Consider the following 57,671-nt stretch of genomic DNA (forward strand, 5'->3'; position numbering starts at 1 on the left):
TGAAGCCGTGACGCCAGTCATGGTGGAGTCATCGTTGAAATACCACTCTGGTCGTGCTGGATGTCTAACCTCGGTCCGTGATCCGGATCAGGGACAGTGTCTGATGGGTAGTTTAACTGGGGCGGTTGCCTCCCAAAGGGTAACGGAGGCGCCCAAAGGTTCCCTCAGCCTGGTTGGCAATCAGGTGTTGAGTGTAAGTGCACAAGGGAGCTTGACTGTGAGACCGACGGGTCGAGCAGGGACGAAAGTCGGGACTAGTGATCCGGCGGTGGCTTGTGGAAGCGCCGTCGCTCAACGGATAAAAGGTACCCCGGGGATAACAGGCTGATCTTCCCCAAGAGTCCATATCGACGGGATGGTTTGGCACCTCGATGTCGGCTCGTCGCATCCTGGGGCTGGAGTCGGTCCCAAGGGTTGGGCTGTTCGCCCATTAAAGCGGTACGCGAGCTGGGTTTAGAACGTCGTGAGACAGTTCGGTCCCTATCCGCTGTGCGCGTAGGAATATTGAGAAGGGCTGTCCCTAGTACGAGAGGACCGGGACGGACGAACCTCTGGTGTGCCAGTTGTCCTGCCAAGGGCATGGCTGGTTGGCTACGTTCGGGAGGGATAACCGCTGAAAGCATCTAAGCGGGAAGCCTGCTTCAAGATGAGTATTCCCACCTCCTTGAGAGGGTAAGGCTCCCAGTAGACGACTGGGTTGATAGGCCAGATGTGGAAGCCCGGTAACGGGTGAAGCTGACTGGTACTAATAGGCCGAGGGCTTGTCCTCAGTTGCTCGCGTCCACTGTGTTAGTTCTGAAATAACGAACAGCTGTGTCCATGCCAGCGTTCAAATTTCATAGTGTTTCGGTGGTCATAGCGTTAGGGAAACGCCCGGTTACATTCCGAACCCGGAAGCTAAGCCTTTCAGCGCCGATGGTACTGCAGGGGGGACCCTGTGGGAGAGTAGGACGCCGCCGAACAATCATTGTGAAAAGCCCCGTACCGGGTATCCGGTACGGGGCTTTTTGCGTTTACGGCCCCCTACCATTCGGCGAGGTAGCTTTTGAGGCAAGTCGGCCGTGGAGGTCCTCCTGGGGGTGCCCGGCCAGCGTAGCCAGGGCAGGGCACCCGCTAGAGGCGGCCGGCGGCCTTGAGGGACAGGTAGGCGTCGGCCAGGGCCGGGGCGAGGGTGTCCGGGGTGGCGTCGACCACGTGGACGCCGTGGCGGGAGAGCTGGTCGGCGGTGCGGCGGCGCTGGGCCTGGGCCTGGGTGCCGGCCGCGGCCTCGTAGACCGCGTCCACGCTGCCGCGGGACTTCGCCATCTCCGCCACGTGCGGGTCGGCGACCGAGGCCAGCAGGACCGTGTGGCGCTGAGTGAGCCGGGGGAGCAGCGGGAGCAGGCCCTCTTCGATCGGGGCCGCGTCCAGGCTCGTCAGGAGCACGACCAGGGACCGCCGCGGGGCGTTGCGCAGGACGGTGGAGACCAGGGTGCGGGCGTCCGTCTCGACCAGTTCGGGTTCGAGTGACGCCATCGCGTTGACGAAGGACGGGAGGACGTCGGCCGCCGCGCGTCCCTGCACCTGGGCGCGGGGGCGGCGGTCGTGGGCCAGCAGGTCCACGCGGTCGCCGGCGCGGGTGGCGAGGGCGGCGAGGAGCAGGGCCGCGTCCATCGCCGAGTCCAGGCGGGGGGCGTCGCCGACACGGCCCGCCGAGGTGCGGCCGGTGTCGAGACAGATCAGGATGTGCCGATCGCGTTCGGGGCGCCAGGTGCGGACGGCCACCTTCGGCCGGCGGGCGGTGGCGCGCCAGTCGATGGAGCGGGTGTCGTCGCCGGGAACGTAGTCGCGGAGGCTGTCGAACTCCGTTCCCTCACCGCGCGTCAGGACGCTGGTACGGCCGTCCAGTTCGCGCAGCCGGGCCAGCCGGGAGGGCAGGTGCTTGCGGCTGGTGAAGGGCGGCAGGACCCGGACCGTCCAAGGGGACGCGTGGGAGCCCTGACGGGCCCACAGGCCCAGCGGCCCGTACGACCGGATCGTGACGCGGTCCGCGTGGCGATCGCCGCGGCGGGTGGGGAGCAGACGGGTCGTCAGCCGGCGGCGCTCGCCCGCGGGGACGACCACCTCGTGACGGGAGGCCGCGGCCTCCGTGCCCGGCCGCCAGCTGCTCGGCGGCCAGGCGTCGCGGACGCGGGCGCGGAGCGTACGGCTGCCGGGGTTGGTGACGGTGAGGTGGACGTCCGCCGGTTCGCCGAGGCGGACCGAAGTGTCTCCCGAGCGGGCCAGCACGAGACTGCGGACCGGCGCCGCCAGGGCGTAGTCGACCGCGCAGGCCAGGGCGATCGGGCCGTTGACCGCGAGCATCCCCGTCCAGCTCGGTTCGAGGACGCCCACCGGAATGCTGCCGAGGGCCGCCAGCAGGGCGGCGCGTCCGGTGAGGGCCATCAGCGGGGGACGGGGACGTGGGAGAGGATCGCCGTGATGACGGCGTCGGCGGTGACACCCTCCATCTCGGCCTCCGGGCGCAGCTGGACGCGGTGGCGCAGGGTCGGCAGGGCGAGGGCCTTGACGTCGTCGGGGGTGACGTAGTCGCGGCCGGTGAGCCAGGCCCAGGCGCGGGCGGTGGCCAGCAGGGCGGTCGCGCCGCGGGGGGAGACACCGAGGGTGAGCGAGGGCGATTCGCGGGTCGCGCGGCAGATGTCGACGACGTAGCCGGCGATCTCGGGGGACACGGCGACCTTGGCGACGGCCTCGCGGGCCGCTGCGAGGTGGGCGGGGCCGGCGACCGCGCGGACACCGGCGGCGTGCAGGTCGCGGGGGTTGAAGCCGGCGGCGTGACGGGTCAGGACGCCGATCTCGTCCTCGCGGGAGGGCAGCGGGACCGTCAGCTTGAGCAGGAAACGGTCCAGTTGGGCTTCCGGCAGGGGGTACGTGCCCTCGTACTCGACCGGGTTCATGGTGGCGGCGACGAGGAAGGGCTCGGGGAGCCCCCGGGGCGTGCCGTCAACCGTGACCTGGCGTTCCTCCATCGCCTCCAGGAGGGACGACTGGGTCTTCGGGGGCGTGCGGTTGATCTCGTCCGCGAGGAGGAGATTGGTGAAGACCGGGCCGTTCTGGAAGGAGAACTCGGCGGTGCGGGCGTCGTAGACGAGTGAGCCGGTGACATCACTCGGCATCAGGTCGGGAGTGAACTGGACGCGCTTGGTGTCGAGTTCGAGGGAAGCGGCGAGGGCCCGTACGAGGAGGGTCTTCGCTACGCCCGGGACGCCTTCGAGGAGGACGTGGCCGCGGCACAGGAGCGCGACGACGAGACCGGTGACGGCCGAGTCCTGGCCGACCACGGCCTTGCCGATCTCGGTGCGGAGCGCTTCGAGGGAAGCGCGGGCGCTGTCCGCGGACACAGCCGTGGACTCGGTGGCCGGGTACGTCATGACGTACGGACCTCTCTTTCGAGGGCGTCGAGGTGGTCGGCGAGCGCGACGAGTGCCGCGTCGCCGGAGGGGGTGGGTCCGAAGAGGAGGGCGGTGACGTCCCGCGAGCCGTCCCGCGTACCGTCCGTGAGCCGGGCGGAGACCGCCGGGGCGAGGGTGGCGGGGTCGTGGGCCCGGGAGGGCGGTACGCCGGTGAGGGCGGCGAGGCGTTCGCGGCTGGCGGCGCGCAGCACGGTGGCGGCGCGGTCGCGGGCACCGGCCTTGCGGTAGAGGCGGGCGCGGCCTTCGGTGGCCTCGGAGGCGCGGATGACGACGGGCAGCCTCTCGGTGACGAGGGGGCCGAGCCGGCGGGCGCGCCACAGGGCCGCGAGGACGGCGGCCAGGAACAGCTGGAGGAGCGCCCAGGACCAGCCGGCGGGGACCAGGTCGAAGAGGCTCTTGTCCTCGTCCGCGTCCGGGTCGGAGTCCGCGAGGGACGGCATGTACCAGACGAGGTCCGGGCGGGAGCCGAGGAGTTGGAGTGCGAGGGAGGCGTTGCCCTCCTCGGCGAGGCTCTCGTTGAGGAGGATCGTCTCGGACCCGAGGAGGACCGTGTCGCCGCCGGTCCCTGCCGGGAGGGCGAGCAGGGTGGGGTGGCCGCCGCTGGGGTAGCAGCCGATCGCGCCCGGGAGGGTGGTGGCGTAGCGCAGGCCGCCGCCGGTCGCCGCGCGACCCGCGGAGGTCGCGGCGGGCAGGGCGCAGTCGGGGGCCGGGGCGTCCGTGGTGGCGTCGCCCTGGGAGCGGACGCCGGGGGAGAGGTCGGCGAGGCCGTGGCTGCCGGGGGCGAGCAGGACGGTACGGCCGCCGGAGAGGTCGATGGCCGAGCGGATCGTACGGCGCTGGGTGCTGCCGAGCCGGTCGGGGTCCGTGACCAGGAGCGTGGTGCGGGGGCCGGTGGCCTCGGCGGCCTCGGCGGCGGTCGTCACGACGCGGGTGCTCACGCCGCGGGCCTTCAGGAGCTCGGCGACGGCCCGGCTGCCGAGGGGGTCGGCCGAACGGGGGTCGAGGTAGCCGTGGCGGGTGCCGGAGTTGAGGGCGGCCAGGATGACGACGCCGGTGGTGAGGACGGCCAGTGCGGTGAGGAGGCGGCGGGCTTGGTGGGTGCGGGTCGCCTTGCCGGCGGGGGTGGCGGAGGAGGGGGTGGTGGGGGAGGGGGTGGTGGGGCCGTCTGGTGCGGTACGCGTGGGGTGAGTGGGGACTGCCGTGGTCGTGGCCGCGGTCGTGGCTGCGGTCGTGGCCGCGGGCGTGCCGTCTGGGGGGTTGCCCGTGGGGGCGGTTTCGGCGGGGCCGGGCGCGCGCCGGGACGTCTCCTCGGACGCCGAACGTGACGAGAGGTCGGAGAGCTCGGCGGCAGTGCGTTCGGCGCCCTGCGGGGAGCGCCCCGACACACACCCGACCCCACCGAAACCGCCCTGGGGGTCGGAGGGGTCCGACTCGTGGGGGGATTGGTTCGGTGGGCTTGCGGGCTTGTCGGAGCCGCCTCGGGGGGCTGAGGGGGTGGGGTCCTGTGGGGGGTGCCACGGCATGCTCTTGTCCGAGCTTGCGGGGGGCGTCATGGGGTGGGTCCCGTCAGGAGGGGCTTCGTGGTGGTGAGGGTGAGGTCGAGGGTGCGGAGGCGGGCGTAGGTGTCGGCGTCGGCGGTGCGGCCGCCGTAGGTGACGTCGTCGAAGGCGCGGGCGGCGGCGCGCAGGTCCTCGGCGTGGGCCGGGAGGGAGACGGCGGCTTCGGCGGCCGCCTCGTCGGCGGTGCGGCCCGGGCGGGGGTCCAGGAGGGTGCGTTCCTCCAGGGAGCGGACGACGGCGCGCATGCGTTCCTGGACGGCTTCGGTCCACCGGCCGGCGGCGGCGTGGGCGTCGGCGGCCCTGCGGTGGTCGGCGGCGCTGCGGACGCCGTCGTCGAAGAGGGTGCCCGGGGAGGTGGGGGTGCGCCGGGGGGAGCCCAGGCGCCACCACAGCGCGACGGCCGCAAGGGCGACCAGGAGGAGGACGGCGATCAGGCCGACGGGGCCTCCGGGGGTGGCCCCGGAGGCGGCGCCGAACAGGTCGTCGAGCCAGTCGAAGAACGCGCGGATCGCGCGGTCCAGCGGGCTCGGGTCGTTCTCGTGGTACATCGGCTTGGACAGCTCGCGCTCGGCCGCCTCACGGGCGGCTTCGCGCGGTGTCGTCACCGGTGGGACGTCCGCGAGCATCACCCGTAGTTCTCGACGCCGGCCGCCCGGGCGAGCTCCAGGTCGAGGCCCTCGCGCCGGATGCGCTGGTCGACGTAGAGGAGGACGGTGACGCCGGACTGGAACGGCATCACGATGGTCTGCGCGATGATCAGGCCGATGGCGGAGAGGATCAGCGTCCCCCAGGCGGTCTGGCCGGTGCCGTCCGTGACGGCGTCCAATCCGCCGCCGAAGGCGATGAGGCCGGCCCACTGGAACGGGGTGACGATCATCGCCGCGAGCAGGAAGCCGATGAAGCCGGTCAGGAGCGTGATGCCGAAGACGCGCCACCAGGCGCCCTTGACCAGCTTCGAGGAGCGGGCGAAGGCCTTGAGGACGGTGCTCTTCTCCAGCATCAGCGCGGGCGAGGCCAGGCTGAACTTGATCCCCAGCCAGACGAGGAGGGGGAGCCAGACGACGAAGCCGAGGATGCCCAGGCCGATGCTGTCGGTGAGGATGCCGGGCAGGACCAGTACGGCGCCCATCACGAGGGCGCCGAGCGCCAGGAGCAGGGTGAGCCCGGCCAGGCGCAGCAACTGGGGGCGGGCGTCGCGCCAGGCGGCGGAGACCGTGGAGTGCTGGCCGAGTACCGCCCGGCTGAAGATCATGGTGAGCATCGCGGTGACCACGATGGTGCCGAGGACCTGGATGAACTGGGTCACGGCCGACGCCCCGAGGGTGCTGCCGAGGCTGTCGATCACCTGCTCGGCGGTGACGTCCTCGCTCGGCGCGAGGACGAGGTCCTTCAGCATGTACCTCTGTACGAAGACGCCGATCACCTGGACGACCGTGGCCACGACCAGGGTGATGGGCAGAACCGAACGCCAGTGCGTGCGCATGGTGGCGACCGCGCCGTCGAGGATCTCGCCCAGGCCCAGGGGGCGCAGGGGGATCACGCCGGGCTTGGCGGCCGGGGGGCTGCCCCATTGGCCGGGGCCGCCCGGGTAGCCGTACTGGGGGGCGTTCTGGCCTCCGTACGGGGTGTTCTGGGGCCGGCCCCAGCCTCCCGCGGCCGGCTGCGGCGGGGTCGGCGGGGTTTCGGGCGTGCCCGGGCTCGACCACTGGCCGGGCGGCGGCTGCTCGGCGGACCACTTGGGGTCGCCGGCGGGCCGGTCGGGCTGCTGTGCGCCGCCGTCGGTGCCGGGCTGGTCGGCGGGGGTTCCCGGCCGATCGCCGTCGGACGGAGAGGATCCGGGCGTAGCCCAGCCCGGAGAGTCGTTCATCGTCGCTCCTTCAGGTGCACCTGCTGCGGCGGGGGCGCTGGTCGCTGCCATCGTGCCACGTGGGGGGCCCGAACGGAGTAGGGGATTTGGCGGCCTCCGTGCCCCGGCCGTCCCCCCGGAACTCCGGCAGCCCTTACCTTCTAGTGTCGCCCGGATCCGGGGCAGACTGGTCGATCTGATCTCCACGCAGGTCGGAGGGGCGATTTCCAGCCCTTTTGGCTGTGGGACAGCTCACCGCCGGGTAACGATTAGCTAATGGGATGATGTCAACCATGAAGGGACGCGTCCTTGTCGTCGACGACGACACCGCGCTGGCCGAGATGCTCGGCATTGTGCTGCGTGGAGAAGGTTTTGAGCCGTCGTTCGTAGCGGACGGCGACAAGGCACTTGCTGCCTTCCGGGAGGCGAAGCCGGACCTGGTGCTGCTCGACCTCATGCTGCCCGGACGGGACGGCATAGAGGTGTGCAGGCTGATCAGGGCCGAGTCCGGTGTGCCGATCGTCATGCTCACCGCCAAGAGCGACACGGTCGACGTCGTCGTGGGCCTGGAGTCCGGGGCCGACGACTACATCGTCAAGCCGTTCAAGCCGAAGGAGCTGGTGGCCCGCATCCGGGCCCGTCTGCGCCGCTCGGAGGAGCCCGCGCCCGAGCAGCTGGCCATCGGTGACCTGGTCATCGACGTGGCCGGGCACTCGGTCAAGCGCGACGGCGCCTCGATCGCCCTGACCCCGCTCGAGTTCGACCTGCTGGTCGCCCTCGCGCGCAAGCCCTGGCAGGTGTTCACCCGCGAGGTGCTGCTGGAGCAGGTCTGGGGCTACCGGCACGCGGCGGACACCCGGCTGGTCAACGTGCACGTGCAGCGCCTGCGCTCCAAGGTGGAGAAGGACCCGGAGCGCCCCGAGATCGTCGTGACGGTGCGCGGTGTCGGCTACAAGGCCGGACCCAGCTGAGGTGCAGTCCGGCACCTCCGCCGCGTCCGGCAGCGGCCGCGGCGGCTCCCGCTGGCGCAGCCTCTGGGCCGGCCGGCCGTTCCAGGACGGAGCGCCCGGCAGCCCCGTGCTGCGGCTGTGCGTGCGCCTCGTACGCCGGCCGCTGGTTCCGGCCGTCCGGCTGTGGCGCCGCAACATCCAGCTCCGGGTGGTCGCCGCCACCCTGCTGATCTCGCTGGCGGTGGTCCTCGCCCTGGGCGTCGTCGTGATCGCCCAGGTCAGCAGGGGGCTGCTCGAGGCCAAGGAGCAGGCGGCGCAGAGCCAGGCGGCGGGCGGGTTCGCGGTCGCGCAGGAGAAGGCCAACGCCCCCGCGACCGTGGACGGGCCCGACGCCACCGACAACAAGGTCGGCCGGGACGCCAGCACCTGGATGAACTCCCTGGTCAAGCAGTTGGCCAGTGGCGGTCAGACCGCCTTCGAGGTCGTCGCGCTCGGCGCCGGCACCGGGGAGCAGACCCTGCCCGGGACGCAGGGCGTCAAGGGCGCCCGTGCCTCGGGCAACGTCGATCCGACCGCCAGCGTGCCCGTCAAGCTGCGCCGGGCCGTCAACCACGCCACCGGCGCCTTCAAGACCTTCTCGGAGATCCGCTACACGGCGGGGTCCGGGGACAAGGCCCCCGAGCCGGCCCTGGTCGTGGGCAAGCGGCTCACCGACATCAACGGGGACCCGTACGACCTGTACTACCTCTTCCCGCTCACGCAGGAGCAGGAGTCCCTCAACCTGATCAAGGTCACCATCGTGACCGCGGGCCTGTTCGTCGTCGTCCTGTTGTGCGGCATCGCCTGGCTCGTCGTACGCCAGGTGGTGACCCCCGTGCGGATGGCCGCCGGGATCGCCGAGCGGCTCTCGGCCGGGCGGCTCCAGGAGCGGATGAAGGTCACCGGCGAGGACGACATCGCGCGCCTGGGCGAGGCCTTCAACAAGATGGCGCAGAACCTCCAGCTGAAGATCCAGCAGCTGGAGGAGCTGTCGCGGATGCAGCGCCGGTTCGTCTCGGACGTCTCGCACGAGCTGCGCACGCCGCTGACGACGGTCCGGATGGCGGCCGACGTCATCCACGACGCCCGGGTCGACTTCGACCCGATCACCGCGCGCTCGGCCGAGCTGCTCGCCGGTCAGCTCGACCGCTTCGAGTCGCTCCTCGCCGACCTGCTGGAGATCAGCCGCTTCGACGCGGGGGCCGCGGCCCTGGAGGCCGAGCCGATCGACCTGCGGGAGGTCGTACGCCGTGTCATCGACGGGGCCGAGCCGCTCGCCGAGCACAAGGGGACGCGGATCCGCGTCCTCGGCGACACCCAGCCGGTCATCGCCGAGGCCGACTCGCGGCGCGTGGAGCGGGTGCTGCGCAACCTCGTCGTCAACGCCGTGGAGCACGGCGAGGGCCGCGACGTGGTGGTCCGGCTGGCGTCCGCGGGCGGGGCCGTCGCCGTCGCCGTACGGGACTACGGCGTCGGGCTGAAGCCCGGTGAGGCCACCCGCGTCTTCAACCGCTTCTGGCGGGCCGACCCGGCGCGGGCGCGTACGACCGGCGGGACCGGCCTCGGCCTGTCCATCGCCGTCGAGGACGCCCGGCTGCACGGCGGCTGGCTCCAGGCCTGGGGCGAGCCCGGCGGCGGCTCGCAGTTCCGGCTGACCCTGCCGCGCACCGCCGACGAGCCGCTGCGGGGCTCTCCCATCCCGCTGGAACCCGAGGATTCCCGGGCGAACCGGGCCAGGGCCGCCGCCGAGGCCGCGGGCCGGACGGCGGACCGTCCGGCCGCGGACCCCGGCGACCGCTCGCCGATACCGCCGCGGTCGCCGGTCACCGCGCCGGTGCCCGCCGACCCGACGGCCCTGCCGGGGAACGGGGCCCGGGTGGTGGCCCGCCCGGCCGAGCAGGCACAACAGGAGGATCGAGCCGATGGACGCTGAGCCCGACGACGCGCGGCCCGGGGGCGGCGCGCGGGTACGGGGCCGGCGGCTGCGCACCCTGCGGGCGTACGCCTTCGGCGCGGCCGGGCTGCTGCTCGCCGGCTGCGCCTCGATGCCCGACCACGGCGAGATCCGCCCGGTGCAGGCCTCGCAGGGCGTCGACTCGCAGGTCCGCGTGTTCGGCGTACCGCCCGCCGACAAGGCGAGCGCGGCCGACATCGTCGACGGCTTCCTGGAGGCGATGACCAGCGACGACCCGCAGCTGGAGACCGCCCGCAAGTACCTCACCGAGGAGGCCGCGAAGAGCTGGCGGCCCGGCTCCGCCGTCACCGTGCTCTCCTCCGGCCTGGACCGGGTCTCGATCCGTGGCGAGAAGGACCCGGACGGGCCCCGCTGGAAGGTGACCGGCACGAAGCTCGCGACCGTCGACGAGCGCAGCGCGTACCAGCCGCAGACCGGCGGCGAGAAGTACGAGGAGTACCTCCAGCTCGTCCAGGACGAGGACAAGCAGTGGCGGATCTCGTCGCCGCCCAACGGCCTCGTGCTCAGCGAGTCGGACTTCCAGCGCATCTACATGCCGGTCAACAAGTACTACTTCGCGGGCGGCACGCTCGTCGCGGACCCGGTGTACGTGCGCCAGCGCACCGACCCGGATTCGCGGATGGACCCGACGACGCAGACGGTGCAGTCGCTGCTCGCCGGGCCGTCCCGGTGGCTCGGCCCCGTCGTCGAGTCCAGCTTCCCCACCGGCACGGAACTGCGGGAGGGCACCAAGTCCCTTTCGTACGACGGCCAGAACACGCTGCGGGTGCCGCTCAACGACAAGGCCGCCAACGTCGCCCAGCCGCAGTGCAAGAAGATGGCCACCCAACTCCTCTACACGGTCAAGGACCTGACGGGCTCCCGGCTCGACCAGGTCGAGATCCTGCGTTCCGACGACAAGTCGTCCTCGCTGTGCTCGGTGACCGAGCTGAGCGCGGCCGCGATCGCCAACCGGCCCCGGATTCCCGACTACCAGTACTTCGTCGACAACGAGAAGCGGCTGGTCCGGATGAAGCTGGACGTGACCAGCGAGGAACAGCAGCGGGCCGAGGTGGTGCCGGGGCCGCTGACCACGCTGCCGGCCTTCAAGGTCGGCTCGGCGGCCGTGACCTACGACGAGCGGCGGGCGGCCGTGGTCTCCGAGGACGGGCACGGGCTGTACGTGGTGCCCCTGGTGGGCGGCGGTCCCATGCCGCAGCCGCTGCCGGTCGGCAAGGGCAGCACGCTGACGGCGCCCAGCTGGGACGCGGCCGGCGACCTGTGGGTCGCGGACGGCGATGCGCAGCACCCGGGGCTGTGGCGGGTGCCGGGCGGGGCCGGGACCCCCGAGAAGGTGCAGGTGGCCGGGCTGGACGGCGCGCGGATCGCCTCGCTGAAGGCCTCCTCCGACGGGGTGCGGATCGCGCTCCTCGTGGAGAAGGGCAGCCGCAAGAACCTGTACGTGGGGCGGATCGAACGGCCCGACGCCAACGGCGACTCCTCGGCGGTGTCGGTGCGCGAGCTGCGCCCGGCCGCCCCGCAGATGGCGGACGTGACGACGATGAGCTGGGCGCCGCACGGGCGGCTGCTCGTGGTGGGCCGGGAGAGCGGCGGCGTGCAGCAGGCCCGCTACATGCTGGCGGACGGCTCGATGGTCGCGGCGAGCCTGCCGGGGGCGGCCGGGCTGTCCGCGGTCGCGGCCGCCGCCTCGGAGGACGAGTCGAAGCCGAAGCCGGTGGTGGCGTACTCCGAGGACGGGATCGTGTACCTGCCTCCGGGTGCGCAGTGGCGCACGGTGGCGGCGGGCGGCCGGGCTCCGGTGTACCCGGGCTGAGCTGCGGCTACGGGGCGACGCGGGCTCGGCCGCGACCGCGTCCACAGGGGTGGCGGGCTCCGGCGGGGTCCGTCACTGTGGAGGGGTGCGCGGGTGGTGGCAGGAGCTGGCCGGGCTGGTCCTGCCGGTCGACTGCGCCGGCTGCGGAGCGGTCCGGGTGCTGGTGTGCGCGGGCTGCCGGCAGGCGCTCAGCGGGGCCGGTGCGGGGCCGGTGCGGCCTTCTCCGCGCCCCGGGGGCCTGCCGGTGGTGCAGGCCGCCGCCGTCTACGACGGGGGCGTACGGGCCCTCCTGCTGGCCCACAAGGAGCGCGGGGCGCTTCCGTTGGCCGGGGTGCTCGGCGAGGCCCTGGCGGCAGCCGTCCTCGCGGGCGGCCCGGTCCGCGCGGGCCCGGCTCCGGCGGAAGTGGCCCTGGTGCCGGTGCCGTCGGCGCGCCGGCAGGTCCGGGCGCGCGGCCACGATCCGGCGCGCCGGATCGCCCTGGCGGCCGCAGGGCGGCTGCGACGGGCCGGTGTTCCGGCGCGCGTGGCGCCCGTACTGCGGCTGCGGCGGGCGGTGGCGGACCAGGCGGGGCTCGGGGCCCGGCAGCGCCGGGAGAACCTCGCGGGGGCGCTGGCGGTGGGCCGGGACGGGGTGCGGCTGACGGCCGGGGCCGAGATCGTGCTCGTGGACGACCTGATCACCACCGGGGCGACGCTGGCGGAGGCGGCCCGGGCGGTGCGCGCGGCCGGGCTGACCCCGGGCCCCGGGGACGCGCTGAGGGCGGCGGTGGTCGCCGCGCCCGCGGACTCCTTCGGGCGGCTTCCCGGGGCGGTGCCCCGGCGGCCCGCCACGCGTACAGATCGAAAATCTCGTGAATAGATTTGGAACTGGCGGGGAAGGCCCATCGTTGCAGGTAGTAAGAGGGAACAGCCACTTGACTGGAAGTACATTCCGGTAGCGGGTGCCGACAACCGTCATAGAGGGATATGTTCGGTTGTAAGGAACTCAGGAGGCTGTCTCTCGACTCCGAAGTCGGTGGGGTGTCGATCTTGCCGATGGGGGAGGAGGAGGTGAAAGTCGCCAAGTCCGAGGCTCCGGCCTTCACCGGAGTCTGGTGCGAAAGGGAGACGCTTCGCCCCGTCGGGCGGAGCTATCCGGGAACGGAGTTCTGCGTGGACATCGTCGTCAAGGGCCGCAAGACCGAAGTGCCCGAGCGGTTCCGCAAGCACGTGGCCGAGAAGCTGAATCCGGAGCGGATCCAGAAGCTCGACGCCAAGGTGATCAGCTTGGACGTCGAGGTGTCCAAGGAGCACAACCCGCGGCAGGCCGACCGTTCCGACCGCGTGGAGATCACCCTGCATTCGCGGGGCCCGGTGATCCGGGCCGAGGCCGCCGCCGCCGACCCGTACGCGGCGCTCGACCTCGCTCAGGACAAGCTGGAGGCCCGGCTGCGCAAGCAGCACGACAAGCGCTACACCCGCCGTGGCAGCGGCCGGCTCTCGGCCGCGGAGGTCGCCGACGTCGTGCCGGGCGTCGCGTCGCTCAACGGCAGTGGCCAGGTGGTCACCGAGGAGAAGACGGACGGGGTTCCGATCACCCGGATCGGATCCATCGAGGTGCAGGGCGAAGGCCCGCTCATCGTCCGCGAGAAGACGCACTCGGCCGCACCCATGTCGCTCGACCAGGCTCTGTACGAGATGGAACTGGTCGGCCACGACTTCTATCTGTTCGTCGACTCCGAGACGAAGCTGCCCAGCGTGGTCTACCGGCGTCACGCGTACGACTACGGCGTCATCCACGTGAACCCCGACGGTGCCTCCAGCTCGGAGGAGCCGCGAGGCGGCGCCGGCGGCGCGCTCGGCGGCTGAACCGAACCATTCGTTGCCCCCGCGGGGACGCTCCGGCGTCCGCGCGGGGGCACCTGCATGACGGGTATTGCGCCAGGCGGGTCCTGGACGACCCCCCGCGCCGTGGCGCGGGCATGGAATCATGGCGGGCAGTCAACCGGCTGCGGTGTGTGTCCGGTTGGCCCAGCAGCTCAGCACATGCAGGGGGAGGAACGATGGCGGACAGCTTCGGGCCGGTGCGCGGTGACGACGGCGCGGGCTGCCGTGGCGCGGACCGGCCGGCGGAGTCCGGCGCCGCGCCGGCCGGTGAACCGATCCGGGTGCTCGTGGTCGACGACCACGCGCTCTTCCGGCGGGGGCTGGAGATCGTCCTCGCGCAGGAGGAGGACATCCAGGTCGTCGGTGAGGCCGGGGACGGCGCGGAGGCGGTGGACAAGGCGGCCGACCTGCTGCCGGACATCGTCCTGATGGACGTGCGGATGCCCCGGCGCGGCGGGATCGAGGCGTGCACCTCGATCAAGGAGGTGGCCCCCTCCGCGAAGATCATCATGCTGACGATCAGCGACGAGGAGGCGGACCTCTACGACGCGATCAAGGCGGGCGCGACCGGGTACCTCCTCAAGGAGATCTCGACGGACGAGGTGGCCACGGCGATCCGCGCGGTCGCCGACGGCCAGTCCCAGATCAGCCCGTCGATGGCGTCGAAGCTGCTCACCGAGTTCAAGTCGATGATCCAGCGCACCGACGAGCGCCGGCTCGTGCCGGCGCCGAGGCTCACGGACCGGGAGCTGGAGGTCCTCAAGCTGGTGGCCACGGGCATGAACAACCGCGACATCGCGAAGGAGTTGTTCATCTCCGAGAACACCGTGAAGAACCACGTCCGCAACATCCTGGAGAAGCTGCAGCTGCACTCCCGGATGGAGGCCGTGGTCTACGCGATGCGCGAGAAGATCCTCGAAATCCGCTGACCCGCGCAGGCCGGGCGCCCGACCGAGCGCCCTACCAACCGAGAGCCCGGCCAACCGACCGTCCGGCCGCCCGAAGCCCGGCCCCGCGAGGGCCCGCTACAGCGCGGCGAGCTCCGCCGTGACGGCCGCCGCCTCCGCGGGCGAGCCCGCGCGCTCGACCCGTACGTCCTCGCAGCCGACCCACTCCGCCGCCTCCCGCAGGGCCAGCGCCATCGGGCCGGCCGCCTTCGGGGAGGTCAGCGAGAGCTGCCGGGCGACCAGCGTGCGGCCCTCGCGGGCCGGGTCCACGCGGCCCTGGAGCCGGCCGCCCGCCAGCAGCGGCATCGCGAAGTACCCGTGAATCCGCTTGGGCTTGGGGACGTACGCCTCCAGGCGGTGGGTGAAGCCGAAGATCCGCTCCGTGCGGGGGCGGTCCCAGACCAGGGAGTCGAAGGGCGACAGCAGCGTCGTGCGGTGGCGGCCCCGGGGGGCCGTCGCGAGGGCGGCGGGATCCGCCCAGGCGGGCTTGGCCCAGCCCTCGACCTCGACCGGGACGAGCCCGGAGTCGGCGATCACCGCGTCGACCTGTTCCCCCTTGAGGCGGTGGTAGTCCGCGATGTCGGCGCGCGTGCCGACGCCCAGGGACCGGCCGGCGAGGGCGACCAGGCGGCGCAGGCACTCGCGGTCGTCCAGGTCGTCGTGGAGGAGCGCGTCCGGAACGGCCCGCTCGGGCAGGTCGTAGACCCGCTTCCAGCCGCGGCGTTCGCTGCACACCACCTCACCGGTGTCGAGGAGCCACTCCACCGCGATCTTGGTCTCGGACCACTCGAACCATTCGCCGCCGTTCTTCGCCCCGCCCAGTTCGGTGGAGGTCAGCGGGCCGTCGGCCGTCAGCCGGTCCAGGACCGCCCGCGTCGAGCGCTCCTTGTCCCGGAGGACGTGCCACCGGTGGCCGCGCGCCCGGCGGGCCCGGCGGCGGAAGGCGAAATGCGGCCATTCCTCGATGGGCAGGACGCAGGCCGCGTGCGACCAGTACTCGAAGGCGTGACGGTCGGACCAGTACGCCCGCTCCACGGCGTCACGGCCGACCGCGCCGAGCCGTGCGTACGGGATCAGCTCGTGCGAGCGGGCCAGTACGGAGATCGTGTCCAGCTGTACGGCGCCCAGGTGGCGCAGGACCCCGCGCACGCCTCCGCGGCGGTCGGGCGCACCGAGGAAGCCCTGTGCGCGCAGGGCGATCCGGCGGGCGTCGTCGGCGGAGAGGGAGAGCGCAGTCATGTCCGCACCCTAGGCGGGGCCACTGACAGCGGGCAGGTAGGGCAGCCGGGAGGGCAGACCGAGGTCGGAGGGGAGCAGGGCGCCGACCCAGCAGTCGCGGGAGGTGCCCCGCTGCTCGATGCCCGCCCGCAGGACGCCCTCGACCTGGAAGCCGGCCTTCTCGGCCACGGCCTTCGAGCCCGCGTTGCCCACCTCGGCCCGCCATTCCAGCCGGGTGACGCCGAGCGCGGTGAAGGCCCAGCGGGCGACGGCCGTCACGGCCTCCGTCATGTGGCCCCGGCCGCGGTGTTCCTTCACCGCCCAGTAGCCGATCTCGTACGACCCGGCGCCGTACACGTGCACGCCGACGGCCGCGACCAGCGGGCCCGCGGCGCCGAGGCGGACGGCGAAGGGGTAGCTCGTGTCCTCGCGCCAGCCGTTCGGTACGAGCTCGTTCACGAAGACGTGCGCGTGCTCGCGCTCGTACGGGGAGGGGACCTGGGTCCAGCGCTGGATGTCCGGGTCCTGGGCCGCCGCGTGGACCTCGTCCTCGTCCGCAGGGGCGAAAGGCCGCAGTACCAGCCGGTCCGTGGTGAGAGTGATGGGCTCCATGAACGGATTCTGCTGCCGCCGGGGCGCCCCGGGCGAACACTTTTCGGGAATCCCCCCGGGGGATGCGGCACCTTCCGTGTGCCCCGTACGTTCTCAATCCGGGCACCCGTGCCCCCATGGGAACGGCGGACCTCCCGACGTGGCCACGTCCTCGCTTACGATGGCCGTTGCGGTGGGGCCCACCTGCCGTGCCCGCGGTACGCACAGTGCCCAGGCCCGACCGGCAAGGAGACAAACCTCGGTGTCCGTCTTCAACAAGCTCATGCGTGCAGGCGAAGGCAAGATCCTGCGCAAACTGCACCGCATCGCGGACCAGGTCAACTCCATCGAAGAGGACTTCGTCAACCTCTCCGACGCCGAGTTGCGCGCGCTCACGGACGAGTACAAGCAGCGCTTCCAGGACGGCGAGAGCCTGGACGACCTGCTGCCCGAGGCCTTCGCGACCGTTCGCGAGGCGGCCAAGCGCGTCCTCGGCCAGCGGCACTACGACGTCCAGATCATGGGTGGCGCGGCGCTGCACCTCGGCTACGTGGCCGAGATGAAGACCGGTGAGGGCAAGACCCTCGTCGGCACGCTGCCGGCGTACCTGAACGCGCTGTCCGGCAAGGGCGTCCACCTGATCACGGTGAACGACTACCTCGCCGAGCGCGACTCCGAGCTGATGGGCCGGGTCCACAAGTTCCTCGGCCTGGAGGTCGGCTGCATCCTGGCGAACATGTCGCCGGCGCAGCGCCGCGAGCAGTACAACGCCGACATCACCTACGGCACCAACAACGAGTTCGGCTTCGACTACCTGCGCGACAACATGGCGTGGTCCCGGGACGAGCTCGTCCAGCGCGGCCACAACTTCGCCGTGGTCGACGAGGTCGACTCGATCCTCGTCGACGAGGCCCGCACCCCGCTGATCATCTCCGGCCCCGCCGACCAGGCCACGAAGTGGTACGGCGACTTCGCGAAGCTCGTGACCCGCCTGACCAAGGGCGAGGCCGGCCAGCCGCTGAAGGGCATCGAGGAGACCGGCGACTACGAGGTCGACGAGAAGAAGCGCACCGTCGCCATCCACGAGAGCGGCGTCGCCAAGGTCGAGGACTGGCTCGGCATCGAGAACCTCTACGAGTCGGTGAACACCCCGCTCGTCGGTTACCTCAACAACGCGATCAAGGCCAAGGAGCTCTTCAAGGTCGACAAGGACTACGTCGTCATCGACGGCGAAGTCATGATCGTCGACGAGCACACCGGCCGTATCCTCGCCGGCCGCCGCTACAACGAGGGCATGCACCAGGCGATCGAGGCGAAGGAAGGGGTGGACATCAAGGACGAGAACCAGACCCTCGCCACGATCACCCTGCAGAACTTCTTCCGCCTCTACTCGAAGCTGTCGGGCATGACCGGTACGGCCATGACCGAGGCCGCCGAGTTCCACCAGATCTACAAGCTCGGTGTCGTCCCGATCCCGACCAACCGCGACATGGTCCGCAAGGACCAGCCGGACCTGATCTACCGGACCGAGGTCGCGAAGTTCGCCGCCGTCGTCGACGACATCGCGGAGAAGCACGAGAAGGGCCAGCCGATCCTCGTCGGTACGACGTCGGTCGAGAAGTCCGAGTACCTCTCCCAGCAGCTCTCCAAGCGCGGCATCCCGCACGAGGTGCTCAACGCCAAGCAGCACGACCGTGAGGCGACGATCGTCGCCCAGGCCGGCCGCCGCGGCGCGGTCACCGTCGCCACGAACATGGCCGGCCGCGGTACGGACATCAAGCTCGGCGGCAACCCGGACGACCTCGCCGAGGCCGAGCTGCGCCAGCGCGGCCTGGACCCGGAGGAGCACATCGAGGAGTGGGCGCACGCCCTGCCCGAGGCGCTCACCCGGGCCGAGGCGGCCGTGAAGGCCGAGTTCGAGGAGGTCAAGGAGCTCGGCGGGCTGTACGTGCTGGGCACCGAGCGCCACGAGTCGCGCCGCATCGACAACCAGCTGCGCGGCCGCTCCGGCCGTCAGGGCGACCCGGGCGAGTCCCGCTTCTACCTGTCGCTGGGCGACGACCTGATGCGCCTGTTCAAGGCGCAGACGGTCGAGCGCGTCATGGCGATGGCGAACGTGCCGGACGACGTGCCGATCGAGAACAAGATGGTGACGCGCGCGATCGCGTCGGCCCAGTCGCAGGTCGAGACCCAGAACTTCGAGACGCGCAAGAACGTCCTGAAGTACGACGAGGTCCTCAACAGCCAGCGCGAGGTCATCTACCGGGAGCGCCGCCGCGTCCTGGAGGGCGAGGACCTCCAGGAGCAGGTCCGCTTCATGATGGACGACACCATCGACGCGTACATCGCGGCCGAGACCGTCGAGGGCTTCGCCGAGGAGTGGGACCTGGAGCGCCTGTGGGGCGCCTTCAAGCAGCTCTACCCGGTGAAGGTCACCATCGAGGAGCTGGAGGAGGCCGCGGGCGACCGCGCGGGCATCACCGCCGAGTTCATCGCGGAGTCCGTCAAGGACGACATCCACGAGCAGTACGAGGCGCGTGAGAAGACGCTCGGCTCCGAGATCATGCGCGAGCTGGAGCGGCGCGTGGTCCTGTCGGTGCTCGACCGCAAGTGGCGTGAGCACCTGTACGAGATGGACTACCTGCAGGAGGGCATCGGCCTGCGGGCGATGGCCCAGAAGGACCCGCTGGTCGAGTACCAGCGCGAGGGCTTCGACATGTTCAACGCCATGCAGGAGGGCATCAAGGAGGAGTCCGTCGGCTACCTGTTCAACCTGGAGGTCCAGGTCGAGCAGCAGGTCGAGGAGCTTCCGGTGCAGGACGCGGCGCCGTCGCTGACGAAGGAGCCGGCGGCGGCCGGGGCCGGGCGTCCGGAGATCCGGGCGAAGGGGCTGGACGCTCCGCAGCGGCCGGACCGGCTGCACTTCTCGGCGCCGACCGTGGACGGCGAGGGCGGTGTCGTCGAGGGCGACTTCGACAGTGACGCCGTCGGTGGCGAGGGCGACGGGATGACGCGGGCCGAGCGGCGCAAGGCGCAGAAGGCCGCCGGGGGGCGTCGCCGGAAGAAGTAACCCTCCGCCGGGTCGAGACATGCGGCCGGGGCCGGACACCGTCGGGTGTCCGGCCCCGGCCGCGTTGTGCCGGGTGCCGGGTGCCGTGGGTCCCCGATGGTCAGGGGCGGGGGCCCCGGAGTTCCACCGCCGCGCAGCGCCAGCGGAGGTCCGGGCCCTGTTCCAGGCGGAAGGCCATGGCGGTGAGGCGGTCGCCCGTGGCGATGCGGGCGAAGGCCTCGATGACGCCCGGGCCGGGGGTGAAGCGGCCGCACTGGCGGATGACCGGGCGGAGGCGGTCGTGGAGGGGCCCTGCGGGGGCCAGGGTGACCAGCTGCTGGTACGCGGGGCCGACGGTGTGGCCCAGGAGCGAGTGGACCGGGCGGCGGCCGCTGACGACCGCCAGGAGGTGTTCGGCGAACCAGTGGTGCGGGCCGAGCCGCAGCGTGCGCGGGGGGCCCGCCGGGCGCCGCGGGTCGCGCCGTCCGGCGGGCCGGGTGCGGGCGCGGCCGCCCGGCCGGCGGCTCCCGTCGTTGCCGATCGTGCCGCGCGTCGTCGTGTCCATCGCGATCTGCCCCCGAACAGGCCGGGCCCGGAGCGGTACCGGGCGGTAACTTGATGGGGATCTTCTACGGTCGCCGAACACGCTCCGCAACCACCCGCGGAGCCGGGCGGAACGCCGCCCCCGTTCACCTATCCGAGTGCGCGCCCGTCCCTCCCCGGGTCCGTACCGGCCGCGCACGGGGGCGGGGTTGACGGCCGCGGGTCCGGGTGCGGCACCTCGAAGGGGTACCGACTCCGTCACCCTGGCGGACCGTGCGAGTCGTATCCTGGGGGAGTTTTCCGACTACCGAAAGCAGCCGGCCATGCGTGTGTACGTCCCTTTGACCCTCTCCGGGCTCGCCGAGGTGCACAAGGCGGGTGAGCTGGGCCCCGCCCCGCTGCGGGCGTACGCCGTCACCCCCGGGCTCCGCGAGTGGTACGTGTCGGACGACATCGAGGAGCTGGAGTACGCGGCCCTGAACCGGGCCGCCGTCGCCTCCCTGCGGCTGCTCGCCGCCGACGCGGACGCCCCGCGCCGCCGCGTCGTCGTCGCCCTCGACGTCGACGACAAGGCCGCCACCGCCACCCCCGGGGTCGACGAGGCCACCCTCGGCCAGGTGACCCTGACCGCGGCCGTACGGCTCACCGTGGCCGCCGCCGTGCACGTGGACGACGATGACGCCGAAGCGGACGTGGCCGCCGCCGCGCAGGCCCTGCCCGCCGCAGACGGCGGCGATGCGGACGCCCGGTTCGTCGTCGACGGAGCCGAGGACCACGAACTGCTGTGGTTCGGCGTGCAGGAGATCCCGGGGCTGCTCAAGTGACCGGACACCACATCGTCTGGGACTGGAACGGCACCCTCCTCCACGACATCGACGCCGTCATCGTCGCGACCAACGCCTCCTTCGCGGAGCTCGGCTTCGCGCCGATCACCCTGGAGACCTACCGCGACCTGTACGTCGTACCGGTGCCGAAGTTCTACGAGCGCCTCATGGGGCGGCTGCCCACCGACGAGGAGTGGGTGGTCATGGACGAGGCCTTCCACCGGCACTACTGGGCCGCGGCCGAGGACGCCGGGCTCGCCGAGGGCGCCCGCGAGCTGCTCCAGGAGTGGCAGCGGGACGGGCTCACCCAGTCCCTGCTGTCGCTCGCGCCCCACGAGAAGCTCGTGCCCCTGGTCCGGACCCACGGGATCGACCACCACTTCCTGCGCGTCGACGGGCGGACCGGTCCCTCGCACACGTCGAAGGCGGGACACCTCGTACGCCACCTGACCGCCCTGGACGGGACGGGCGTGACGGCCGACCGTACGGTCCTCATCGGAGACGCCGTGGACGATGCGCTGGCCGCCGCCCACGTCGGCGCCCGGGCGGTGCTCTACACGGGTGGTTCGCACAGTCGCAGCAGTCTGGAATCGGCCGGTGTGCCGGTCGTGGACACCCTGGCCGAGGCCGTACTGACAGCTCGCGAGCTGGCCGAATACTGACTGGACAGGCCCGCTGCACGGACAGCCGTGCCGCGTCGCTGGCCAGACTGTCAAAGTTTCACCCCAAGATTTATACAGATGCAGCGAATGACGACCTGGGGGTAGGTCGGGATAGCCTTGTACCCGTGATCAGCGCGATAGTCATCGGGGGCACTGGAGCCTCCGGCCTGCGCCCGGCGCACGACCGTGCCCGGGCCTTCGCTGATCCCCGCCACCGGGACCTCCAGCCGATCTTGGCTCATTCCCTCCCGGTCGGCTCTCTCGACGGCATAGCGTCGATCCCGAACGGACACCGACTCCCCGCCCGCGGGACTGTGCCATTCCCTTCCTTCACCTACGTCACGCAATGGCGCGCGACAGGAGCCAGAGGACATGCAGACCAAGCTGGACGAAGCAAAGGCCGAGCTGCTCGCACGGGCGGCCCGGGTAGCTGAGCACAGCCCGGCCGGGGGGCTACTTCCGACTGGGTCCGAGCAGGGAGAGCGTCCAGACCAGGACGCGGTCCTCTCCTACCTCCAGCGCTACTACCTGCACACGGCACCCGAGGACCTCACGGACCGGGACCCGGTCGACGTGTTCGGAGCCGCGCTCTCCCACTACCGGCTCGCCGAGAACCGGCCGCAGGGCACCGCGAACGTGCGCGTGCACACCCCGACGGTCGAGGAGAACGGCTGGACCTCCAGCCACTCCGTCGTCGAGGTGGTCACCGACGACATGCCCTTCCTCGTGGACTCCGTGACGAACGAGCTGTCCCGCCAGGGCCGCGGCATCCACGTCGTGATCCACCCGCAGGTCGTCGTCCGCCGTGACGTCACCGGCAAGCTGATCGAGATCCTCGGCCCCGACTGCGACGCCCACGGTCCCCGTACCTCGCGCCCCCACGACTCCCTCGTCGAGTCCTGGATCCACGTCGAGATCGACCGCGAGACCGACCGCGCCGACCTCAAGCAGATCACCGCCGACCTGCTGCGCGTCCTGTCCGACGTACGCGAGTCCGTCGAGGACTGGGAGAAGATGCGCGACGCCGCGCTGCGCATCGCCGAAGGCCTGCCCGAGGAGCCCACCGCCCCGGACCTGCGCGAGTACGAGCTCGAAGAGGCCCGTGAGCTGCTGCGCTGGCTCGCCGACGACCACTTCACCTTCCTCGGCTACCGCGAGTACAACCTCGTCGACGGCGACTCCCTGTCCGCCGTGCCCGGCACCGGCCTCGGCATCCTGCGCTCCGACCCGCACCACAGCGGCAAGGACGACGGCCACCCCGTCTCGCCGTCCTTCAACCGGCTGCCGGCCGACGCCCGCGCCAAGGCCCGCGAGCACCGCCTGCTGGTGCTGACCAAGGCCAACAGCCGCTCCACCGTGCACCGCCCCTCGTACCTCGACTACGTGGGCGTCAAGAAGTTCGACGCCGACGGCAACGTCGTCGGCGAGCGCCGCTTCCTCGGCCTGTTCTCCTCCGCCGCGTACACCGAGTCCGTGCGCCGCGTCCCGGTCGTCCGCCGCAAGGTCGCCGAGGTCCTGGAACGCGCCGGCTTCTCGCCGTCCAGCCACGACGGCCGCGACCTGACGCAGATCCTGGAGACCTACCCGCGCGACGAGCTGTTCCAGACCCCGGTCGACCAGCTCCAGTCCATCGTCACCTCCGTCCTGTACCTCCAGGAGCGCCGCCGGCTGCGGCTGTACCTGCGCCAGGACGAGTACGGCCGCTACTACTCGGCCCTCGTCTACCTGCCCCGCGACCGGTTCACCACCGGCGTCCGGCTGCGCCTGATGGACATCCTGAAGGAGGAGCTCGGCGGCATCAGCGTCGACTTCACCGCCTGGAACACCGAGTCGATCCTCTCCCGCATCCACTTCGTCATCCGCGTCCCGCAGGGCACCGAGCTGCCCGGCCTGACCGACGGCGACGTCGAGCGCATCGAGAGCCGCCTCGTCGAGGCCGCCCGCTCGTGGGCCGACGGCTTCCAGGAAGCGCTGATCGCCGAATGCGGCGAGGAGCGCGCCGCGGAGCTGCTGCGCCGCTACGGCACCTCCTTCGCCGAGGGCTACAAGGCCGACCACTCGCCGCGCGCAGCCGTCGCCGACCTGGTCCACCTGGAGCGGCTCGCCGCCAGCGACCGCAAGTTCGCGCTCTCGCTGTACGAGCCGGTGGGCGCAGCCCCCGGCGAGCGCCGGTTCAAGATCTTCCGCACCGGCGAGCAGGTCTCGCTCTCCGCGGTCCTGCCGGTGCTGCAGCGCCTCGGCGTCGAGGTCACCGACGAGCGCCCGTACGAGCTGCGCCGTTCGGACCGGGTCAGCGCGTGGATCTACGACTTCGGCCTGCGGATGCCCCTGCCCACCGGGAGCGGTGACGCCGCGGCGGCCGGCTACCTCGGCGACGACGCCCGTGAGCGCTTCCAGGACGCCTTCGCCGCGGTCTGGCAGGGCGACGCGGAGAACGACAACTTCAACTCCCTCGTGCTGAGCGCCGGGCTCACCTGGCGGCAGGCCGTCGTCCTGCGCGCGTACGCCAAGTACCTGCGCCAGGCCGGCTCCACCTTCAGCCAGGACTACATGGAGGACACCCTCCGCAACAACGTCCACACCACCCGGCTGCTGGTCTCGCTCTTCGAGGCCCGGCTGTCGCCCGTCCGCCAGGCCGCCGGCAGCGAGCTCGTCGACGCCATGCTGGAGGAGCTGGACGGGGCCCTGGACCAGGTCGCCTCGCTCGACGAGGACCGCATCCTGCGGGCCTTCCTCACCCTCATCAAGGCGACGCTGCGGACCAACTTCTTCCAGACCACCGGCGAGGGCGAGCCGCACTCCTACGTGTCGATGAAGTTCGACCCGCAGGCCATCCCCGACCTCCCGGCGCCCCGCCCGGCCTTCGAGATCTGGGTGTACTCCCCGCGCGTCGAGGGCGTCCACCTGCGCTTCGGCAAGGTCGCCCGAGGCGGTCTGCGCTGGTCCGACCGCCGCGAGGACTTCCGTACGGAGATCCTCGGCCTGGTCAAGGCGCAGATGGTCAAGAACACCGTCATCGTGCCGGTCGGCGCCAAGGGCGGCTTCGTCGCCAAGAACCTCCCCGACCCGTCGGTGGACCGCGACGCCTGGCTCGCCGAGGGCATCGCCTCGTACAAGATCTTCATCTCGGCGCTGCTCGACATCACCGACAACATGGTCGCCGGCGAGGTCGTGCCCCCGAAGGGCGTGGTCCGCCACGACGAGGACGACACCTATCTCGTCGTCGCCGCCGACAAGGGCACGGCGACCTTCTCCGACATCGCCAACGGCGTGGCGGAGTCCTACGGCTTCTGGCTCGGCGACGCCTTCGCCTCGGGCGGCTCGGCCGGCTACGACCACAAGGGCATGGGCATCACCGCCCGCGGCGCGTGGGAGTCCGTCAAGCGGCACTTCCGCGAGCTCGGACACGACACCCAGACCGAGGACTTCACCGTCGTCGGCGTCGGCGACATGTCCGGTGACGTCTTCGGCAACGGCATGCTGCTCTCCGAGCACATCCGGCTCGTCGCCGCCTTCGACCACCGGCACATCTTCCTCGACCCGACCCCGGACGCGGCCACCTCGTACGCGGAGCGCCGGCGCCTGTTCGAGCTGCCGCGTTCCTCGTGGGCCGACTACGACAGCTCGCTGCTCTCCACGGGCGGCGGCATCCACCCGCGCAGCGCGAAGTCCATCCCGGTCAACGCGCACGTCCGCGAGGCCCTCGGCATCGAGGCGGGCGTCACCAAGATGACCCCCGCCGACCTGATGCAGGCCATCCTGCAGGCCCCCGTGGACCTGCTGTGGAACGGCGGCATCGGTACGTACGTCAAGGCGACGGCCGAGACGCACGCGGACGTCGGCGACAAGGCCAACGACTCCATCCGCGTCAACGGCTCGCACGTCCGGGCCAAGGTCATCGGCGAGGGCGGCAACCTGGGTCTGACCCAGCTCGGCCGCATCGAGTTCGCCCGGACCGGCGCCGGCGGCGAAGGCGGCAAGATCAACACCGACGCCATCGACAACAGCGCGGGCGTGGACACCTCCGACCACGAGGTGAACATCAAGATCCTGCTCAACGCGGTCGTCGCGGACGGCGACATGACCGTCAAGCAGCGCAACAAGCTGCTCGCCCAGATGACCGACGAGGTGGGCCACCTCGTCCTGCGCAACAACTACGCGCAGAACACGGCGCTCGCCAACGGCGCCGCCCAGGCCCCGAGCCTGCTCCACGCTCAGCAGCGCTACATGCGCCGCCTGGAGAACGCCGGACTGCTCGACCGCGGGCTGGAGTTCCTGCCCACGGACCGGCAGATCCGGGAGCTGCTGAGCAGCGGCAAGGGTCTGACCCAGCCGGAACTGGCCGTGCTGTTCGCCTACACCAAGATCACGGTGGCGGACGAGCTCATCACGACCGAGCTGCCGGACGACCCGTACCTGCGCCGCCTGCTCTTCGCGTACTTCCCGGCCGTCCTGGGCGAGAAGTTCAGCGAGCAGATCGACGCGCACGCGCTGCGCCGGGAGATCATCACCACCGTCCTGGTCAACGACACCGTCAACACCGGCGGTTCGACCTTCCTGCACCGCCTGCGCGAGGAGACCGGGGCCTCCACGGAGGAGATCGTCCGGGCGCAGCTCGCGGCCCGCGAGATCTTCGGCCTGGCCGAGGTGTGGGACGCGGTGGAGGCGCTCGACAACAAGGTCGCCGCCGACGTCCAGACCCGGGTGCGGCTGCACTCGCGGCGCCTGGTCGAGCGCGGTACCCGCTGGCTGCTGAACAACCGGCCGCAGCCGCTCCAGATCTCCGAGACCATCGCCTTCTTCGCGGAGCGGGTCGCGCAGGTCTGGGCCGAGCTGCCGAAGCTGGTGCGCGGCGCCGACCTGGAGTGGTACCAGTCGATCCTGGAGGAGCTGACGGGCGAGGGCGTCCCGGAGGAACTGGCCGCCAAGGTCGCCGGCTTCTCCTCCGCCTTCCCGACGCTCGACATCGTCGCCATCGCGGACCGCACCGGTGTCGACTGCCTGGAGGTCGCCGAGGTCTACTACGACCTCGCCGACCGCCTGGACATCACGCAGCTGATGGACCGGATCATCGAGCTGCCGCGGGCCGATCGCTGGCAGTCCATGGCCCGCGCGTCGATCCGCGAGGACCTGTTCGCGGCGCACGCGGCGCTGACCGCGGACGTGCTGTCGGTGGGCAACGGCAGCTCGACTCCCGAGGAGCGCTTCAAGGCGTGGGAGGAGAAGAACGCGGCGATCATCGGGCGGGCCCGGACGACGCTTGACGAGATCCGGGGGTCGGACGACTTCGACCTGGCGAACCTGTCGGTGGCGATGCGGACGATGCGGTCGCTGCTGCGCGTGCACAGCTGATCGGACGGTGTGCCGAACGGGCCGGGCCCGGGACCTTCGTGGTCCCGGGCCCGGCCCGCTCCCGTTCGGGCCGCGGCCCTAGCCGGCGGCCACCCGCGGGTGACGGCTGGGCTTGTGGTGCTTCCCGGGCTTGTGGTGCTTCCCGGGCCTGTGCTGCTTACCCGGCTCGTGGTGCTTACCCGGCTTGTGCGGCTTCCCCGGCTGGTGGGGCTTGGGGGGCGCGCACTGCTCGCCGCGCCTGATGGTGGTGGGTGAGCGTGATCACCGGGTAGGTGGCTCCGGCGGCCGGCACGTCGCTGCCCCGCTCCCGCCGCCCCCCCCGCGGGTGGAGGCGCTTCAGCGGCGGGTGAAGGCCTCGTACGCGTCGCAGACCTCGGGGGCCGGGCCGTCCATGCGCAGGACGCCCGCCTCCAGCCAGATCGCGCGGTCGCAGGTCTCGCGGACCGTGTTGATGCCGTGGCTGACGAGGAAGACGGTGCCGGCCTGTTCGCGCAGTTGCTCGATGCGGGCCTGGCTGCGCCGCTGGAAGGCCGCGTCGCCGGTGGCCAGGGCCTCGTCGATCATGAGCACGTCGTGGTCCTTGGCGGCGGCGATGGAGAACCGCAGGCGGGCGCCCATGCCGGAGGAGTAGGTCCGCATGGGCAGCGAGATGAAGTCGCCCTTCTCGTTGATGCCGGAGAAGTCGACGATGTCCTGGTAGCGCTCCTGGACCTGCTGCTTGGACATGCCCATCGCGAGGCCGCCGAGCACGACGTTGCGCTCGCCCGTCAGGTCGTTCATCAGGGCGGCGTTCACGCCCAGCAGGGACGGCTGGCCGTGCGAGAAGATCCGGCCCCGGGCCACCGGCTGGAGACCGGCGATGGCGGCGAGCAGGGTGGACTTGCCCGAGCCGTTGGAGCCGATGAGGCCGATGGCCTCGCCCTTGTACGCGGTGAAGGTGACGCCCTTGACGGCGTGCACCTCGCGGACCCCGGGGACCGGCTTGCGGGAGAAGATCCGGCTGAGGGCCGCGGTGGCGCCGCCCTTGCGGCTGCCGCTGCCGTGGACCTTGTAGATGACGTGGACGCCGTCGGCGATCACGGTGGGGATCCGTCCTCGGGTATCAGCCACGGCCGTATTCCTCCTCTGCCTTCCAGAAGTAGACGAAGCCGCCGACGCCGGCGAGCAGGGCCCAGCCGATGGCGATCGGCCAGACGTGGTGCGGGAGCGAGTGCGCTTCGAAGCTGTCGATGAGCGCGAAGCGCATCAGGTCGATGTAGACGGCCGCGGGGTTGAGCTTGAGCATCGTCAGCACCCAGTGCGGCAGGTCGCCCGTCCTGTGGATCTGGTCGATGGACCACATGACACCCGAGGAGTACATCCAGGTGCGCAGGACGAAGGGCATCAGCTGGCTGACGTCCGGGTTCTTGCTGCCGATGCGGGCCATCACCATGGCGCAGCCGGCGGCGAAGACGGCCGTCAGCAGGAGCGTCGGGACGGCCAGGAGCCAGGCCGGGCCGGGCGTCTGGCCGAAGGCGAGCAGCAGGATGACCAGGGCGCCCATGGTGACGAGCAGCTGCTGGAAGAGCTGGACGACGGTGGAGATGGGCAGGCTCGCGCGGGGGAAGTGCAGGGCGCGGACCAGGCCGAGGTTGCTGTGGACGGCGCGGGTGCCGGCGTTGATGGAGCTGCCGATGAAGTCCCAGACGAAGACGCCGGTGATCAGGAAGGGGAGGTAGTCCGGCACTCCGCTGCTGGCCTTCATCACGAGGCCGAAGACGAAGTAGTAGACGGCCGCGTTGAGCAGCGGGGTCACCAGGTGCCAGACCTGGCCGAGCTTGGCGGTGCTGTACGTGGCCTGCATGCGGGCGGTGGCGTACGCGGCCACGAAGTGGCGCCGGTCCCAGAGCTGCGCGACGTAGCGCGGGAGGGAGGGGCGGGCGCCGCTGAGGGTGAGGCCGTGCGCGGCGGCCAGGTCGGCGAGGTCCGCGGAGGGCGCGGACGCGGTCTTGGATGCGGTCGCGGTGGTCACAGGGTTCGCTTTCGACGGGGTCGGTACGTCGGTGTCGAGGTCGGGACGGGTCCGTATCGTCGCTACGGCGAGGTTAGGGCGTGCCGCGTCGGAACGCAACCGTATCGTCGTGACGGAGGCGCGGCTATGCTCTGTGCATGACCACGGACCCTTCCGCCGCCCCCACCGCTCCCGCTGCCCCCGCCCGCAGAGCCCCCGCCGGCGCCGCCGTCCTGCGTGAGGACGTGACCGAGGCGATCCGCGAAGCGGTGCTGGAGGAACTGGCCGCGGTCGGGTTCGCACGGATGTCCATCGAGGGCATCGCGCGGCGGGCGGGCGTCGGCAAGACCGCGGTGTACCGGCGCTGGAAGTCCAAGCTGCACCTGGTGCTCGACCTGATCGGGGCCTTCGCGGCGGACGGCCTGCCGGTGCCGGCGACGGGATCGCTGTACGGGGACGTACGGGCCCTGCTGGAGGTCATGTCCCACGTGCTGAGGCACCCGGTGGCGTCGGCGGTGATCCCCGACCTGCTGGTGGAGGCGGCGCGGAACCCGGAGATCGCGCACGCGGTGCGGGGTGCGCTGCTGGAGGGGCAGCGACGGGTCGCCGCGGGCATCGTCGGCGAGGCGGTGTCGCGCGGCGAGCTGGCGGAGGGGGTCGATCCGGACCGGGCGCTCGATCTGGCGATCGGGCCGCTGTACTGGCGGCAGGTGGTCGTGGGCGACTCCGTCCCCGGCGGGTACCTCGACGAGCTCGCGCGGTCGGTGGTGGCGGGGCTGCGCACTGCCTGACCCCTGCGGGGCGCCTGCCGAGGTTCTGCGCCGCACGCCGGGCGCCGGCGGGGCTCAAAGAACGGGGCTCCGCCCCGGGCCCCGCGCCTCAAACGCCGGCGGGGCTGAGGGTGGGGCTCCGCCCCGGACCCGGCGCCTCAAACGCCGGCGGGGCTGAGGGTGGGGCTCCGCCCCGGGCCCCGCGCCTCAAACGCCGGCGGGGCTGAGGGTGGGGCTCCGCCCCGGACCCCGCGCCTCAAACGCCGGCGGGGCTGAGGGTGGGGCTCCGCCCCGGGCCCCGCGCCTCAAACGCCGGCGGGGCTGGGTGGTGCCGGCGGGGCTGGGGTGGTGCCGGCGGGGTCGGGCGCATTCAGCCCCTCCGGCGTTTGAGGAGCGAGGGTTCGGGGGCGGAGCCCCCGCAGCGGCGCCGGGCGGGCGATCGGGCTATGGCCAGAGGTGGTGGGCCAAGGTGGGTTCCTGGGTCGGGGTGGCGGCCGGGGCCGCGGGTGTGGGTCGGCGGTCCGACAGCGGGGTGATCGCCGGGATCGGGGCGGTCTGGCCGAGGAAGATCCGCCGGACCACGCGTTCCGCCGCGTGGCCGTCGTCGTACGAGCAGAACCGCCCGCGGAACGCCGCCCGCAGCTGCGCGGAGCGCGAGCCCTGCCAGTGGCCCGTCGTGAAGATGTCCACCAGCTCGTCCTGGGTCCGGGCGATCGCACCCGGCGGGCACGACCGCAGGTCGAAGTAGGTGCCGCGGGCCGCCTCGTACGCCTCCCAGTCGTCCGCGTGGATCACGATCGGCCGGTCCAGCACCGCGTAGTCGAACATCAGGGACGAGTAGTCCGTGACGAGCGCGTCCGAGGCGAGGCAGAGCTCCTCCACCGACGGGTGGGAGGAGACGTCCAGCAGCCGCGGGTGCGGCTCCCCGCCGCGGCCGGCGTCCGCGTACGTGAGGTGGGTGCGGGCGAGGATCGTGAAGCGCGGGCCGAGATCGCGCAGGACCCGCTCGAAGTCCAGGTGTTCCGGCCGGCTGCGCCGGTAGTCGCGGTGGGTGGGCGCGTACAGGACGGCCGTCGAACCCGCCGGAATGCCGAGCCGTTCGCGCAGCTCCAGCACGTCCTCGCGGGTCGCCCGGTGGAAGACGTCGTTGCGCGGATAGCCGTATTCGAGGGTCGTGTAGGAGGACGGGACCGCCTTCTCCCAGACCAGGGTCGAGTGCCGGTTCGCGGAGAGCAGGTAGTCCCACTGGTCGGCGCCGCGCAGCAGGCCCGCGAAGTCCGTCGTCGGGGCGGCCGCCGGGCGGTCCTGGAGGTCGAGGCCGACCCGCTTGAGCGGGGTGCCGTGCTGGGTCTGGACCAGGATCTGGCCGGGGCGCTTGACCAGGGCGCGGTCGAAGTTGACGTTCGTGACCAGGTACGTGGCCCGCGCCAGGGCGGTCCAGTACGCCGCCGAGCCCGGGCGCAGCGCCGTCGTCTCCCGGGGCAGGGTCGAGGCGTGCGCCGGGTCGCAGATCCACGCCGTCCGCATCCGGGGCGCGAGTTCCCGCAGCTTGGCCTCGATCGCCGCAGGGTTGCAGGCGTAGCCGCCGTGCCAGTACGCGGAGAAGACCGCGAGCTCCGGGCGCAGGGGGAGCAGGCGCTGGATCCGGTAGTGCAGGCGCCGGGCCGTTTCGCGCAGGCCCGGCCACAGGGTCGTGGCCGCGCGGCCCAGTGCCAGCCCGGCCGAGCGCAGCGCGGACAGCAGCCGGTAGGTGCGCCGGGTGCCCAGCCGCATCAGGGTGTGCCGGACCCGGTCGGTCCGCGACAGGGACAGTGGCAGCGCGGACCTGCCGCCGGGGGCCCGGTAGCGGCGCAGCAGGGCGGAGGCCCGGCTGAAGAACTCGGCGCGGGCGGCGCGCGGGAGGCGGCGCGGGTCGGCGTACAGGGCGCAGAAGTGCTCGGCCATGCGGCGGTGCACGGTGGGGCGCCAGCGCTCCAGCTCGGGGCGCCCGGCGAGGTAGCCGAACACCCGGTCGTACTGGTCGAAGATGTCGAGGTGGCGGCGGCTGGTGGTGGTCAGGATCGAGCCGGTGCGCCGCTGGCGGTAGTGGACGCAGATCCGGTCCAGGACGGCGACGGACTCCGCGGCCAGCAGCGCCGGGTACGTCCACGGGGTGTCCTCGTAGAAGCCGGGCGGGAACGCGAGGCCCTCGCGCTCCACGTACTCGCGGCGGTAGGCCTTGTTCCACACCACCATCAGCATGGCCAGCAGCGCCGGGCGGTCGGCGAGCCGGAAGCTGGCCGGGCCCTCCTCGGACAGCCGGTGCGCGAGACGGTTGCGCACCAGCTCGCCCGACCAGAAGGTGCGCGCGTAGTCGTAGACGAGGACGTCGGGGGAGCCGGTGGCCTTCAGCCGGTCGGTGATGGCCTGCAGGGCGCCGGGGGCGAGGGTGTCGTCACCGTCGAGGAAGATCAGGTAGTCGCCGGTGGCCCGGGCCAGGCCCGCGTTGCGGGCCGGGCCCAGACCCAGGTTGTGCGCCAGGTGCACGGCGGTGACCCGGGCGTCACGAGCCGCGTACTCGTCGATGATCGAACCGCAGGCGTCGGGGGAGGCGTCGTCGACCGCGATCAGTTCCAGATCCGGGTACGACTGCGTCAGGACCGAGTCCAGACTCTCCTGGAGGTAGGCCTGGACCTTGTACGCGGGCACGATGACGCTGAACCGGGGCACGGCACATCCAGGGGTCGGCGCGGGCATGGTGCTCCCCCAGCCGCCGCTGGGAGCTGCCCCCCAGGAACCCCCGGCGTGGCGTTCGGGTTACGCAGCGTGTGGCAATCGGGTTACACAGCGTCAACCCCGCACGTCAGCACCTTGATCGAGCCAGTCACTTGATCGCGCCGGCCATCACCCCCGTGACGAACTGCCGCTGGAACGCGAAGAAGACGACGAGCGGGACCACCATCGACAGGAACGCGCCCGGCGCGAGCACGTCGATGTTGTTGCCGAACTGCCGTACCTGCTGCTGGAGCGCGACGGTCACCGGCGGGTTCGCCGAGTCCGCGAAGACCAGTGCCACGAGCATGTCGTTCCACACCCACAGGAACTGGAAGATGCCGAGCGAGGCGATCGCCGGCCCGCCGAGCGGCAGCACCACCCGCGCGAACAGCCGCAGTTCACCCGCCCCGTCCAGGCGGGCCGCCTCCAGCAGCTCGCGCGGGATCTCCGCGAAGAAGTTGCGCAGCAGGAACACGGCGAAGGGCAGTCCGAAGGCGGTGTGGAAGAGGACCACTCCCGCCGTGGTCTCGAACAGCCCGATGGAGCCGAAGAGTTCGGACACCGGGATCAGCGCCACCTGTACGGGGACCACGAGCAGCCCGACGACGACGAGGAAGAGCCAGTCCCGTCCGGGGAACTCCAGCCAGGCGAAGGCGTATCCGGCGAACGCGCCCAGGACCAGGACCAGGAGGGTGGCCGGCACGGCGATCGCGACCGTGTTCAGGAGGGAGCCGGTGATCGTGTCGTTGGCCAGCAGCCGCTCGTAGTTGCCGGCGGTCAGCCGTGAGGGCGCCGTCAGCACCTGCCACCAGCCGCCCTCGTTGAGGTCGGTGGGGGAGACGAACGAGGAGATGAGCAGCCCGAGCGTGGGCAGCAGCCAGAACAGCGCGGCCAGGACCAGGAACACCCGCAGCGCGCCGCCCGCGGCCCGCGCGGCCAGCCGGCCCGCGGTGCTCCCGGCGCCTGCGGTGCTCCCGGTCCGTTCGGGCTGGGACGGGCTCATCGGGATCCCTCCTTCCGGAGCCTGCGTATGTTCACGAGCATCACCGGGATCACCAGCACCAGCAGCAGCACGGCGATGGCACTGCCCAGGCCCGGATCGGCGTCGGTGCCGAAGGAGGTCCGGTACAGCTGGAGCGCGAGCACGTTCGCGTCGTCCTGGACCGCACCCGGCGCGATCACGAAGACCAGGTCGAAGATCTTCATGACGTTGATGACGAGGGTGACGAGCACGACCGCCAGGACCGGTCCCAACAGCGGCACGGTGATCCGGCGGAACACCTGCCACTCGTTGGCGCCGTCCACCCGCGCCGCCTCCAGCAGCTCGCGCGGTACGGCCGCCAGCCCCGCCCCGATGAGCACCATCGCGAACCCGGCCCACATCCATACGTACGCTCCGATGACCGCCGGGGTGACCAGCGTCGGGCCGAGCCACTGCACCCCGCTGTACGCCTCGCGGAAGTTGGCGGCGGGCAGCCGCAACAGTGCCCCGTCGGCCTTCGCGGACAGGGTGAAGGTGCCGTCGGCGCGGGCCGTGGCCGTGTCGACCACCCGGCCGTCCTTGACCGCCTCGATCCGCATCCCGGCGAACGCCGACTCGGTCGGGTCGACCGCGTTCGTACGGCCGCCCCCGCCACGGGTGAAGTCCTGCCAGGCCGTCCCGGTGACCTTCCCCGGTTCGGCGTCCGCCGCCCTCGCCGGCCGCGTTCCGTCGGGCAGGGACTCCGGGGCCACGCCGACCAGCGGCAGCAGCACCGGGGTGCCCGCGCGGACCGGGTCGCGCGTCACGAAGGCGCCCCCGCCGGCGTCGGCGAGCGGCGAGTCCCGGCCCGGGCGGGCCTTGGGGAAGGCCGAGGACTCCGCGAAGGTGTCGTGGACCCCCACCCAGACCGCGTTGGCGACGCCCCGGTCGGGATCGTGGTCGTAGACGAGCCGGAAGATGATGCCCGCCGCCAGCATCGAGATCGCCATCGGCATGAACACCAGCAGCTTGAACGCCGTGCCCCAGCGGACCCGTTCGGTGAGCACGGCGAAGATCAGACCGAGGGCGGTGGCCGTGGTCGGGGCGAGCACCACCCACACCGCCGTGTTCTGCAGGGCGGTGCGGATGGTGTCGTCGCTCAGGATCTCCCGGTAGTTGGCGCCGCCGACGAACGTGCCCCCCGAACGGTCGAAGAAGCTGCGGTAGAGCGAGTAGCCGATCGGGTGCACGACGAGCGCGCCGAGCAGCACGAGGGCCGGCAGGAGGAACGCCGCCGCGACCAGACGACGGCGCCGGGCCTCCGCGGACAGCCCGCGGCCGGCCTTGACCGAGGCCTTCACGGGCCTAGTTCCCGTAGGCCTTGGCCGCGTCCGCCTCCAGTTTCGCCTGCGCGCCCGCCACGTCCGACGGGTTCGCCAGGAAGTCCTGGAGCGCCTTCCACTCGCCCGCGCCCGGGGTCCCGCCGAAGGCCGCCGGGGCCTGGTCCGACATGTCGAAGCGGAAGTCGTCACCCGCGGCGATCAGCGCCTTCGCGATGTTCCGCTGGATGTCGTTCGGATAGGCGGCCGGATCCACCGCCTTGTTCGGGGAGACGAAACCGCCCTCGCGGGCCTGGATCTGCGCCGCGTCCGCCGAGGCCAGGAAGGTCAGCAGGGCCTGCGCGCCCTTCGAGGGCTTCAGCGCCACCGCCACGTCACCGCCCGAGACCACGGGGGCCTTCCCGCCGACGGCCGGGAAGGGGAACACCAGGGCGTCCTCGCCCACCTTCGCCTCGGTCTGCGCGATGTTCACCGCCACGAAGTCACCCTCGAAGACCATCGCGGCCGCCGGCCGGTCCCCGCCGGTGAAGGTCTGCGTCACCGACTTCGGGAACTCCGTGGACAGCGCCCCGCCCGACCCGCCCGCCAGGAAGTCCTTGCGCCCGAACAGCTCGCCGAGCGTGGTCAGCGCCTGCTTGACGCTGTCGTCGGTCCACTTGATCTGGTGCTTGGCCAACTGGTCGTACTTCTCCGGGCCCGCCTGCGAGAGGTAGACGTTCTCGAACCAGTCGGTGAGGGTCCAGCCGTCCGCGCCCGCCACCGAGACGGCCGGCGTACCGGAGGCGGACAGCGTGTCCGCCGCCGTGATCAGCTCCTTCCAGGTCGTCGGGGGTTTGACCCCCGCCGCCTCGAAGGCCTTCGCGTTGTACCAGATCAGCGACTTGTTGGCCGCCTTGTAGTACACGCCGTACTGGGTGCCGCCGACCGCGCCCAGTGACTTCCAGCCCGCCGAGTAGTTCTTGTCCAGCTGCGCCTGGGCCTCCGGTCCCACCGGCTGCGCCCACTTGTTCTGCACGGCCGAGACGAGCGCGCCGACCTGCGGCAGCAGCGCGACGTCCGGCGGGGCACCGCCCGCGATCTTCGTACCGAGGAAGGTGACGATGGGGTCCTGCGCCGGGACGAAGGTCACGGTGGCCCCCGTCCGCTTCTCGAACTCCTTCAGGACCTTCGTGAAGTTCGCCTGCTCGGGGCCCGTCCAGACCGCGGCGACCTCCAGCTTCTCCCCGTCCAGTTTCGGTAACTCCACCTGCGGCCCGGTCGGACCCGCGGCCTTCGGCGGGTCCGTCTTCTCGTCCGTGTCGCCGCCGCACGCGCTCAGCGCGAGCGCGCCCGCCGCGGCGAGCGCCGTCCAGGTCAGTGTCGTACGGCTCTTTCCGTGCCTGCGCATGGTTCTGCCCCCGATGCCCGTGGTGTGTCCCGGACCACAAGGTCTACGCCGACCCGCGCGCCCCCGCAATACCGCGTGGCGGGGGCGGTCTTGAGCCGCGCGGGCGTCAGGGAGCTGGCGGGAACAGCACGGGTATCGCCGAGACCAGGTGCGAGGCCCGCTCCAGGGCGCTGGCCAGCAGCGCGAGGTCGGTCGGCCCGTTGCCCAGCTCGCGCACCGGGCGGCGGGCCGGTGGATCACCCATCCGCTCCCACTCCACCGGGACCACGGTCGGCCTCAAGGTCGCCGTCCGCGGGATCCGGCCGGTGACCCGGCCCGCCTGGAACGGGACCGTGCGGCCGTCCGCGTGCCGGAGCAGGCCGCGGCCGGGGCCCGGCTGGTCGGGGGCGTCGAGCTCCACGCGCAGGGCGGTCAGCCGGGCCAGCCCGGTCTCGGCCGTGCGGTCCGGGCGGGCGGTGGTGGCCACCAGGTGGATGCCGAGCGGGGCGCCCTCGCGGGCGACGGCCTCCAGCGCCCGCACCACCGAGCCGGCGGCGGGCCGGCCCGTGCTGCCGAGGCCCGGCGCGACCAGCGCGTCGAGGTCGTCCACCAGCACCACCAGGCGGGGCAGCGGGCTCGGCCCGGCCGGATCCGTACGGGTGGTGGAGGCGCGGAGCCGGAGCGTGCCCGTGCGCTGCGGTTCGAGGTCGCCGCGCAGCTCGCCCGGGGTGGGCCGGCGGGGCGAGACCATGCGGTCGGCGACCTCGTGCCGGGCGTGCCACTCGGCGAACGGCAGCCCCTCCAGCAGCTCGGCACGGCGCTTCAGCTCCGCTCCCAGCGCCTGCGCGAACTCCCGCATCCGCAGCGGGTCGGAGGCGACCAGGTGGGCGGCGACGTGCGGGAGGTCGGTGCAGGGCAGCAGCCCCTCGCCGCGCTCGCCGCCGGCCCCGTCGAGGAGGACCAGCCCGAGCCGGTCGGGCCGGGCGGCCGCGGACAGCGACGCGGCCACCGACCGCAGCAGCTCCGTCCGCCCGCTCCCGGCGGGCCCCTCGACGAGCAGGTGCGGGCCGTCGTGGACCAGCTCGATGCCGACGGGCCCGCGGCGCCCGCTGCCCAGCACGATCTCGGCGAGACCGCCCGTGCCCTGCCCCTGGTCGGTGGCGGCGGCCCAGCGGGCCATCAGGGAGGCCGGGGTGGCCCGGGCCAGGCCCAGCTCGTCCAGCAGCCGGGCGGTCGCGGGCAGGGTGGCGGCGGACGGCCGGTAGGGAGCCGCGGAGCAGCCGTCGGTGGTGCGCAGGGGCGCCAGCGCCCGGGCGAAGCGCTCGGCCCAGGCCGCGGAGACGGCGTCGGCGGTGGCGGTGCCCCCGGACGGGACCGGCCGACCGCCGCTGACCGCGAAGGTCCGTACGGCCGTGGCCACGTCCCCGCTGAGCAGGGCGACCGCGCCGCAGTCCCGGAAGGCGGGATTGCCCGCGCAGGCGGCCTCGTACGTCTCGGTGACCGGCGAGGCGGCGGTGGCGGCGGGGGCCTCGGCGAGCGCGAGCACGTGGATCCCGGCGGCCGGGCCGTGCGAGGCGAGCCGCCCCGTGATGTCGCGCAGCGGGCCCGCGCCGGGATCGCCGTCGAGGACGACGAGCGTGTACGGGCCGTCGTAGACGGCGGCGGCCCGCCGGACCTGCCCGGCGTCGGCGGCGGCCCAGTGCACGCCGAGGGGGCCGTCGTCCAGGCGCCGGGTCAGCTCACCGGTGCGGGCGACGGCCTGGTCGCGGTCGTAGGCGAGCAGGAGCCGGCAGTCCTGGCCGTGCGCGGGCCGTACGTGCGGCAGCCAGCCGAGCCAGCCCCAGTCGCGCCGCCGCTCGGCGAGGCCCCGCGCCCGGTCGGTGGCGACGAGGACGATCTCCAGCTGCCCCGGCGCGTGCAGTGCCGCCAGCTGGGCGACCGCCCAGCGGGCGACCCCGGTCAATCGGGCCCGCGGGCCCGCGACGCCGAGGGCGCCGACCTCGGGCAGCGACACCCGGCTCCCGGCGCCGAGCCCCACCTCCAGGGCCCGGGCGTGACCCGGCTGTCCGGGCGTACGGGACCACAGGCGCTCGGTGGGCCCCATCGCGGCCAGCAGCAGCGCGGCCGGGTCGTCGGGGTCGGGGACGGCTGGGGAGGGCGCCGACTCCGGCGCGGCCTCGGCCGGGTCGTCCCCGCGCACCCACTTGCGGGCCCAGGCCCCTAGTCCCTTGCGGCGGCCCGCGGGGCCGGCCGCGCCGCCCGAGGTGCCGCCGTCACCCGCCCGGCCGGAGGCGTCCGGCGGTCCGGCGGGAGTTCCGGGGCGCGGCCCCGGGAGCCCGTCGGCCCCCGTCGGGCCGGCGCCCGTCCACCCGGCTCCGGCCGGGGCGTCCGGTCCGGCGGCTCCGGCCGGTCCGTGCGGCCCGGTGACGCGTCCGGCTCCGCCGGAGCCGTCCGGCGCCGGGCCGGCGCTGCCTGTCGGGCCCGGGCCGTGGGCCGCGGGGTGCGCGCCCGAGGACGCGTCGGCGGCCGCGGCGGCCGGCGCACCGGCGGCGCCCGACCAGCCGGCGGCGCCCGCCGGGGGCGGCACGCGGAGGTGGCCCTCCTGGTCCGGGGTCACGGACAGGGGGGGCGTCGTGCCCGCGGGCGCGAGCCGCAGGGTGGACTCGCCGACCCGCAGCAGCGCCCCCGGCGGCAGGGCGACGGGCTGCGGTCCCACGGGGACGCCGTCCAGCGTGGTGCCGTTCGTCGAGTCCAGGTCCGCCACCGCGACCCGCCCGTCGCGGATGACCGTGACCGCGCAGTGCAGCCGGGACACGTCGGGGTCGTCCAGCGGGACGTCGGCGTCGGCGGATCTGCCCACCCGGATCTGCCCGCTGTGCAGCAGGTGCACCCCGCCCGCGTCGGGTCCGGCGACGACGTGCAGCTGGGGCGCGCCGAGGCCGTCCTCGGGCAGCACGTCCGGCACGGGCCCGTGCAGGGCCAGTACCGCGCCGTCCACGAGCGGCGGCTCGCCCAGCACCCGCCGCTGGAGGTCGAGGCGCTCGGAGCCGGCGTAGAGCACGACCGTGCCCCCGGTGTCGGGTCCGCCGACGGTCGCCGCGAGCCCGGAGGCGACCGCGGCCAGGGCGGTGCCGACCGGTGCCGTGACGAGCACGTCACAGCTCGCGGGGGCGGTCGCGGTCTGGTGGCCGCTGCGCGACCCAAGGACGGTCAGCCGGATCTGCATCGCCGTCAGCGGTCCCTTCTGCGCGGTGCGCGGTGTGTGCGCCCGGCAGGGGAAGGTCGGGACATGGCTGCCCGATCGCCCCCCACCCGGCACGGACGCGTCGTCCGGTCAGGTCTGCCGGAAGGCGGGGCTCCCGTCCCGTGCCATTCCGTACGGGTGCATCCTCGCACCTGTCGCCGACAACACGCCCGGCACCCACCAAGAAATGATCTTGATCGGTCACGGCTCGACCCGGACCTCGACGGGATACGGACGGGGAGCGGGGGAAAGGCGCGGAAAAACGCCACGGGCATACCCCGCAAACATCACCCTCCGTACATATGTGCGGCAACCAACCTCCGGCGACCGGCGTCTTCCCGGGGGACACCCCCTAGAGTGGGCCGGAAAACCACTGGGCGGATCGACCACCACCCGACCACCGATCGACGACGAACAGACGACAGCAGGGGAGCGCGAGACGTGCGGCCAGTCGGCAGTAAATACCTGCTCGAGGAGCCGCTCGGGCGCGGCGCCACGGGCACGGTCTGGCGTGCCCGCCAGAGGGAGGCCGCCGGCGCGGAGGCGGCCGTCGCCGGACAGCCCGGCGAGACCGTGGCCATCAAGGTCCTCAAGGAGGAGCTGGCCCAGGACCCCGACATCGTCATGCGCTTCCTGCGCGAGCGCTCGGTCCTGCTGCGCCTGACCCACCCCAACATCGTGCGCACCCGCGACCTCGTCGTCGAGGGCGATCTGCTCGCCCTGGTCATGGACCTGATCGACGGTCCGGACCTGCACAAGTACCTCCGCGAGAACGGCCCCTTCACGCCCGTCGCCGCGAGCCTGCTGACCGCCCAGATCGCGGACGCGCTCGCCGCCAGCCACGCCGACGGCGTGGTCCACCGCGACCTGAAGCCCGCCAACGTCCTGCTCGACGAGCGCGGCGGCCGGATGACGCCGATGCTCACCGACTTCGGCATCGCCCGCCTCGCGGACTCCCCGGGCCTGACCCGCACCCACGAGTTCGTCGGCACCCCCGCCTACGTCGCGCCCGAATCCGCCGAGGGCCGCCCGCAGACCTCCGCCGTCGACATCTACGGCGCCGGCATCCTCCTCTACGAACTGCTCACCGGCCGCCCGCCGTTCGGCGGCGGCTCCGCCCTCGAAGTGCTCCACCGGCACCTCAGCGAGGAGCCCCAGCGCCCCTCGACCGTGCCCGAGCCGCTGTGGACGGTCGTCGAGCGCTGCCTGCGCAAGGAGCCGAGCGAGCGCCCCAGTGCGGTGAACCTGGCCCGCGGCCTGCGCGTGGTCGCCGCCGGCATCGGCGTGCACTCCTCGGCCGTCGAGGTGGAGGCGGCGCTCGGCGTGGGCGCGCTGCTCGCGCCCGACCCCTCTCCGGCGCCGGTCCCCGAGACGCCGGGCGCCGCCGACCCGACCCAGGTGCTGCCCTCCGGCGCCGGCTCGCCCCTCGGGGCGTACGACCCGAACGCCATGACCAGCGTCATGCCGCCGGTCGGCGCGGCCGACGCCACCTCGGTGCTGCCGAGCACGGGGGCCCCCGGGGCCGACCCGACCTCGGTCATGCCCCCCGTGCAGCAGCCGGACCAGCCGCACCCGTGGCAGTCGCAGATGCGGGCCGCCCGTGACCGCAACGAGCAGACGCAGGTCCAGTACCTCGACCCGGACGACGACCCCCTGCGGCGCCGCCCGCAGCGGCAGGCGCCCCCGCCGCCGCAGCACCGGCCCCAGCCGCAGCAGCCGTACCGGCAGGGCCCGTCGCCCCAGCAGCAGTACCAGCAGCAGCCTCAGCAGCAGCAGTACCGCCAGCCGCAGCAGCCCCCTCAGCAGTACGCGCCCCAGCCGCCGCCGCAGCACTACCAGCCGCAGCAGCATCAGCCCCAGCCGTACCAGCAGCCTCAGCAACCCCAGTACCGCCAGCCGCAGCAGCCGCAGGCCCCGCAGCCTCCGTCGCCCCAGCGGCCGGCCCGGGAGCCGCGCGAGCCGCGCCGCCGCAGCGCCAACCCGGTGCGGATCCCCGGCCTCGGCTGCCTCAAGGGCTGCCTCGTCGTGATCCTGCTGTTCTTCGTGGCCGGCTGGCTGGTCTGGGAGCTCACCCCGCTCCAGGAGTGGGTCGGCACCGGCCGGGGCTGGTGGGACCAGCTGTGGACCTGGGGCAGCGACATCGTCGACTGGGTGAGCACCGTCGGCGACTCCGCGGGCTCCGCGTCCTCCGGCTCCACGAAGCCCTGAGACGGGGCCCGTCGAGCCGACTTCGTGGATTTGTCGACTTCTGAGGGGTGATTTCGCCCGCAGAAGTGAAGGTCGCCGCGAATCCGGGCCCCTGCTGGCCTCCAACGCCCACCCGGCCGCGTAGCTTTGGTGCGTACGCCAGCCGCTGAGGGAGCAGTCGTGGCACGGAAGATCGGCAGCCGGTACACCGCGCACCAGATCCTGGGACGCGGCAGCGCGGGCACGGTGTGGCTGGGCGAGGGTCCTGACGGGCCCGTCGCCGTCAAACTGCTGCGCGAGGACCTCGCGTCCGACCAGGAGCTGGTCGGACGCTTCGTCCAGGAGCGCAGCGCGCTGCTCGGCCTGGACCATCCGCACGTGGTCTCCGTCCGTGACCTCGTCGTGGACGGCAACGACCTCGCCCTCGTCATGGACCTCGTCCGCGGTACGGACCTGCGCACGCGGCTCGACCGGGAACGGCGGCTCGCCCCCGAGGCGGCCGTGGCGATCGTCGCGGACGTCGCCGACGCGCTGGCCGCCGCGCACGCGGCCGGGGTCGTCCACCGCGACGTCAAGCCCGAGAACGTGCTGTTGGACATGCAGGGCCCGCTCGGCCCGGGAGGCTCGCACCCGGCGCTGCTGACCGACTTCGGCGTGGCCAAGCTGATCGACACCCCGCGGCGGGCCTCCGCGGGCCGGGCCTCGGCCCCCACCACCCGCATCATCGGCACGCCCGACTACCTGGCGCCGGAGATCGTGGAGGGCCTGCCCCCACGGGCGGCCGTGGACATATACGCCCTGGCCACCGTCCTGTACGAGCTCCTCGCCGGCTTCACCCCCTTCGGCGGGGGCCACCCGGGCGCGGTGCTGCGGCGGCACGTGACGGAGACGGTCGTCCCCCTGCCGGGCATCCCCGACGAGCTGTGGCAGCTGATCGTGCAGTGCCTGGCCAAGGCCCCGGCCTCGCGGCTGCGGGCGTCGGAGCTGTCGGTCCGGCTGCGGGACCTGCTCCCGATGCTGGCCGGGATGCCGCCCCTGGACGTGGACGAGCCGGACGACGCGGACCCGGACCCCGAGCCCTCGTCGGACGAGCCGGCCGCGGACCCGGTCCGCCGCCGGGGCGTGGTCCCGCTCGTCCCGGGTTCCGCGACCGACTCCAACCGCGACACCCACACCTCGATGCGGGTGCCGGGGCCGGACGAGCTGGCGGGCGGGGCGCTGGGCACGGCGCGGGTCCCGCGCCCGGCCGGCGGCCACCGGCCGGGCTCCGCCCGGCACCGGGCGGAGGCGGCCCGCAAGCGGCGGCTGGTGCTGTCCGTGTCGGCCGTCGCGCTGGCCGCGGCGGTGGGGCTGGGCGGCTGGCTGGCCTTCTCGGGCGACGACGCCCCGCCTCCCCAGGACAGCAAGCAGTCGGTCCCCCGCAAGCCGTAGCCCTGCGGGCCGCCCGCCGGGCCCACCCGCCGATCGCCGGCGCTCAAGGCCCAGGGCCGGGCCGGCCCGCGCCATTCCAGCCTCTCCGGCGTTTGAGGAGCGGGGGCCCGGGGGCGGGGCCCCCGCGCCGCGGCTGACAGTGCCGGTCGCCGGGGCTCGGAGCCCCAGGTCTGGGTCGAGCCCGTGGGGCGGCGGGGCGGAGCCTTGGTTACGCCGTGACCAGCTCCGGGTGCCAGCGCCGCGCCACGGCGGGGTGGGCCCGCACCCAGCCCTTCAGCTCGTTGCGCCCGTACTCGGCGTGCAGCGGGTTCGACTCGTCGTGCGCGACACCGGGCGCGGAGCGCAGGTACTCGCCCGGGACGGTCTCGATCACCGCGTCCAGCCGCGGGTTGTAGAAGAACGGCACCGAGTACCGCTCCACCGCCCCCGGCGGGCTCACCACCCGGTGGTCCGTCGCCGTCAGGTACCCCTCCGTCGCGATCTCCAGCAGCTCGCCCAGGTTGACCACGAAGGCCCCCGGGAGCGGCGGGACGTCCAGGTACCCGCCGTCGCGCACCACCTGGAGGCCCCCGACGGAGTCCTGGAGGAGCAGGGTCAGGAAGCCGTAGTCCTTGTGCGCGCCGACCCCCTGGTCCGCGCCGGACGGGGCGGACCCGGGGTAGCGGATCAGCTTCGTGTGCAGGTGCGGCCGGTCCGCGAAGGCGGCGTCGAAGAAGTCGTCCGGGGCGCCGATCGAGGTCAGGAGCTCCCGGAGCAGCCGGTGGGCCACCGCCGCGAGGCGGGACTGCCAGTCCAGGACCACCGTGCGCAGCTCCGGGAGCGCGGCGGGCCACTGGTTCGGACCCTCCAGCCACAGGTACGCCGGGTCGTCCGGGCCCACCACCGGCGCCGCGCGCTCCGCGCCCACGTCCAGCTGGTCGCGCCAGTCGGAGGCCCCGCCGGTCAGCTCGTGGCCGATCCGGGTGTAGCCGCGGAAGTGCGGGGAGTTCAGATTGCTCACGGCGAGCCGGTCGGCCTCCGGGAGGGCGAAGAACTCCCTGGTCAGCTCGAGGATGCGGGCGCTCTCGGCGGCGGTGACGCCGTGCCCGGTCAGGTGCAGGAAACCGGTGTCCCTGGCCGCTGCGTGCAGCTGCTTCAGGAAGTCGGCCCGCTGGGCCGGGTCGTCGGCCTGGGAGAGGTCCAGGACGGGGAGAGTGTGCGCGGACGGCATGACGGCTCCGTTTCGGATGTCACGGGGTCCTGTTCCCCAGAGGTGGCGGGGGCCGCGGGTGGAGGTGGGTCGCCGACAGGGGTGGTGCCGGGACCGCGTGAGCCGCGTACAGGACCAAGTCGGATCGGGGTGGATCAGGCTTGGGTACGGTCCGGCGGCAGACAGCTCGTCGTCGTGACACGCATGTGGTCCACATGGCGGCGCTTGACGAGGAGAACGGTCATACCGTGAGCGTACGCCCGTACGAGTCATCATCAGAACGGGTGATCCGGCCTGCCCGGACGGCGTTGTCCGGGGACCGGCTACGCTGGACCCGTGGCAGTCGTCGATGTTTCCGAAGAGCTGAAGTCCCTCTCCTCGACCATGGGGTCGATCGAGGCCGTCCTGGACCTCGACAAGCTGAGGGCAGATATCGCCGTGCTCGAGGAGCAGGCCGCCGCGCCGTCCCTGTGGGACGACCCGGAGGCCGCCCAGAAGATCACGAGCAAGCTTTCGCACCTCCAGGCGGAGGTCCGCAAGACCGAGACGCTGCGGGGGCGCATCGACGACCTCGGGGTGCTCTTCGACCTCGCCCAGGAGATGGACGACGCGGACACCCTCGCCGAGGCCGAGGCGGAGCTGGTCTCCGTGCGCAAGGCGCTGGACGAGATGGAGGTCCGGACCCTGCTCTCCGGCGAGTACGCCGAGCGCGAGGCCCTGGTCAACATCCGTGCCGAGGCCGGAGGCGTCGACGCCTCCGACTTCGCCGAGCGCCTCCAGCGCATGTACCTGCGCTGGGCCGAGCGGCACGGCTACTCCACCGAGATCTACGAGACCTCGTACGCGGAAGAGGCCGGCATCAAGTCGACCACCTTCGTCGTCAAGGCCCCGTACGCCTACGGCACCCTCTCCGTCGAGCAGGGCACCCACCGCCTCGTCCGGATCTCGCCCTTCGACAACCAGGGCCGCCGCCAGACCTCCTTCGCGGGCGTCGAGGTGCTGCCGGTCGTCGAGACCAGCGACCACGTCGAGATCGACGAGGCCGAGCTGCGCGTCGACGTGTACCGCGCCTCCGGCCCCGGCGGCCAGGGCGTCAACACCACCGACTCGGCCGTGCGCATCACGCACATCCCGACCGGCATCGTGGTGTCCTGCCAGAACGAGCGCTCGCAGATCCAGAACAAGGCCAGCGCCATGAACGTCCTCCAGGCCAAGCTGCTCGAGCGGCGCCGCCAGGAGGAGAAGGACAAGATGGACGCCCTCAAGGACGGCGGAAGCTCCTGGGGCAACCAGATGCGTTCCTACGTCCTGCACCCGTACCAGATGGTCAAGGACCTGCGGACGGAGTTCGAGGTCGGCAACCCGCAGGCGGTGCTCGACGGCGAGATCGACGGCTTCCTGGAGGCCGGGATCCGCTGGCGCAAGCAGCAGGAGCAGACCGCGTAACGCGTGACCCGACACACAGGACGAGGGCCCGGACATCGACGATGTCCGGGCCCTCGTGCGTGTTGATCGGTACGCGGCGCGCAGGCCGCGGGCACCGCGGTCAGGCGGTCTGCTGGGCCACCAGAACCAGAGCTGCCACGAGGACCACCATGAGCACGATGAGAGCCACGGGATTGAGGCCGGAGAAGGGGCCCTCCTGCTGGAGGCGCTCCCGGTTCGCCCGGCACACCGGGCAGCGGCCCTGGCTGACGGGTGCGGCGCAGTTCGCGCACACGAGCCGGTCATATGTCATGCGCTCCTCCTCTCGTCCCCTCGGTCGTGTCTGCTGCCTATAACGGCGTGGGGAACCAGACCGTTCCCCCTACCACTGTGCCAGCTTCGCCGACATTCGGCGCGGCCCGTCCGGGCAATCACGGTCCGCAGCGGTTTGCACCCCGGGATAAAACGGGCAAGTCCGGATGCCGGGTCCACACCTCGCGCCCGTTCGCGTATGGTCACGCACACCTACTCCCGGCGACCGTGGTGCACCCGTGATCCGATTCGACAGTGTCTCCAAGTCCTACCCGAAGCAGAGCCGTCCTGCACTGAGAGAAGTCTCCCTCGACATCGCCAAGGGCGAGTTCGTCTTCCTGGTCGGCTCCTCCGGCTCCGGCAAGTCCACCTTCCTGCGGCTGATCCTGCGCGAGGAGCGGGCGAGCCACGGCCAGGTGCACGTCCTGGGCAAGGACCTCGCCAAGCTCTCCAACTGGAAGGTCCCGCAGATGCGGCGCCAGTTGGGGACCGTCTTCCAGGACTTCCGCCTGCTGCCCAACAAGACGGTGGCCGAGAACGTGGCCTTCGCCCAGGAGGTCATCGGCAAGCCCAGGGGCGAGATCCGCAAGGCCGTCCCCCAGGTCCTCGAACTGGTCGGCCTGGGCGGCAAGGAGGAGCGCATGCCCGGCGAGCTCTCCGGCGGTGAGCAGCAGCGCGTGGCCATCGCCCGCGCCTTCGTCAACCGCCCCGCCCTGCTGATCGCGGACGAGCCCACCGGCAACCTCGACCCGCAGACCTCCGTGGGCATCATGAAGCTGCTGGACCGGATCAACCGGACCGGCACCACCGTGATCATGGCCACGCACGACCAGCAGATCGTGGACCAGATGCGCAAGCGCGTCATCGAACTCGAACAGGGCCGACTCGTACGCGACCAGTCGCGCGGCGTCTACGGCTACCAGCACTGAAAGGCCCTTGAGAGTCATGCGCGCCCAGTTCGTCATGTCGGAGATCGGCGTCGGTCTCCGTCGCAATCTCACCATGACCTTCGCGGTCATCATCTCCGTGGCCCTGTCCCTGGCCCTGTTCGGCGGCTCCCTGCTCATGAGCGAGCAGGTCAGCAGGATGAAGGGCTTCTGGTACGACAAGGCCAACGTCTCGATCTACCTCTGCAACAAGCAGGACGCCCAGGAGGCCAGTGAGGCCGCCGCCAAGCCGGACGGCTCGGGAGGCGGCGCCGGCGGCGTCGCCACCTGCCGCAAGGGCGCCGTGACCGACGAGCAGAAGAAGCAGATCGAGTCCGAGCTCAAGCAGATGTCCCTGGTCAAGTCCGTGGCCTACGAGTCCGCGGACGAGGCGTACAAGCACTACCAGGAGCAGTACGGCCACACCGCCCTGGCCTCCTCCATCACGCCCGACCAGATGCAGGAGTCCTTCCGGGTCAAGCTCAAGAACCCGGAGAAGTACAAGGTGGTCACCTCCGCCTTCGCGGGCCGTGACGGCATCCACACCGTCGACGACCAGCGGCAGGCGATCGACGACCTCTTCCGGATCCTCAACTACCTCAACTACGCCGCCCTCGGCATCATGCTGATCATGCTGATCGTGGCGCTGCTGCTGATCGTCAACACCGTGCGCGTCTCGGCGTTCAGCCGCAGGCGGGAGACGGGGATCATGCGGCTGGTGGGCGCGTCCAGCTTCTACATCCAGGTGCCCTTCATCATGGAGGCCGCCTTCGCCGGGCTCATCGGCGCGCTCTTCGCCTGCGCCATGCTGGTCTCCGGCCAGTACTTCGTGATCGACCACGGTGTCGGCCTGCGCGACAAGATCCAGCTGATCGACTTCATGGGCTGGGGATCGGTGCTGGCCAAGCTCCCGTACGTCCTCTTCATCGGCCTCCTGATGCCCTCCATGGCCGCCTTCATCGCCCTGCGCAAGTACCTGAAGGTGTGACAAGCGCCCCGCGAGCGGTCCGGCCAACCCTCCGTACCGGAGCGGGGCTTGTCCTAGACTCGGCGCCATGCCGGCTCTGCCCGCCTTCTGTCTCCGGCCCCGCGACCTGCGTCGCGGGGCCGTTTTGACGTTGGCCTTCCTCGCCGCCGTCGCCACCGGTGCCTTAACCGGATGCTGGGAGCAGCAGGACGGCGCCGCGGCCGCCGAGTTCCGTGCGGACCTCCCCGCCCCCGGCGCACCCCGCACGGCGGGCACCGCCGACCGGGACGCGGTGGCGCGCGCCGCCGCCGAGGCCGTCGCCGAGGGGAAGTCCGGCAAGAAGGCCGCCCAGGACGTGGTCAGCCGCAGCGGCGACCGCTGGGGCACCGTCTACGACCAGGGCGAGTACGCCGCCTTCGCCGAGGGCCTCGACGGCCACTGGACCGGCGTCGGGGTCTGGGCCGAACGCGCCCACGACGGCGTGATCAAGGTCGACAAGGTCCAGCCCGGCAGCCCCGCCGCCCGGGCCGGACTGCGCGCCGGGGACCGGCTGCTGAGCGTCGACGGCCACGCCGTGACCGGCCTGGCCGTGGCCGACGTGGTCTCCCTGCTGCGCGGCACGGCCGGCACCCCCGTCGTGCTGAACCTCAGCCGGGACGGCGCCGACCTCACCGAGACCGTCCGCCGCGAGCAGCTGCGCACCGAGCCGGTCACCGTGCGCCAGCGCCCGGACGGCGTCACCGTCATCAAGGTCGCCTCCTTCACCCGCGGCACCGGCGAGCGCGTCAAGGCCGCCGTCCGCGCGGCCCCGGCCGGCGCCGGGGTCATGCTCGACCTGCGCGGCAACCCGGGCGGGCTGGTCACCGAGGCGGTCACGGCCGCCTCCGCCTTCCTCGACGGCGGGCTCGTGGCGACGTACGACGTACGGGGCGACCAGCGGGTCCTGTACGCAGCCCCGGGCGGCGACACCACCCGCCCGCTGGTGGCCCTCGTCGACGGCGGCACGATGAGCGCGGCCGAGCTGGTGACGGGCGCCCTCCAGGACCGGGGCCGCGCGGTGGCGGTCGGCAGCCGGACCTTCGGCAAGGGCGCGGTACAGATGCCGACCGAGCTCCCGGACGGCTCGGTGGCCGAGCTGACGGTGGGCACGTACCGCACACCGGCGGGCCGCAGCCTGGACGGCGACGGCATCACCCCGGACGTGCCGGCGGGCGAGCGGGCCGAAGAACGGGCCGTCACGGTATTGGGTGGCCTCGGGGTGGGTCCGTAGTGCGAAAATGACCGCACTATGGCTAAGGAAAAAGGGCGCAAGCTGATCGCCCAGAACAAGAAGGCGCGGCACGACTACACGATCCTCGACACCTACGAGTGCGGACTCGTGCTCACGGGGACCGAGGTCAAGTCCATGCGCCAGGGCCGGGCCTCGCTGGTGGACGGCTTCGTGTCGGTGGAGAGCCGCGAGGCGTGGCTCTACAACGTGCATGTGCCGGAGTACAGCCAGGGCACCTGGACCAACCACAGCGCCCGGCGCAAGCGCAAGCTCCTCATGCACCGGGAGGAGATCGACAAGCTGGCGCGCAAGTCGGAGGAGACGGGTCACACGATCGTGCCCCTCTCCCTGTACTTCAAGGACGGCCGCGCGAAGGTCGAGATCGCGCTGGCGAAGGGCAAGAAGGAGTACGACAAGCGGCAGACCATGCGGGAGAAGCAGGACACCCGCGAGACCCAGCGCACGATCTCGGCGATCCGCCGCAAGCAGCGGGGCACCGTTTAACCTGCTGGCACGTGGTGGTGCACTTCGCGTACCATGGCGTCAGCACCCGCCGCTCGCGGTGGGCGCGGTTTGAGCAGTGACAATTCAAGAGTGGCAAACATGGGGATGATCGGTTTCGACAGCGGATGTCGATGCAGGGGAAGCGAGCCGAGGAAGCGGCAATGATCTCGCTAACCACATGTCGCAAACAATAATCGCCAACTCCAAGAGCGATAACTCCCGCTTCACCCTCGCTGCCTAATAACAGCGAGCTGAAGCCTCTGTGAGGAGCGTCAGCCCGGAAGTGGTCCCGGTCCGGATCCTGGCGTCAATTAGGGATCTAAACCTCTAGCCCCGGTCACGGGGGTTGGAGGGAAACCAAACAGTGACTGAGCCCGTCGGAGACTTGTCCGTGTGATCTCCGGGGCTGAGAAAAGCGCAGCGGACTGCGCTCGGAGAAGCCCTGCTTCTGCACCGTTGGACGCGGGTTCGATTCCCGCCATCTCCACTCATCCCATGTGGGCAAAGGCCCCCCGTCCTCGCGAAGACTTCGCGAGGACGGGGGGCCTTCGTCATGGGGGAACACGGCGGGAGCACCAGCCCTCCGGCAGCCGAGGGCGACGTAGGGGCGACGTAGGGGTGTTTCCTCCGCAAAGGAGAAGGGCGCTGGGAAAGGCACCTCCCGTTATTGCGGATCATGAGAGGCGACCGCGCGTACCCCGCGGGAACGATCACTCGCCCGCCGTACGAATCGCCCCGGCGCCAAGGTCGCCAGCGCGACCGCCGCGGCCGCGGCGGGCACCGCGTAGGCCGTCGTCGGGCCCGCGTGCTCCACGACGAGGCCGGCGATGGCCGAGCCGGCCGCGATGCCCGCGAGGATCGCGGTGACCGCGAGCGTCATGCCCTCGTTGAGGCGTCCCTCGGGGGTCAGGGCGTGCACCCGGGACATCGCGGTGACCATCGTCGGGGCGGTGGCCATGCCGGCCAGGAGGAGGGCGCAGCCGAGCGCGGGCAGGGAGCCGGTGCCCGCCGCGGCCCAGGGGAGGGTCATCACGACGGCCAGAGCGCCGACGCAGGCCTTCAGCGACCGGGGGCGCAGGGTGCCGTAGAGCAGGCCGGCCGCGCAGGATCCCGCGGCCTGGAGGGCCAGGACCAGACCGGAGGAGGCGCCGAGGCCCCGGGCGTCGAGGTGGGCGATCGAGGTGACCTCCATGGAGCCGAAGACCACGCCGGTGACGAGGAACAGCGGCAGCAACGGGCCGAGGGCGCGCAGCGGTGAGCCGTGCCGGGGCGCGGCCGACACCGGGGGCTGGGTGGCGCGGCAGGAGGTGAAGACGAGCATGCCGGTCAGCAGCAGGGCCGCGCCGGCCAGGGTGCCCGCCTCGGGGAAGACGGCGCCGCACAGGAAGGCCGCCAGGACCGGTCCGAGCATGTAGCACAGCTCGTCGGCGGCCTGTTCGAAGGACATCGCCGTGTGGTGCGCGGCGGGCGAGTCGCGCAGGAGGTGCGTCCAGCGGGCGCGGGACATGCCGCCGATGTTGGGGGTGGTGGCGGTCGCGGCGTACGAGGCGAAGAGGGTCCAGGTGGGGGCCCCGCTACGGACGCACGCGATCAGGGAGAGCGAGCCGAGGACCGCGATCAGGGTGGCCGGTACGGCGATCCGGGCCTGCCCGTGGCGGTCGACCAGCCGGGCGGTCCAGGGCGCGACCAGCGCGGTGGCGGCCAGGCCGGTCGCCGTGACCGCCCCGGCGAGGGCGTACGAGCCGCGCTGGCCGGCGATCATCATGACCGCGCTGACCCCGAACATGCCCATGGGGAGCCGGGCGAGGAGGTTCCCGGCGGTGAACCCGCGGCTGCCGGGCCGGGCGAACAGGCGGCGGTAGGGGCCCTGGGGGGCGCGGGCCCGCCGGGAGGCGGCGGCGCCGGCGGGCGGTCCGGCGATGACGAGGGTGCTGCCGGTGACGGTGATGAGCGGGGTGCGCGCGGCCGTCGTGGCGGTGCCGAAGGAGGTGGTGCGGGCGGCGGCGGTGCGGGCGGTGGTCGTGGTCGTGGCGGGCATGGGAACAGCCTCGGGCCCGGCGCCCGTCCCGGTCCAACACCTGTTCGGAGCCCATTCACCGCCCTCCGTTGTTAGTCTCCGGGGGTGATTCCCCGCGATGTCGACCCCCGGCTGCTGCGCGGCTTCGTCGCGGCTGCCGAGGACCTGCACTTCACCCGCGCCGCCGCCCGCCTCTACGTCGCCCAGCAGGCACTCAGCCGCGACGTCCGGCGGCTCGAACAGACCTTGGGCGCCACGCTGTTCCTGCGGACCACACGGCAGGTGGAGCTGACCGCCGACGGGCAGCGCCTGCTGCCGCTGGCCCGGCGCGTGCTCGCCGCGCACGAGGAACTCGCCGCCGCCTTCACCGCGCCCCGCCCGCTCCTCGTCGACCTCAACACCGACGGGCCGAGCACCCCGCGGACCGTGCTGGAACGCGCCCGCGAACTCGCCCCCGACTGCGAGCTGATGGCCCGCTTCGAGAGCGGCCTCACCCACGCCGCCGCCGAGATCGCCGCCGGCCGGCTCGACGTCTCCTTCGGGTACGCCGACGGTCTGGACCCGGCGCTGCGGGCCCCGCTCGCCCAGACGCCCGTACGGTACGAGCCGCTCGCCGTGCTGCTGCCCGAGGGGCACCCGCTGGCCGCGCGGGAGACCGTACCGCTGGACGCGCTCGCCGGCGAGACCGTGTACGCGGGCGCCGGGAACCCGCGGACGCTGGAGTGGACCGGGCTGGCGCGCGAGCTGTTCGCCGGGCGCGGGATCCTGCTGGCGCCGCCCGCGCCGGTGGCGGTGGGCAAGGAGGAGTTCCGCCGGGTGATGGTCAAGACCGGCAACCCGGTCCTGGCCACCGTCGACTTCCTCGACATGCCCGGCTGCGTGAAACGGCCGCTGACCGACCCGGTGCCCCTGTCGCCGCTGTCCATGGTGTGGCGGGCGGGCTTCGCGCACCCCGGACTGGACGCCCTGCGCGCCGCGGCCGCCGGACTGGCCGCCGAGCGGGGGTGGCTGCGGGAGCCGCCCGGGAGCCGCCTCCCGGCCCGGCTCACACACGGACCCGGCGGCGGGTGAGAGCAAGGTTTCCCGGCGGTCATCCGGCGGGGACCGAGGCCGAAACGCGCCCTTCCTACGGTCGTCACCACGGACGCGACAGCTGTGGAGGCGTGTGATGACCGGTACGACCGCACCGCGCAGGGGAGGCCGCTGGATCGAGCGGTGGGATCCCGAGGACGAGACCTTCTGGAAGGAGACCGGGGAGCGGACCGCCCGCCGCAACCTCCTCTACTCCGTGCTCTCCGAGCACATCGGGTTCTCCATCTGGTCGCTCTGGTCCGTGATGGTGCTCTTCATGGGCCCCGCCTACGGGATCGACCCGGCCGGGAAGTTCTTCCTCATCGCGACCGCCACCTTCGTCGGCGCCCTGGCGCGGGTGCCGTACACCTTCGCCGTCGCCCGCTTCGGCGGCCGGAACTGGACCGTCTTCAGCGCACTGATGCTGCTCGCGCCGACGGTGGCCGCACTGGTGGTGATGGAGCCCGGGACCTCGTACGGGACCTTCCTGCTCGTCGCGGCCCTCACCGGGGTGGGCGGCGGCAACTTCGCCTCCTCCATGACCAACATCAACGCCTTCTTCCCGCTGCGCAAGAAGGGCTGGGCGCTCGGCCTGAACGCCGGCGGCGGCAACATCGGCGTCCCCGTGGTCCAGCTGGCCGGCCTGCTGGTCATCGCCACCGCCGGGGCCACCCACCCGCGGCTGCTGCTCGGCGCCTACATCCCGCTGATCGTCCTCGCGGCGGTCCTCGCGGCCGTACGGATGGACAACCTGGCGCCCGTGCGCAACGACACCGGCGCCGTGCGCGAGGCCCTGCGGGACGCGCACACCTGGATCATGTCCTTCCTCTACATCGGGACGTTCGGCTCCTTCATCGGATACAGCTTCGCCTTCGGCCTCGTGCTCCAGACCCAGTTCGGCCGCACCCCGCTGCAGGCCGCCTCGCTGACCTTCGTCGGACCGCTGCTCGGATCGCTGATCCGGCCGGTGGGCGGGGCACTGGCGGACCGGTTCGGCGGGGCGCGGATCACCCTGGGGACGTTCGTGGCGATGGCGGTGGCGACCGGCGTGGTCGTCTTCGCCTCCGGCCGGTCCTCGCTGCCGGTCTTCCTCGTCGGGTTCGTGGCGCTCTTCGTCCTCAGCGGGCTCGGCAACGGGTCGACGTACAAGATGATCCCGGGCATCTTCCAGGCGAAGGCACTGGCCCGCGGGATGAGCGGCGAGGCCGCCGCGGCCTACGGGCGGCGGCTCTCCGGGGCCTCCATGGGCCTCATCGGAGCGGTCGGCGCGCTCGGCGGACTCGGCATCAACCTCGTCTTCCGGGAGGCCTTCCTCAGCTCCGGGTCCGGCACGGCGGCCTTCGTCACCTTCCTCGGCTTCTACGCCCTGTGCTGCGCGCTCACCTGGACGGTATACCTTCGCCGGCCGGTGGCCGCGGCCGTCCCGGCCCTCGGCGTCGAAGCGAAAGTGCAGCTCACGTCGGTGTAACCGGGGCGAAATGCGGGTGAACCGAGACCGACATGCCGGGTTGGCAGGCTCGGTCCACCCGCTCCGCCCCGCCCCATGCGTCAGTAGGCAGGTCACGATGGACCACACGAACACCGACACGAGCACCGACACGGACACGAACACCCACGCCGGCACGAACACCGGCACGGACACCGGCCCCCTCGCGGGCTTCAGGGTCGGGGTCACCGCTGCCCGGCGGGCGGACGAACTCATCGCGCTGCTGCGCCGGCGCGGAGCGGCGGTGCTGCACGCGCCGGCGCTGCGGATCGTCCCCCTCGCCGACGACAGCGAACTGCTCGCCGCCACCAAGGAACTCATCGGCTGCGCACCGGACGTCGTCGTGGCCACCACCGCCATCGGCTTCCGGGGCTGGATCGAGGCGGCCGACGGCTGGGGCATCGGCGAGGAACTGCTGGAGCGGCTGCGGGCCACCGAACTGCTCGCGCGCGGGCCGAAGGTGAAGGGCGCCATCCGGGCAGCCGGGCTCGTCGAGACCTGGTCCCCGGATTCGGAGTCGCTCGCCGAGGTACTGGAACGGCTGCTGGCGGCCGGGGTGGCGGGCCGCCGGATCGCCCTCCAGCTCCACGGGGAGCCGCTGCCCGGCTTCGTCGAGGCGCTGCGGGCCGGCGGCGCCGACGTGGTCGTGGTGCCGGTGTACCGGTGGATGGCGCCGGAGGACCTCGGGCCGCTGGACCGGCTGCTCGACGCGATCGTCGGCGGCGGCGTGGACGCCGTCAGCTTCACCTCGGCTCCGGCGGCGGCCTCCCTGCTGTCCCGGGCCGGGGAGCGGGGCGTACGGGAGGCCGTGCTGGACGCGCTGCGCGGCCCGCTGGTGTCCGCGTGCGTCGGGCCGGTGACGGCGCTGCCGCTGCAGGCGCAGGGGGTGGCCACGGTGCAGCCGGAACGCTTCCGGCTGGGCCCGCTGGTGCAGCTGCTCTGCCGCGAACTGCCGGGCCGGGCCCGGGTGCTGCCGGTGGCCGGGCACCGCATGGAGATCCGCGGCCACGCCGTCCTGCTGGACGCGCAGCTGCGCCCGGTGCCGCCGGCCGGGATGGCCCTGCTGCGCGCCCTGGCCCGGCGGCCGGGCTGGGTGGTGGCCCGCGCGGACCTGCTGCGGGTGCTGCCGGGCGCGGGCCGCGACGAGCACGCCGTGGAGACGGCCATGGCCCGGCTGCGGGCGGCGCTCGGGGCGCCCCACCTGATCCAGACCGTCGTCAAACGGGGGTACCGGCTGTCGCTGGACGCGGGCGGCGAGGCCAAGTACGGGGAGTTGCCGCTCGACGCGGTGACGGCTCGGGGGGTCCTCGGCTAGCGTGCCGGGATGATCATTGACGGCGTGGAGATGAGGGGCGTCGAGCTCGGCGACGCCGCGGGGCTGGCCGAGGCGTTCACCCGGAACCGGGCGTTCATGGCGCACGTGGAGCCGCTCCGGACGGACGCGTACTACACGGAGCGGGGGCAGCGGGAGCGCATCGAGGGGATCCTCGCCGAGCGGGACGCGGGACGGATCGTCCCGTACGTGCTCGTCGAGACGGCCACGGGTGCGCCCGTCGGCGCGATCAACCTCGGCTCCATCGCCCACGGGCCGCTGTGCAGCGGCGGCGTGGGCTACTGGGTCGACCCCGCCTGGCACGGCAAGGGGCTGGCCACCGCGGCGGTGGAGGAGGTCTGCCGGGTCGCCCGCGACGAGATCGGCCTGCACCGGGTGGAAGCCGGGACCCTGGTCGACAACCTCGCGTCGCAGCGCGTACTGGCGAAGGCGGGCTTCGAGTTCTACGGCCTCGCCCCGCGCTACCTCCACATCAACGGCGCCTGGCGCGACCACCGCCTCTTCCAGCGCCTGCTGCACGACGACCCGCCGGCCCCCTAGCGGGGGCGCGCTGCCACCGGCCCCGCGCCCTTCGGTGGCCCGGCCCTTCCGCCGCACACGCCGACGGGGCCGGATGCGGCGGCCCCAGCCCCCGGAGGCACCGGTTCGGGGGCTTCCGCTGCGACCCGCCGGGCGGCAATCTGGTACGGCACCCCACGACGGGAGGCTGACGGCATGCGGTTCGACTCCGGGCGCGTCTGTCTGGACCTGGTGGCCACCTTCACCCCGCACGAGGGGATCCCGGACGGCGACGAGCTGCGGGTGTGGCTCGCCGGGGCCGGGCTGGTGCCCGACCGGACACCGCTGGCCCGGGTCGGGCCCGACTGGGCGGCGGCCTTCCGGGCCCTGCGCGGCGACGTGGAAACCCTCGTACGGGCGGAGCTCGCCGGCGCCGCGGCCCCGTCCGCGGGCACGGCGAAGGCCCTCGCCCGGGTCAACGCGCTGGCCGCCGGACCACCCCCGGGTCTGTGTGCCGTTCGGGACCAAGAAGGGCACCTGGTGCGCGAGTTGTGCGGCGGCGTGGAATGCGGCGCGCTGCTGGCGGCCGTCGCCCGGGACGCCGTCGAGCTGCTCACCGACCCCGGCGAGCTGGCGCTGCTACGGGCCTGCGAGGGCGACGGCTGCACCCGCGTCTACCTGGACACCTCCCGCGGACACCGGCGCCGCTGGTGCTCCAGCGAGCTGTGCGGAAACCGCGAGCGCGTCGCCCGGCACCGCCGCCGGGCCCTGGCGTCCGGATCCCGGTAGCGGGCGTATCACCCAGCGAGACCGGTTCCGGAACGGGCGTGCGGACAGGCCGCCGGTTCGCGTACGGTTGACGGTCGCCCATGCACGTCAGAAGGGGGCCTTGGTGGCCGCGCAGAATGCCGCTGTCGACAGCACGGCGGATTCCGTCCGCGATCGGGAGATCGCGGTCGAGCAGACGCATCTCGACCAGGTGTACCGACGCCTTGAGGAGAAGATCCACGAGGCGGAGTTCCTCATGAACGACGCCGCCAAGCGCGGCCAGGTGGGGACGCCCGGCGCGCTCGCCGAGCGCGACGCGCAGGTCTTCCGGGCGGGCATCCACCTGAACCGGCTCAACAACGAGTTCGAGGACTTCCTCTTCGGCCGCATCGACCTGGTGCTCGGCAAGGACGGGGAGCGCGGCCCGGACGGCGCGTACACCTCCGTCGAGCCGGCCGACGACGCGATCCGCGAGGACCTCACGGCCGACGTCGCCGAGACCCTGCACATCGGCCGCATCGGAGTCCTGGACTCCGACTACTCGCCGCTGGTCATCGACTGGCGGGCACCGGCCGCCGCGCCGTTCTACCGCTCCACGCCGAAGGACCCCGGCCGCGTCGTGCGCCGCCGCGTCATCCGCTCCAAGGGCCGCAAGGTGCTGGGCGTCGAGGACGACCTGATGCGCCCCGAGGTCACCGCCTTCCTCGACGGCCGGGAGCTCCCCGCCATCGGCGACGGCGCCCTGATGGCCGCCCTCGGCCGGGCCCGTACGCACTCGATGCGCGACATCGTCTCGTCCATCCAGGCCGAGCAGGACCTGGTCATCCGGGCCCCCGCCGCCTCCGTCGCCGAGGTCGCGGGCGGACCCGGCACCGGCAAGACCGCCGTCGCCCTGCACCGCGCCGCCTACCTGCTCTACCAGGACCGGCGCCGCTACTCCGGGGGCATCCTGATCGTCTCGCCGACCCCGCTGCTCGTCGCGTACACCGAGGGCGTGCTGCCCTCCCTCGGCGAGGAGGGCCAGGTCGCCATCCGCGCGCTCGGCTCCCTCGTCGACGGCGCGGAGGCCACCACCTACGACTCCCCGGCCGTGGCCCGCATCAAGGGCTCCTCCCGGATGCTGAAGGTGCTCCGCAAGGCCGTACGGGGCGCGCTCGAACTCGGCGGCGCGCCCGA

The 57,671-nt window shown here is 72.6% G+C and carries 42 protein-coding genes, 2 rRNA genes and 1 other RNA gene (1 of these 45 running past the window's edge); 27 read left to right on the forward strand and 18 right to left on the reverse strand.

The genetic code is table 11. The features are described from left to right. Both ACFYP3_RS10150 and rrf read left to right on the forward strand, forming a co-directional pair. A 23S ribosomal RNA gene (locus ACFYP3_RS10150) occupies positions 1 to 769 on the forward strand; the annotation flags it as partial. A 76-nt stretch (positions 770 to 845) separates the two neighbouring features. Continuing rightward, a 5S ribosomal RNA gene (rrf, locus tag ACFYP3_RS10155) occupies positions 846 to 962 on the forward strand. A 151-nt stretch (positions 963 to 1,113) separates the two neighbouring features. On the opposite strand, the gene ACFYP3_RS10160 is transcribed toward rrf, so the two are convergent. The 5 genes from ACFYP3_RS10160 to ACFYP3_RS10180 form a co-directional block, all read right to left on the reverse strand. Continuing rightward, a complete protein-coding gene (locus ACFYP3_RS10160) occupies positions 1,114 to 2,424 on the reverse strand; it encodes a DUF58 domain-containing protein (protein ID WP_388829694.1) in 1,311 nt (436 codons plus the stop codon). Continuing rightward, positions 2,424 to 3,410, reverse strand: a complete 987-nt coding sequence (locus ACFYP3_RS10165) for an AAA family ATPase (RefSeq protein WP_388829697.1) — start codon at positions 3,408 to 3,410, stop codon at positions 2,424 to 2,426. Before ACFYP3_RS10165 ends, ACFYP3_RS10160 begins: the two co-directional genes overlap by 1 nt. Beyond that, a complete protein-coding gene (locus tag ACFYP3_RS10170; RefSeq protein ID WP_388829700.1) occupies positions 3,407 to 4,837 on the reverse strand; it encodes a DUF4350 domain-containing protein in 1,431 nt (476 codons plus the stop codon). The genes ACFYP3_RS10165 and ACFYP3_RS10170 overlap by 4 nt, the downstream gene beginning before the upstream one ends. A 164-nt stretch (positions 4,838 to 5,001) precedes the next feature. Beyond that, entirely contained in the window at positions 5,002 to 5,637 is a 636-nt protein-coding gene (locus tag ACFYP3_RS10175) for a DUF4129 domain-containing protein (RefSeq protein ID WP_388829703.1), read from the reverse strand. Continuing rightward, entirely contained in the window at positions 5,637 to 6,878 is a 1,242-nt protein-coding gene (locus ACFYP3_RS10180; protein ID WP_388829706.1) for a glycerophosphoryl diester phosphodiesterase membrane domain-containing protein, read from the reverse strand. Before ACFYP3_RS10180 ends, ACFYP3_RS10175 begins: the two co-directional genes overlap by 1 nt. Before the next feature lie 260 nt (positions 6,879 to 7,138). Between ACFYP3_RS10180 and mtrA the strand changes: the two genes are divergently transcribed. The 6 genes from mtrA to ACFYP3_RS10210 all read left to right on the forward strand — a co-directional run bounded on the left by mtrA (position 7,139) and on the right by ACFYP3_RS10210 (position 14,429). Beyond that, the gene (mtrA, locus tag ACFYP3_RS10185) at positions 7,139 to 7,828 is read left to right on the forward strand and encodes a two-component system response regulator MtrA (protein ID WP_189747360.1); all 690 of its coding nucleotides are present in this window, start codon (positions 7,139 to 7,141) and stop codon (positions 7,826 to 7,828) included. A gap of 1 nt (position 7,829) precedes the next feature. After that, positions 7,830 to 9,779, forward strand: a complete 1,950-nt coding sequence (gene mtrB, locus ACFYP3_RS10190; protein WP_388829710.1) for an MtrAB system histidine kinase MtrB — start codon at positions 7,830 to 7,832, stop codon at positions 9,777 to 9,779. Beyond that, positions 9,769 to 11,634: an LpqB family beta-propeller domain-containing protein gene (locus ACFYP3_RS10195; protein WP_388829713.1), complete on the forward strand. Its 1,866-nt coding sequence runs from the start codon at positions 9,769 to 9,771 to the stop codon at positions 11,632 to 11,634. Before mtrB ends, ACFYP3_RS10195 begins: the two co-directional genes overlap by 11 nt. A gap of 85 nt (positions 11,635 to 11,719) precedes the next feature. Further along, on the forward strand, positions 11,720 to 12,493 hold the full coding sequence (locus ACFYP3_RS10200; RefSeq protein WP_388829716.1) for a ComF family protein: 774 nt from the start codon (positions 11,720 to 11,722) through the stop codon (positions 12,491 to 12,493). A 293-nt stretch (positions 12,494 to 12,786) separates the two neighbouring features. After that, on the forward strand, positions 12,787 to 13,482 hold the full coding sequence (gene hpf, locus ACFYP3_RS10205; RefSeq protein WP_388829719.1) for a ribosome hibernation-promoting factor, HPF/YfiA family: 696 nt from the start codon (positions 12,787 to 12,789) through the stop codon (positions 13,480 to 13,482). Positions 13,483 to 13,676: 194 nt separating this feature from the next. Continuing rightward, on the forward strand, positions 13,677 to 14,429 hold the full coding sequence (locus tag ACFYP3_RS10210; RefSeq protein WP_388829722.1) for a response regulator: 753 nt from the start codon (positions 13,677 to 13,679) through the stop codon (positions 14,427 to 14,429). A 96-nt stretch (positions 14,430 to 14,525) separates the two neighbouring features. Here the strand turns inward: ACFYP3_RS10210 and ACFYP3_RS10215 are convergent, their stop codons facing one another. Next, positions 14,526 to 15,686, reverse strand: coding sequence for a winged helix-turn-helix domain-containing protein (locus tag ACFYP3_RS10215; protein WP_388829725.1), 1,161 nt, complete (start codon positions 15,684 to 15,686; stop codon positions 14,526 to 14,528). 9 nt (positions 15,687 to 15,695) lie between these two features. Next, on the reverse strand, positions 15,696 to 16,277 hold the full coding sequence (locus ACFYP3_RS10220; protein ID WP_388829728.1) for a GNAT family N-acetyltransferase: 582 nt from the start codon (positions 16,275 to 16,277) through the stop codon (positions 15,696 to 15,698). A gap of 241 nt (positions 16,278 to 16,518) precedes the next feature. Here ACFYP3_RS10220 and secA point away from each other — a divergent pair, with 241 nt between their 5' ends. Next, positions 16,519 to 19,326: a preprotein translocase subunit SecA gene (secA, locus tag ACFYP3_RS10225; protein ID WP_388829731.1), complete on the forward strand. Its 2,808-nt coding sequence runs from the start codon at positions 16,519 to 16,521 to the stop codon at positions 19,324 to 19,326. Positions 19,327 to 19,426: 100 nt separating this feature from the next. Here secA and ACFYP3_RS10230 read toward each other — a convergent pair whose 3' ends face one another. Continuing rightward, a complete protein-coding gene (locus ACFYP3_RS10230; RefSeq protein WP_388829734.1) occupies positions 19,427 to 19,870 on the reverse strand; it encodes an Rv3235 family protein in 444 nt (147 codons plus the stop codon). A 301-nt stretch (positions 19,871 to 20,171) separates the two neighbouring features. Here ACFYP3_RS10230 and ACFYP3_RS10235 point away from each other — a divergent pair, with 301 nt between their 5' ends. The 3 genes from ACFYP3_RS10235 (at position 20,172) to ACFYP3_RS10245 (ending at position 26,686) form a co-directional block, all read left to right on the forward strand. Beyond that, a complete protein-coding gene (locus ACFYP3_RS10235; protein WP_388829737.1) occupies positions 20,172 to 20,672 on the forward strand; it encodes a DUF6912 family protein in 501 nt (166 codons plus the stop codon). Then, entirely contained in the window at positions 20,669 to 21,334 is a 666-nt protein-coding gene (locus tag ACFYP3_RS10240; RefSeq protein WP_388829739.1) for an HAD family hydrolase, read from the forward strand. Before ACFYP3_RS10235 ends, ACFYP3_RS10240 begins: the two co-directional genes overlap by 4 nt. Positions 21,335 to 21,706: 372 nt before the next feature. Beyond that, positions 21,707 to 26,686, forward strand: coding sequence for an NAD-glutamate dehydrogenase (locus tag ACFYP3_RS10245; protein ID WP_388829742.1), 4,980 nt, complete (start codon positions 21,707 to 21,709; stop codon positions 26,684 to 26,686). A gap of 336 nt (positions 26,687 to 27,022) precedes the next feature. Here the strand turns inward: ACFYP3_RS10245 and ACFYP3_RS10250 are convergent, their stop codons facing one another. Both ACFYP3_RS10250 and ACFYP3_RS10255 read right to left on the reverse strand, forming a co-directional pair. Continuing rightward, a complete protein-coding gene (locus ACFYP3_RS10250; RefSeq protein ID WP_388829745.1) occupies positions 27,023 to 27,796 on the reverse strand; it encodes an ABC transporter ATP-binding protein in 774 nt (257 codons plus the stop codon). After that, entirely contained in the window at positions 27,789 to 28,697 is a 909-nt protein-coding gene (locus ACFYP3_RS10255) for an ABC transporter permease (RefSeq protein WP_388829748.1), read from the reverse strand. Before ACFYP3_RS10255 ends, ACFYP3_RS10250 begins: the two co-directional genes overlap by 8 nt. 137 nt (positions 28,698 to 28,834) lie before the next feature. Between ACFYP3_RS10255 and ACFYP3_RS10260 the strand changes: the two genes are divergently transcribed. Next, positions 28,835 to 29,467 carry a TetR/AcrR family transcriptional regulator gene (locus ACFYP3_RS10260; RefSeq protein ID WP_388829751.1) on the forward strand — a complete coding sequence of 211 codons (633 nt, stop codon included), beginning with the start codon at positions 28,835 to 28,837 and terminating at the stop codon, positions 29,465 to 29,467. Between the two features lie 423 nt (positions 29,468 to 29,890). Here ACFYP3_RS10260 and ACFYP3_RS10265 read toward each other — a convergent pair whose 3' ends face one another. The 5 genes from ACFYP3_RS10265 to ACFYP3_RS10285 all read right to left on the reverse strand — a co-directional run bounded on the left by ACFYP3_RS10265 (position 29,891) and on the right by ACFYP3_RS10285 (position 39,093). Then, entirely contained in the window at positions 29,891 to 32,155 is a 2,265-nt protein-coding gene (locus ACFYP3_RS10265) for a CDP-glycerol glycerophosphotransferase family protein (protein WP_388829754.1), read from the reverse strand. 154 nt (positions 32,156 to 32,309) lie between these two features. Next, positions 32,310 to 33,203 (reverse strand): carbohydrate ABC transporter permease, encoded by an 894-nt coding sequence (locus tag ACFYP3_RS10270; protein WP_388829757.1) that lies wholly within the window; start codon positions 33,201 to 33,203, stop codon positions 32,310 to 32,312. After that, entirely contained in the window at positions 33,200 to 34,492 is a 1,293-nt protein-coding gene (locus ACFYP3_RS10275; RefSeq protein WP_388830224.1) for a carbohydrate ABC transporter permease, read from the reverse strand. Before ACFYP3_RS10275 ends, ACFYP3_RS10270 begins: the two co-directional genes overlap by 4 nt. Positions 34,493 to 34,526: 34 nt before the next feature. Continuing rightward, entirely contained in the window at positions 34,527 to 35,888 is a 1,362-nt protein-coding gene (locus ACFYP3_RS10280) for an ABC transporter substrate-binding protein (RefSeq protein WP_388829761.1), read from the reverse strand. Between the two features lie 106 nt (positions 35,889 to 35,994). Beyond that, on the reverse strand, positions 35,995 to 39,093 hold the full coding sequence (locus ACFYP3_RS10285; protein ID WP_388829764.1) for an FHA domain-containing protein: 3,099 nt from the start codon (positions 39,091 to 39,093) through the stop codon (positions 35,995 to 35,997). Positions 39,094 to 39,552: 459 nt separating this feature from the next. Between ACFYP3_RS10285 and ACFYP3_RS10290 the strand changes: the two genes are divergently transcribed. Together ACFYP3_RS10290 and ACFYP3_RS10295 are read left to right on the forward strand one after the other, a co-directional pair. Beyond that, entirely contained in the window at positions 39,553 to 41,319 is a 1,767-nt protein-coding gene (locus ACFYP3_RS10290) for a protein kinase (RefSeq protein WP_388829767.1), read from the forward strand. A 159-nt stretch (positions 41,320 to 41,478) separates the two neighbouring features. Further along, positions 41,479 to 42,729 carry a serine/threonine-protein kinase gene (locus ACFYP3_RS10295; RefSeq protein ID WP_388829770.1) on the forward strand — a complete coding sequence of 417 codons (1,251 nt, stop codon included), beginning with the start codon at positions 41,479 to 41,481 and terminating at the stop codon, positions 42,727 to 42,729. 208 nt (positions 42,730 to 42,937) lie between these two features. Here the strand turns inward: ACFYP3_RS10295 and ACFYP3_RS10300 are convergent, their stop codons facing one another. Further along, entirely contained in the window at positions 42,938 to 43,939 is a 1,002-nt protein-coding gene (locus ACFYP3_RS10300) for an isopenicillin N synthase family dioxygenase (RefSeq protein ID WP_388829773.1), read from the reverse strand. Positions 43,940 to 44,254: 315 nt separating this feature from the next. Here ACFYP3_RS10300 and prfB point away from each other — a divergent pair, with 315 nt between their 5' ends. Further along, a complete protein-coding gene (prfB, locus tag ACFYP3_RS10305; protein ID WP_376618746.1) occupies positions 44,255 to 45,364 on the forward strand; it encodes a peptide chain release factor 2 in 1,110 nt (369 codons plus the stop codon). Between the two features lie 100 nt (positions 45,365 to 45,464). Here prfB and ACFYP3_RS10310 read toward each other — a convergent pair whose 3' ends face one another. Next, positions 45,465 to 45,656 carry a hypothetical protein gene (locus tag ACFYP3_RS10310; RefSeq protein WP_030662818.1) on the reverse strand — a complete coding sequence of 64 codons (192 nt, stop codon included), beginning with the start codon at positions 45,654 to 45,656 and terminating at the stop codon, positions 45,465 to 45,467. Between the two features lie 238 nt (positions 45,657 to 45,894). Between ACFYP3_RS10310 and ftsE the strand changes: the two genes are divergently transcribed. From ftsE to ssrA, 5 genes are all read left to right on the forward strand, one after another. Continuing rightward, positions 45,895 to 46,584 (forward strand): cell division ATP-binding protein FtsE, encoded by a 690-nt coding sequence (gene ftsE, locus ACFYP3_RS10315; RefSeq protein ID WP_030011324.1) that lies wholly within the window; start codon positions 45,895 to 45,897, stop codon positions 46,582 to 46,584. A gap of 16 nt (positions 46,585 to 46,600) precedes the next feature. Then, a complete protein-coding gene (ftsX, locus tag ACFYP3_RS10320; RefSeq protein ID WP_030719960.1) occupies positions 46,601 to 47,569 on the forward strand; it encodes a permease-like cell division protein FtsX in 969 nt (322 codons plus the stop codon). 67 nt (positions 47,570 to 47,636) lie between these two features. Continuing rightward, the gene (locus tag ACFYP3_RS10325) at positions 47,637 to 48,818 is read left to right on the forward strand and encodes a S41 family peptidase (protein WP_388829778.1); all 1,182 of its coding nucleotides are present in this window, start codon (positions 47,637 to 47,639) and stop codon (positions 48,816 to 48,818) included. 18 nt (positions 48,819 to 48,836) lie between these two features. Then, positions 48,837 to 49,322, forward strand: coding sequence for an SsrA-binding protein SmpB (smpB, locus tag ACFYP3_RS10330; RefSeq protein WP_030719966.1), 486 nt, complete (start codon positions 48,837 to 48,839; stop codon positions 49,320 to 49,322). 101 nt (positions 49,323 to 49,423) lie between these two features. Next, positions 49,424 to 49,812: a transfer-messenger RNA gene (gene ssrA, locus ACFYP3_RS10335) on the forward strand. Positions 49,813 to 49,986: 174 nt separating this feature from the next. Here the strand turns inward: ssrA and ACFYP3_RS10340 are convergent. Beyond that, positions 49,987 to 51,270 carry an MFS transporter gene (locus ACFYP3_RS10340; protein ID WP_388830227.1) on the reverse strand — a complete coding sequence of 428 codons (1,284 nt, stop codon included), beginning with the start codon at positions 51,268 to 51,270 and terminating at the stop codon, positions 49,987 to 49,989. A gap of 174 nt (positions 51,271 to 51,444) precedes the next feature. On the opposite strand from ACFYP3_RS10340, the gene ACFYP3_RS10345 reads away from it, so the two are divergent. The 6 genes from ACFYP3_RS10345 to ACFYP3_RS10370 form a co-directional block, all read left to right on the forward strand. Then, the gene (locus tag ACFYP3_RS10345; RefSeq protein ID WP_388829781.1) at positions 51,445 to 52,410 is read left to right on the forward strand and encodes a LysR family transcriptional regulator; all 966 of its coding nucleotides are present in this window, start codon (positions 51,445 to 51,447) and stop codon (positions 52,408 to 52,410) included. Between the two features lie 97 nt (positions 52,411 to 52,507). Continuing rightward, a complete protein-coding gene (locus tag ACFYP3_RS10350) occupies positions 52,508 to 53,878 on the forward strand; it encodes a nitrate/nitrite transporter (protein WP_388829784.1) in 1,371 nt (456 codons plus the stop codon). Positions 53,879 to 53,975: 97 nt separating this feature from the next. Further along, entirely contained in the window at positions 53,976 to 55,211 is a 1,236-nt protein-coding gene (locus ACFYP3_RS10355) for a uroporphyrinogen-III synthase (protein WP_388829787.1), read from the forward strand. Between the two features lie 9 nt (positions 55,212 to 55,220). Beyond that, positions 55,221 to 55,769, forward strand: coding sequence for a GNAT family N-acetyltransferase (locus ACFYP3_RS10360; protein WP_388829789.1), 549 nt, complete (start codon positions 55,221 to 55,223; stop codon positions 55,767 to 55,769). Positions 55,770 to 55,943: 174 nt separating this feature from the next. Next, positions 55,944 to 56,516, forward strand: a complete 573-nt coding sequence (locus ACFYP3_RS10365) for a CGNR zinc finger domain-containing protein (RefSeq protein WP_388829791.1) — start codon at positions 55,944 to 55,946, stop codon at positions 56,514 to 56,516. Positions 56,517 to 56,619: 103 nt separating this feature from the next. Then, positions 56,620 to 57,671: the 5' end (the start) of a HelD family protein gene (locus tag ACFYP3_RS10370; RefSeq protein WP_388829794.1), read on the forward strand. 1,255 nt of this gene lie beyond the right edge of the window; 1,052 of the gene's 2,307 nt are visible here — the first part of the coding sequence; the start codon lies at positions 56,620 to 56,622; its stop codon lies beyond the right edge, outside the window.

This window comes from Streptomyces sp. NPDC005533 (assembly GCF_042871845.1).
In the GTDB taxonomy this organism is placed as follows: Bacteria; Actinomycetota; Actinomycetes; order Streptomycetales; family Streptomycetaceae; genus Streptomyces.

Coding starts and splice junctions, on each gene's coding strand:
- mtrA (WP_189747360.1), top strand. CDS start 7,139: ATGATGTCAACCATGAAGGGACGCGTCCTTGTCGTCGACGACGACACC.
- ACFYP3_RS10220 (WP_388829728.1), bottom strand. CDS start 16,277: ATGGAGCCCATCACTCTCACCACGGACCGGCTGGTACTGCGGCCTTTC.
- ACFYP3_RS10180 (WP_388829706.1), bottom strand. CDS start 6,878: ATGAACGACTCTCCGGGCTGGGCTACGCCCGGATCCTCTCCGTCCGAC.
- ACFYP3_RS10350 (WP_388829784.1), top strand. CDS start 52,508: ATGACCGGTACGACCGCACCGCGCAGGGGAGGCCGCTGGATCGAGCGG.
- ACFYP3_RS10365 (WP_388829791.1), top strand. CDS start 55,944: ATGCGGTTCGACTCCGGGCGCGTCTGTCTGGACCTGGTGGCCACCTTC.
- ACFYP3_RS10245 (WP_388829742.1), top strand. CDS start 21,707: ATGCAGACCAAGCTGGACGAAGCAAAGGCCGAGCTGCTCGCACGGGCG.
- ACFYP3_RS10260 (WP_388829751.1), top strand. CDS start 28,835: ATGACCACGGACCCTTCCGCCGCCCCCACCGCTCCCGCTGCCCCCGCC.
- ACFYP3_RS10270 (WP_388829757.1), bottom strand. CDS start 33,203: ATGAGCCCGTCCCAGCCCGAACGGACCGGGAGCACCGCAGGCGCCGGG.
- ACFYP3_RS10230 (WP_388829734.1), bottom strand. CDS start 19,870: ATGGACACGACGACGCGCGGCACGATCGGCAACGACGGGAGCCGCCGG.
- ACFYP3_RS10355 (WP_388829787.1), top strand. CDS start 53,976: ATGGACCACACGAACACCGACACGAGCACCGACACGGACACGAACACC.
- ACFYP3_RS10175 (WP_388829703.1), bottom strand. CDS start 5,637: ATGCTCGCGGACGTCCCACCGGTGACGACACCGCGCGAAGCCGCCCGT.
- ACFYP3_RS10360 (WP_388829789.1), top strand. CDS start 55,221: ATGATCATTGACGGCGTGGAGATGAGGGGCGTCGAGCTCGGCGACGCC.
- ACFYP3_RS10310 (WP_030662818.1), bottom strand. CDS start 45,656: ATGACATATGACCGGCTCGTGTGCGCGAACTGCGCCGCACCCGTCAGC.
- ftsX (WP_030719960.1), top strand. CDS start 46,601: ATGCGCGCCCAGTTCGTCATGTCGGAGATCGGCGTCGGTCTCCGTCGC.
- ACFYP3_RS10325 (WP_388829778.1), top strand. CDS start 47,637: ATGCCGGCTCTGCCCGCCTTCTGTCTCCGGCCCCGCGACCTGCGTCGC.
- ACFYP3_RS10280 (WP_388829761.1), bottom strand. CDS start 35,888: ATGCGCAGGCACGGAAAGAGCCGTACGACACTGACCTGGACGGCGCTC.
- ACFYP3_RS10215 (WP_388829725.1), bottom strand. CDS start 15,686: ATGACTGCGCTCTCCCTCTCCGCCGACGACGCCCGCCGGATCGCCCTG.
- ACFYP3_RS10210 (WP_388829722.1), top strand. CDS start 13,677: ATGGCGGACAGCTTCGGGCCGGTGCGCGGTGACGACGGCGCGGGCTGC.
- ACFYP3_RS10235 (WP_388829737.1), top strand. CDS start 20,172: ATGCGTGTGTACGTCCCTTTGACCCTCTCCGGGCTCGCCGAGGTGCAC.
- ACFYP3_RS10195 (WP_388829713.1), top strand. CDS start 9,769: ATGGACGCTGAGCCCGACGACGCGCGGCCCGGGGGCGGCGCGCGGGTA.
- ACFYP3_RS10160 (WP_388829694.1), bottom strand. CDS start 2,424: ATGGCCCTCACCGGACGCGCCGCCCTGCTGGCGGCCCTCGGCAGCATT.
- ACFYP3_RS10300 (WP_388829773.1), bottom strand. CDS start 43,939: ATGCCGTCCGCGCACACTCTCCCCGTCCTGGACCTCTCCCAGGCCGAC.
- smpB (WP_030719966.1), top strand. CDS start 48,837: ATGGCTAAGGAAAAAGGGCGCAAGCTGATCGCCCAGAACAAGAAGGCG.
- ACFYP3_RS10285 (WP_388829764.1), bottom strand. CDS start 39,093: ATGCAGATCCGGCTGACCGTCCTTGGGTCGCGCAGCGGCCACCAGACC.
- ACFYP3_RS10165 (WP_388829697.1), bottom strand. CDS start 3,410: ATGACGTACCCGGCCACCGAGTCCACGGCTGTGTCCGCGGACAGCGCC.